Below are 57,671 nucleotides of genomic sequence, written 5' to 3'. Positions count from 1 at the left end.
GTATGATACGGTTTAGTTTTTCCAGAAACCATTTATCTATCTTGGTCAGTTCATGGATCTGGTCTATCGAATAACCTTTTCGCAAAGCCTTGCTGATAACAAAAATCCGTTTATCGGTAGGTTCTCTCAACGCTTTATCTATATCGGGTATTACCAGCTCTTTATTTTCGACAAACCCGTGCATGCCTTGTCCGATCATGCGGAGTCCCTTTTGTATGGCTTCTTCGAATGTACGTCCGATAGCCATGACTTCTCCCACAGATTTCATGCTGCTGCCCAGTTCACGATCTACCCCGTGGAATTTACCCAAATCCCACCGAGGAATTTTACATACGATATAGTCGAGAGCCGGTTCGAAAAAGGCCGACGTTGTTTGTGTTACCGAGTTTTTCAGGTCGAAAAGGCCGTACCCTAATCCTAACTTTGCCGCAACGAATGCCAAAGGATATCCGGTCGCTTTCGAAGCGAGGGCCGAAGAGCGGCTTAAACGGGCATTTACTTCAATGACCCGGTAATCTTCCGAATTGGGGTCTAATGCATATTGTACATTACACTCGCCGACAATCCCGATATGTCGTATAATGCGAATAGCCAGTTCCCGCAGTTTGTGATATTCGCTGTTGGTCAGAGTCTGTGAAGGAGCTATGACAATGCTTTCGCCCGTATGGATTCCCAGTGGGTCGAAATTCTCCATATTACATACGGTAATGCAATTGTCAAATCTGTCGCGGACAACTTCATATTCGACCTCTTTCCATCCTTTCAGAGATTTCTCGACCAGCACTTGCGGTGAAAACGAGAATGCTTTCTCTGCCAGCTTGTTCAGCTCCTCTTCATTATCGCAAAAGCCGCTGCCAAGTCCGCCTAAAGCATAAGCCGCCCGGATGATTACCGGATATCCGAGTCGTTTTGCCGCAATGCGGGCGCTCTCGATATTTTCTACGGCTTCACTCTGGATGGTTTTTACATGAATCTCATCTAACTTTTTGACAAAGAGTTCCCGATCTTCGGTATCCATGATGGCCTGTACGGGAGTCCCCAATACTTGTACATTATATTTTTCGAGTATTCCTTTTTTGTAAAGTTCCACACCGCAATTCAGTGCAGTCTGCCCTCCGAAAGAGAGCAAAATCCCGTCCGGATGCTCTTTTTCGATAACTTTTTCTACAAAAAACGGTGTTACGGGGAGGTAGTAGATGTGATTGGCTACGCCTTCCGATGTCTGTACCGTAGCAATGTTCGGATTGATCAGTACGGTCTCGATACCTTCTTCCCGAAGCGCTTTCAAGGCTTGAGAACCTGAGTAGTCGAATTCTCCGGCTTCTCCGATTTTCAGAGCTCCGGAACCTAATAACAAAACTTTCTTAATTGTGCTCATATATTTGTCGGACAATTATATCATTTCTATAAATCGGTCGAATAAAAATTCTGTGTCGGTAGGGCCGCTGGCAGCTTCGGGGTGGAACTGCACCGAAAAGAACGGCTTGCTTTTGTGTCGGATACCTTCGTTCGTCCCGTCGTTCATGTTGATGAACAGCGGTTCCCATTCATCGCTTAACGTATTGTTGTCGACTGCAAATCCGTGATTCTGCGATGTAATGTAACATTTTTCTGTCCCGACCAAACGTACCGGCTGGTTATGGCTTCTGTGTCCGTATTTCAATTTATACGTACTTGCTCCTCCGGCTTTGGCAAGGAGTTGGTTTCCCATGCATATTCCGAAGATCGGGCGCTCTTTTTTCAAGGCTTCCCGTATGTGTCCTACCGTTATTTCGCAAGTGTCGGGATCGCCCGGCCCGTTCGAAATAAACAGCCCGTCGTATTCGATCGTGTTGAAGTCATAATCCCAGGGCACTCTGATGATTGTGACATCACGTTTCAGAAGACACCGTATTATATTGTGTTTTACACCGCAATCGACCAACACGACTCGTTTCTTCCCGTTCCCGTAAGTAATGATTTCCCGGGTGCTTACCCGTGCAACTTGGTTGATTTTATTCGGGTCGATAAAATCGATCTCATTTTCATCGGTAAAAACGATTTTACCTTTCATACTCCCTTTCTCTCGCAGCAATTTGGTGAGTTCCCGGGTATCGACTCCGGTGATTCCGGCAATCTTTTCTTGTTTCAGCCACTCACCTAAACTTTCTACGGCATTCCAATGACTGTAATTTTCAGAGTAGTCTGATACGATAATGCCGTCAGCATGTATCTTTTCAGATTCGAGAAAAGTAGAGATATTTCCGGAGAAACTCTGTGCGGGAACGCCATAATTCCCGATGAGCGGATAGGTCAATACCATGATCTGTCCCGAATAAGACGGGTCGGTAAGACTCTCAGGATATCCGGACATTGCTGTATTGAATACGACTTCTCCGGCAATCGGCCTTTCGTATCCGAAAGAGATTCCGGAAAATTTGCTTCCGTCGTCCAGTATTAGTGAAACATTTTTTTGTTTTTGCATTTTGAACTTTATAAATTCTATATTAAAATTCCTGTTCTACATAGTTAATAAAAGCCTCGTTTACCAGTTTCATTCCTCCCGGTGTAGGGTAATTCCCAGAGAAATACCAATCTCCGGGATGGCCGGGACAAGATGAGTGCAGACCTTCTAATGTTTGATAAACAATTTGCACTTCAGCTTTTGTGTCTGAAGGAGTAAGCAGTTCCGCTATCTTTCCTGAAATTTCATTAGCGGTAAAAGGCGCGTATATTTCTTTCACGTGATTGACCATTTCGGTTTTGGGTAAATTACGCTGGGCAATACATTTTTGATATACGTCGGCTATTAACTGTTTCATATTTCGTTCTTTCAATAAAGCTATTGCTGCTCTAAAAGCGATAAACTCTTTCATTCGAGACATATCTATACCGTAGTAATCAGGATATCTTACTTGTGGAGAAGATGATACGATAATGATTTTTTTAGGATGCAGCCGATCTAATATGCCTATAATACTTTGTTTGAGAGTAGTTCCTCTGACGATACTGTCATCTATGACGACCAGATTGTCTGAATAAGGCTCTACACTGCCGTATGTGATATCATATACATGTGCGGCGAGATCGTTTCGGGTATTTCCCTCGGCGATAAATGTGCGGAGTTTTATATCCTTAATAACAGCTTTTTCGAATCGGATGCGCATCGATAATATGTGTTCGAGTTCCTGTTCCGACACTCCGTTTTTTAACGTTGTAAGATATCTCTTTTTTAGTTGGTTCAGGTACACTTCGAAGCCTTCCAGCATGCCGTAGAATGCAACTTCCGCAGTATTGGGGATGAAAGAAAAGACCGTGTGATCTACGTCGTTTTTTATTGCATCGAGTAACGGTTTTACCAGATTTTTTCCTAATTGCTTACGTTCCTGGTAAATATCTTTGTCGCTGCCGCGAGAAAAATATATCCTTTCAAAGCTACAGGCATTGTTCTTTTTAGGAGAGTTGATTTGTTCCGTACGGATATTCCCTTTTTTATTTACGAATAAAGCCTGTCCCGGAAGCAATTCTTTTATAGAATCGCTTGACAGGTTAAAGGCTGTTTGTATGACCGGACGTTCCGATGCCAGTACTACGACTTCGTCATCGGCATACCAAAATGCCGGACGAATGCCCCACGGATCACGAATCGAAAAACATTCTCCGCTTCCCGTAATGCCGCAGATCACATATCCGCCATCCCATCCGGGGGTAGTTTTTTTCAGAACGTTTGCCAGATCGATTTGATCTTCTATGGCATACGTAATATCCATTCCTTCCAGGCCTTCGTTTTCACATTTTGCATATAATCTTTCGACCTCTCGGTCGAGTCTGTGTCCTACCTCTTCCAACATGATATATGTGTCGGCATATTTCCGGGGATGCTGTCCTTTAGCCGTAATTTTTTCGAATATCTCATCGACATTGGTCAGATTGAAATTACCGCACAAACTCAGATTTTTTGCTCTCCAGTTATTGCGTCTTAAAAAAGGATGTATATATGAAATCCCCGATTTTCCTGTCGTACTGTAACGGAGATGTCCCATATAGATTTCTCCGGCAAAGGGCAATACCTGTTCGGCATATTCAGCGTTGTGCAACTGTGTCTCTGTCAGAGATGCGTAATTAGAATGTACGGCCTCGAATATTTCGGTAATGGCGCTTGTTCCCAAAGCTCTTTCCCTGAACATGTATTCTTCTCCCGGATTGGCTTGGAGTTTTACGCAGGCCAATCCAGCGCCTTCTTGTCCTCGGTTGTGTTGTTTCTCCATAAGCAAATAAAGCTTATTGAGTCCGTACATCCATGTCCCGTATTTTTTTTCGTAATATTCGAGCGGTTTTAGCAAACGTATCATTGCTACTCCGCATTCATGTTTTAATTCTTCCATCTCTTTTTAGAATCATTTTTATTCTACGGTTACCGATTTTGCGAGATTCCTCGGCTGATCTACATCTTTCCCTTTGCAAATGGCAATATGGTATGCCAGTAATTGAAGAGGAATTGTCGTGATTAACGGATCGAGGCACGGTATTGTTTTCGGTAATTCGATACAAAAATCGGCAATATTTTTAATAGTTGTATCACCTTCTGTCACAAGGGCTATTACTTTCCCTTTTCGAGCTTTTATTTCTTGTATATTGCTGATTATTTTTTCATATTGGTTATTGTGCGTCGCTACGACTACAACCGGCATTTCGGTATCTATCAGGGCAATTGGTCCGTGTTTCATTTCTGCTGCCGGATAACCCTCTGCGTGGATGTATGATATTTCTTTTAATTTGAGAGCTCCTTCTAAAGCGACCGGATAATTAAATCCTCTGCCTAAGTAGATAAAATTATGTGCATAGGTAAATATTTGTGAAAGATTGGCTATGCTGTCGTTTTTTTCGAGAACCTTTTTCATCTTTTCGGGTATTGTGCTCAGCTCATGTACTACTTGTCGAAATTCTTCATTACCGATACTGTTCTTTTCTCGTGCCAAAGTAAGAGCCAACATTGTGAGAACTGTAACTTGACCGGTAAATGCTTTTGTAGAAGCAACACCGATTTCCGGTCCTACGTGTATGTACGATCCGGTATGCGTAGCTCTCGGGATAGAAGATCCGACAGCATTGCATATTCCGTATATAAATGCTCCTTTGTTTTTAGCTTCTTCGACTGCAGCTAATGTATCTGCTGTTTCTCCCGATTGAGAAATAGCAATAACGACGTCACCAGGATTGATGACGGGATTTCGATACCGGAATTCGGAAGCGTATTCGACTTCTACCGGGAAACGGCAAAATTTTTCGATGAGATATTTCCCGATAAGAGCGGCATGCCAAGATGTACCGCATGCTACGATAATAAATCTTTTTGCATGAAGCAGTTTTTCTTTATGATCGATAATGGCGGATAGTGCAATATCAGTCCCTTCTATGTTAATGCGTCCTCGCATGCAATCGTGAATACAGTCGGGCTGTTCGAATATCTCTTTAAGCATAAAGTGGGGATAACCTCCTTTTTCGAGTTGTCCGAGGTTTAATTCTATAGTATTGATTGTCGGGTTTACGGCAATATTATCTTGAGTTACGATCTTCAATTCTTGTCCGCGGTGTATTACAGCGATCTCTCCGTCTTCTAAATATACTACTTTATCGGTGTATTCTACAATGGGAGTAGCATCTGATGCGATAAAATATTCATCTTTGCCTATTCCTATCACCAACGGACTGCTTTTTCTCGCTACGATGATTTCGTCGGGATTATTTCGATTTAAGATGGCGATGGCATATGCTCCGATGACTTCATGTAAAGCAAGCTGTACCGAAGTCAGTAAGTCGAGGTTATGGGATACTTTGATATATTCAATTAATTGTACCAGAACTTCTGTATCGGTGCTGCTTTTGAATGTATATCCTTTTTCCTGTAATTTCTCTTTAAGGATTGCATAATTCTCAATGATACCGTTATGTATTATAGCCAGATTTTCAGATTCCGAATAATGAGGATGTGCATTCGCTTGACATGGCTCTCCGTGGGTAGCCCAGCGTGTGTGCGCTATTCCTATAGTTCCACTAATATCTTTTTGAGCGGCAAAAGCTTCCAAGTCTGAAACTTTCCCTTTTGTCTTATAAACATTTAATTGTTGATTATCGCTGATGAGTGCTACACCTGCACTGTCATAACCTCTGTACTCCAGCCTTTTCAAAGCTTTGATAAGAATTGGGTATGCGTTTTGAGCTCCAATATATCCTACAATTCCACACATAAATGATTGGGTTAATTTATTTCGGCACAAAGATAATTATATAAAATGACATTTTGATCTTTTATATATAAAATAATGAGCAAAAAGATACTTAAAATGAAATATGTATTTTAAAAAGTTAATTTATAATTCTGAATAGAAGAAATAAGTTATCTTACTATTTCGTTTTTGAATTCTCCTCTTTTTCATAATTTGTTATTTGTGGATTGTGTGATATTTTAATCTGTAAGATCAAATTTTTTTTAGATTAATAATGTCGAAATCATAAAAAAGAAAAGAATAGAATTTATTAATTTTGTTATTTCTATTTCCTGCGAAATCTATTCATGCAATTATCTGTTTTCTTGAATAATTTTATTCATAATCCTTTTCAATTTTTTTGTGATCAAGAAATAATATCTTATAATTATTCCATTTTGTGTGCATATAAGTAATATTTCGTAATAAATATGGTAAATGAATATCCGATTTATAATATTTCGTTTTTAAAATAGAAAAAAGTTCACATTCTTAGCAGTTATTTTTCAAAACGATATATATTTGCGAATAAATAAAGCAAAAAAGATTGTATTATTTATTTATATTGTCAAAATGATATATTATGTATCGAGTTGGATTTACTAAAATGCAAGGTGCAGGGAATGATTATATATATGTGAATACATCGGTTTTTCCGATTAGAAATCCTGAAAAATTGGCAATAAAATGGAGCAAATACCACACAGGTATAGGCAGTGACGGGTTGGTGTTGATCGGCAATTCGGATAAGGCAGATTTTAGTATGCGCATTTTTAATGCAGATGGTTCGGAGGCTAAAATGTGCGGGAACGCATCTCGGTGTGTGGGAAAATACTTGTATGACAATCATTTGACAGATAAAACGGAGCTTTTGCTTGATACTTTATCGGGCATAAAATTACTTAAATTGCAGGTTGTTGACGGAAAGGTAACTTATGTCACGGTAGATATGGGTATTCCGGAGTCAATTTATATTATGTCTGAGGGATATGCTGGTTGCATGATTGATATGCCGATAATGGTAGGGAAAAAATCCTTTAAAGCGACGGCAATATCTATGGGGAATCCTCATTTGGTGATTTTTGTTGATGATGTCGATCGAATCGAATTAGAAAAAGTGGGGTCTATGTTGGAAAATAATCCTTTGTTTCCCGATCGGATCAATGTGGAGTTTGCTCAAGTGAAAAATAAAAATTCTATTAGAATGAGGGTCTGGGAGAGGGGGTCGGGAATTACTCAGGCTTGTGGAACGGGTGCTTGTGCAACGGCAGTGGCAGGTTTTATGACAGGACGTACAGAACGAATTTCTTCCGTAAATATGGATGGCGGAGTGTTGACGATATGTTGGGATGAAGAGACCGATCATGTTTTAATGACCGGAGATGCCGTAAAAGTTTTTGACGGAGAAGTAGAAATAGATTAATTTTTTTAATGCAGAAAGAATATGGCGCTCGTAAATGAACATTTTCTGAAACTTCCGGATAGTTATTTATTTTCGGATATAGCTAAGAAAATAAATACTTTTAAGGTAACCCACCCGAAAGATAAGGTGATCTCTTTGGGGATAGGGGACGTTACACGACCTTTGCCGAAAGCTGTAATCGAAGCTATGCATAAAGCAGTAGATGAAATGGCGGTTAGGGATACATTCAGAGGATATGGTCCTGAACAGGGATACAGTTTCCTGATTGATGCAGTCATAAAAAATGACTTTGTTCCTAAAGGAATCCATTTTGAACCAGGGGAGATATTTATTAATGACGGAGCAAAAAGCGATACTGGAAACATTGGAGATATTTTGCGGCATGATAATAGTATCGGAGTAACTGATCCTATATATCCGGTATATATAGATTCTAATGTGATGTGTGGGAGGGCCGGAACGTTAGAAAATGGAAAATGGAGTAATGTGACTTATATCCCTTGTCGGAGCGAGAACGGTTTTATTCCGGAAATACCGGAGAATCGTATCGATATTCTTTATCTCTGTTATCCGAATAACCCTACCGGTACGGCACTTTCGAAACAAGAATTGAAAAAATGGGTGAATTATGCTTTGTCTAATGATACGTTGATTCTTTTTGATGCTGCTTATGAGGCTTATATACAGGATTCGGATGTTCCGCATTCTATATATGAAATTAAAGGTGCGAAAAAATGTGCTATCGAATTCCGTAGTTTTTCTAAGACAGCAGGATTTACAGGTGTCCGTTGCGGGTATACGGTCGTACCGAAAGAGGTAAGTGCCGCTACTCTTACTGGAGAACGGATTCCTTTGAATCGATTATGGAATCGAAGACAATGTACAAAATTTAATGGAACGTCCTATATTACCCAACGGGCAGCTGAAGCTGTCTATTCTGCCGAAGGACAGATGCAGGTAAAAGAGATTATTCAGTATTATATGACGAATGCTCGTATTATGAAAACCGGACTTTCCGAAACGGGTTTGGAAGTATATGGCGGGGAGAATGCTCCGTATTTATGGGTAAAAGCACCGGACGGTCTTTCTTCATGGAAATTTTTTGAGAGAATGTTGTATGAAGCGAACGTTGTCTGTACTCCGGGAGTAGGTTTCGGCCCATCCGGAGAAGGATATGCCCGTTTAACGGCATTCGGTGATCGGGATGACTGCATGGAGGCTATGTTCCGGCTAAAAAAATGGTTGCGTTGATTTATTAATTTGTAAAAACAATCAAACAATAGGTATTATGTCAACATTGAGATTTAGAGTTGTAGAAACCGCTTTTACTAAAAAAGCGGTGGATGTCGCAGTTCCGGATGAGAGACCTTCGGAATATTTCGGTAAATATGTGTTTAACCGGGCGAAGATGTTTAAATATCTTCCGGAAAAGACATATCGGAAATTGGTCGATGCAATCGACAATGGTACTCCCCTTGATCGTGAAATTGCCGATTCTGTGGCAGAAGGAATGAAAAAATGGGCTATCGAGATGGGGGCTACTCATTATACTCATTGGTTTCATCCTTTAACCGAAGGTACTGCGGAGAAGCATGATGCTTTTGTGGAGCATGACGGTAAGGGCGTTGTTGTAGAAGAATTTTCCGGAAAATTATTGATTCAGCAAGAACCGGATGCTTCGAGTTTCCCGAATGGAGGTATTCGTAATACGTTTGAGGCTCGCGGATATTCGGCTTGGGATCCTTCATCGCCTGCTTTTATTGTAGATGATACACTTTGTATTCCTACTATTTTTATAGCTTATACCGGAGAATCGTTGGACTATAAAGCTCCTTTGTTGAAAGCCTTGGATAGTGTCAATAAAGCGGCCGTAGATGTATGTCATTACTTCGACCATAATGTAAAAAAGGTCTTTGCATATTTGGGTTGGGAACAGGAATATTTTTTGGTTGATGAAGGCTTGTATGCCGCTCGTCCAGATTTATTGCTTACAGGACGTACGCTTATGGGGCATGAAAGTTCGAAAAACCAACAGTTGGAAGATCATTATTTCGGGGCTATTCCTACACGTGTAGCAGCTTTTATGAAAGATCTCGAGATAGAGAGTCTGAAGTTGGGTATTCCGGTGAAAACTCGACATAACGAGGTCGCTCCCAATCAATTTGAATTAGCTCCTATATTTGAAGAGTGTAATCTTGCAAATGACCATAATTTATTGATTATGGCTTTGATGCGGAAAATTTCTCGTCGGCACGGATTTCGAGTTTTGCTTCATGAGAAACCTTTTAAGGGTGTAAACGGATCGGGCAAGCATAATAACTGGTCTTTAGGAACTGATACCGGGGTTTTATTGATGGCTCCCGGAAAAACGGCAGAGGATAATTTGCGTTTTGTGACGTTTATTGTAAATGTTTTGATGGCGGTTTATCGTCATAACGGATTGTTAAAAGCCAGTATCTCTTCTGCTACCAATGCCCATCGTTTGGGCGCGAATGAAGCTCCTCCTGCTATTATTTCGAGTTTTTTGGGGACGCAATTGACTCAAGTACTCGATCATCTTGAAGAGAGTTCTAATGATGAATTGATTGCGTTGAGCGGGAAACACGGGATGAAGTTGGACATTCCTCAAATTCCGGAATTGTTGATTGATAATACCGACCGTAATCGGACTTCGCCTTTTGCTTTTACAGGAAATCGTTTTGAGTTCCGTGCTGTAGGCTCTGAGGCGAACTGTGCTTCAGCTATGATTGCTTTGAATACGGCTGTTGCAGAGCAATTGATAGAGTTCAAATCTGAAGTAGATGCCTTGATAGCGAAAGGTGAACCGAAAGTCTCTGCTATTTTAGATGTCGTGCGTAAATATATAAAAGAGAGTAAACCAATTCATTTTGACGGTAACGGTTATAGTGAGGAATGGAAAGCTGAGGCTCTGAAAAGAGGTCTGGATTGTGAGACCAGCGTTCCGGTTATTTTCGATAATTATCTGAAGGAGGAATCCGTTAAAATGTTCGAATCTACCGGAGTAATGACCCGTAAAGAATTGGAAGCCCGTAATGAAGTGAAATGGGAAACTTATACTAAAAAGATACAGATCGAGGCGCGTGTGTTGGGAGATCTCGCCATGAATCATATTATTCCTATTTCGACGAAATATCAATCTGAACTTATCGATAATGTTTACAAAATAAGAAGTCTTTTTTCTGAAGATAAAGCCGTTTTATTGTGTGGTAAGGATTTGGATATTATCGAGGAAATCGGACATCGGGAATTAGCGATAAAAGAGAAAGTCGAAGAGATGATCGAAGCACGTAAAAAGGCTAATAAAATTGCCGATGAAAGAGAAAAGGCGATAGCATACCATGATACGGTAGCACCCAAGTTTGATGAAATCCGTTATCATATCGATAAACTTGAACTGATCGTGGATGACCAAATGTGGACTTTGCCGAAATATCGGGAGTTGCTTTTTATTCGTTAGAAAAAATAAGGATGTTCAATTTATTGGAGATGCCTTTCGGAAGAGGTATTTCTTATAGGATTAAAATAAATGAAAAAGAAACGGTCGAGAATAATCTCTTTCCGACCGTTTCTTTTCTATATAGACGGATTTTATCTCCGTTTATTTTTTTGTTGTTGTCTCAAAGCTGCTTGTTGTTGTCGTTGAGCCTCTTCCAGACGAGCCATAAATCCTGATTTCTTGCGAGGTTTTTTCTGATTTTCTTTAAGTTGTGCAAGAACTTTTTCTTCATTGATACATTTACGGAATATGTAGGTCTGGATAATTGTGATCAATGTAGAAACAAAATAATAGTAACTCAACCCTGAAGCGTAGTTATTGAAAATGAACAAGAACATTAAGGGCATGAGATACATCATGACTTTCATACCCGGCATTTGCTGGCTTCCGCCGGTATTGTCCATATTGATCTTTGTATATAAAATATTCGTAATAGTCATTAACAGACAGAACAAACTGATATGATTTCCGAAATACGGAGTAATCAAGGGTATATAGGCATCCCAACTGAATATGGCATCATAAGATGATAAATCTTGAGCCCAAAGGAATGATTGTTGTCTTAATTCGATAGATGAAGGGAAGAATGCAAACATTGCTAATAAAATCGGCATCTGCAATAACATAGGCAAACATCCGCTCATCGGATTGATTCCTGCTTTGCTGTACAAGTCCATTGTCGCTCTTTGACGATCTATAGCTTTGTCTTGTCCCGGATATTTGGCGTTTATTTCTTCGATCTGAGGACGCAATACCCGCATACGGGCGCTGGACATGTAGGATTTAAATGTAAGCGGAGCTAAGAATATTTTGATGATGATTGTCATCAATAGAATGATGATTCCGTAATTTGCAATGTATTTTCCTAAGAAAGTAAATATGGGTATGATTATCCATGTGTTGATCCATCGGAAAAATTTAAATCCCAGCGGTACAAGTTTATCCAGATCGAGGGCTTTGTCATCATCGACGCCTTTGTCATAGCTGTGTAATAGAGGATAAAGGTTAGGTCCTAAATAAAAACGAAATCCCGGTCCGTTATTATCCGCCGGATTATAATCCACTGTCGTTTCTGTATGGAAGTTTTTCAAATATGCCGGATCATTATTCATTCCTGAACGAATGAGAGCACCATTGAATTTTCCGTCAGGTATCAGAGCTGATGAGAAAAACTGATTCTTATATCCGATCCATTTAAGTCCTAACGAAATGGTCTCCTGTTCATCTTTAGATTCACTCAAATGGTCGACGTCCGAACCTACGAATTTATAATATAATGCACTATTTCTTTCTTCGAACATGCGCCCTTTTTCCTGGCTGCGCAGGTTCTGATTCCAGAATAAATCCAGACTTGCCGTATTACCGGGAAGAATAGTTTCCATTCCTTTTTGGCGGATATCCATTTTGACCATATAACTGTCTTCCGGTAAAGTATAGACAAGATCAAAGAATTTGCCATTACCGAAATCGAGCCGCATCGTTACAGATTTTTCGTCTTTTCCTGCAATAGGTTTAAAGAAAAGATCGGTCGTGTTTACAATACGCCCTCCGGTCTTGAAAATAAATCCGTATTCGTTATCCTTTTCGTCGAAAAGAGTAAGAGGCAGCGAGTCATGAGTCTTGTATTTGTTTAAAGTAGCTTCGGTTAAAGCTCCTCCTTTACTTGAGAATGAGAGAGATACAAGATCGTTTTTCAGATTTATTTTTTCATTTTCTCCTGTCGTAAAGTCCGAAAAGATTCCGAACGCTTCTTTCATTTGTACTTGACGAAGAGAATCCTCGTTTAGAACGGTGATAGTCGAATCTGCATTACCGGCTACCATTTGGCTTTGTTGTATCTCTTCCAGTTTTTTCTGTTCAACCTGAGCAATGGAGTCGTTTCTGCGTTGAAGTTCTTGCAATTGTTCGGGTGTAGGTTTTGTAAACCACGAATAGCCGAAAAGAACGGCAGCGATAAGAACAAAACCAATAATCGTATTTTTATCCATATATATGTATGATCGTTTTTATTCTTTTCCGGTTTCCGGATTATTTCTTGTTTTTAATGACAGCTTTAATAAAATCTATGAAGAGAGGATTAGGACGTAATACCGTACTGTTATATTCAGGATGGTATTGTACTCCTATAAACCATGAAAGAGAAGGTATTTCTACAACCTCTACAAGGTGTGTTTCCGGGTTTTCCCCAACACATTTCATCCCTGCCGCTTCAAATTCAGCACGATAATCACTATTAAACTCGAAACGGTGACGATGACGTTCTTTAATATGAGTCGATTGATAGGCTTTGGCAGTTTTCGAATCCGGATCAAGTACGCAATCATATTCGCCTAAACGCATGGTCCCGCCCATGTTAGAAACGCTTTTTTGGCTTTCCATCAAATCGATTACGTTATGTTTGGTACTTACTTCCATCTCTGTCGAGTTGGCATCGGCATAGCCCAATACGTTTCTTGCAAATTCGATTACCATACATTGCATGCCTAAACAGATACCGAATGTGGGTACATCATGTTCGCGGGCATATTTTATAGCGGTGAATTTACCTTCGATACCTCTTTGTCCGAATCCCGGAGCGATGAGAAGCCCGTCCATAGAACCGAGCAATTCTTCAACGTTGGACTCGTTTAATTTTTCTGAATGAATAAGTTGCAGATCCAATTTACGGTCGTTGTATGTTGCTGCTTGAAATAGAGCTTCATCGATCGATTTGTATGCGTCTTGCAATTCAACATATTTCCCGACCAATCCGATGCGAACACTTTCTTTAGCATTCTTCACGCGGGCAAGAAATTCTTTCCACGGTTTCAGCTCGGGGGTCGATCCGACAGGCATGCCGGTCTTGGTCAGTACTATTTCATCCAGTTTTTGTTGTTGCATTTTTAATGGAACTTCATAAATAGAAGGTACGTCGATAGACTGTATAACAGCTTCCGGTGCTACATTACAGAATAATGCTACTTTACGGCGAATCTCATTGCTTAGTTCGTGTTCTGTTCGTAAAACCAGAATATCCGGTTGTATCCCTACTTCCTGTAACTGCTTTACAGAATGTTGAGTCGGTTTTGTCTTTACCTCTTTTGCCGCAGCAATAAAAGGAACGTAAGTCAAATGGATGCAAAGACAGCTTTTACCGAGTTCCCATTTTAGTTGGCGGACACTTTCAAGAAAAGGAAGAGATTCTATATCTCCGACAGTACCGCCGATTTCGGTGATAACGAAATCGAATTCGTTCTTAGTTCCCAGTAATTTTACGTTTCTCTTTATCTCATCGGTAATATGCGGTATGATTTGTACCGTTTTACCTAAATAATCACCGCGTCTTTCTTTATTAATGACATTTTGGTAAATACGTCCCGTAGTGATATTGTTCGCACGAGTCGTACGAATATTGGTAAACCGTTCGTAGTGGCCTAAATCGAGATCGGCTTCATGTCCATCTACTGTAACGTAACATTCCCCATGTTCATAAGGATTTAATGTCCCCGGATCAATGTTTATATACGGGTCGAACTTTTGAATGGTAACATTATAGCCTCTGGCTTGAAGCAATTTGGCGAGAGATGCTGAGATAATGCCTTTCCCTAAAGAAGAAACAACTCCGCCTGTAACGAAAATATACTTTGTATCCACTACTATATGATATTTAATACATTAATTTATGTGCAGATGATTTTTCAAAACGCAAAAGTAGAAAAAAAACTTCAGATTTACGGGAAAACTGTTTTTAATTAATTATCAATTAACAATATTCTTTTGAGGCTTTCCGCATTTCGTTTTTTGTAATTATGAAATATGTATTTAACTATAAAATAATTACATTTGCAAAATATTGCTGTGCCGGTCTTGTTTTGGAGAGCAAAAGGTTCGGCAAATAGATCTTATTTAAAAGACTGGAATATGTTTTTAAAATTTTGCCGGAGTACGGTTCTTTCATTAATGTGCCTTGTTTATTTTATAGCTGCTTCTGCTGCTAACGATTCGGTTTTTCAGGTTAGCGCATTTTCTCAACGACATTTGCCGGATTCGGTTACTGTTGAACAGTCCGATTCATTACAGGGCAAACAGAGTATGTTGTTGCAGTTGATATCTACAGACTCTATTTCTTTGACTCCGGAGGTACAGGAGGCTTTGGATATGGTATTGTTCCCGGATAGTATAGTTCAGGATGACGAAATGTCATTGTTGGATTCTCCTTATTTTTTGCCGATTATTTTTGATCGGTATAAAAATCCGGATTCGCTAAATGTATTTATTCCGTTCAAAAAAACATATTCATCGTTCAAACCTTTTTCCTATACTTTTAAAGAACCCGAATGGTTGATGCGGGTTAAAGGGTTGCAAACCATGAGGGAGAGAGGTCGCTTCTGGGTGATTATAAATCATCCGGAATGTGTAAAATATAATACGGATAATTTGCCGGAAGTTCCTAAAGTTAAAGTAATGGAAACTTCTCCGAGAAAAAATCTGTTGAAATTGGAGGATATGACGGTTTCGGTATCTCAGTCATCTATAAATGCCGGAGAAAGAAAATTGAAACATTGGATTTCAGGACTCCAAAGCTCTATTCAGTTTTCTCAAGTACATATTTCAGAAAATTGGTATCAAGGTGGAGAAAGTAATTTAAATATTGTCAGCAATCAGGTATATACGTTGAAGTTCGATGATTATGACTGGATGATTTTTGAAAATACGGTTCAGTGGAAAGTAAACGTTAATAGTGCTCCGGAAGATACTATACGAAAAATAAGAATAAGCGAAGATCTCTTCCAGATTAATTCAAAGTTCGGTTTTAAAGCCTTTAAAAGTTGGTATTATACTGCTACACTATTTTTTAAAACACAGTTGTTTGATAATTATAAGGCCAATACAACCGAAAAATTAGCGGAATTCCTTTCTCCTGGAGAGTTTAATGCCGGTCTCGGTATGTCATACAATTATAAACAAGAGAAGTGGAAGTTTGAGTCATCGGTAGTATTATCTCCGTTTTCTTATAATTTGAAATTTGTAGCGAACGATCGAGATATAAATCCGGCCAATTCCGGTATTAATGCGGGTAATACGCTCAATCAGTTCGGTTCTTCTTTCGAGGTAACCGTTAAATGGGAATTTTACAGAAATATGAAATGGAGCTCAAGACTATTCTATTTTACTAATTATGAGCAAATTCAATCTGATTTTGAAAATAGTTTTGATTTCATTCTGAATCGTTTTTTCTCAACTCGTCTTTTCCTTCACTTAAGGTATGATGATGCCCGGGAGAAAAAAGACCGTAAGACTCATTTCCAATTTAAAGAATTGCTGAGTTTCGGCTTCAATTATAGCTTTTAATTGATTTTTCACCTTTTTTAAACAGTATGGTTCGTGTTTTTATAGATTCTTTAAAACCATGAAAAAATATATCTCTTTATTTGTTTTGCTGATGTCACTAATTTTATCTGTATCTGCAAAGTCGGATAAAAAAGATGAACCTGTTAAAAAGTGGTATAAGCAGAGTTATTGTGTCGAAGGTTATACAGAGGAAGAAGCCCGGCTTTTACATAATTCCAGAGAAATAGACCCGATAGAGGGAATTTGGCAAAATTATAATGGAGAACGATGGTCTATAGAACGTTTTACGGATCAGAATATACCGGAACAGTTTAAGTATCGAATAGTCAAGGTTAAAACTTTTAAGTATTTGACGCCGGGAATGGTTGACGGATTTTTAGAATTGACGGCGGATAAAGGAACTTTTAATCTTGTGGTGTGCCACAGATACGGTAAAGTCAGATATATAAATCATATAGCGACGTTGCTATATCGTAATCGTCTCGATATAGAAGGCTGGTTATGGAATTTCAGACTTATGAAAGTTTATCCTACTTCTGAGTCGAAATCGGCAGAGGATTCTTATACCGGGACGGGAAGCGGTTTTGCTCTTTCTTCTGACGGGTATATCGCTACTTGCAATCATGTAACAGAAGATGCAAAGCATATTCAGGTGACAGGAATCAACGGTGATTTTACTCGTTTTTATAATGCTCAAGTCATTCTTTCCGATCCCATGACAGATCTTTCTGTTATAAAAATCAATGATCCTGAGTTTAAGACTTTGGGGGAGGTAAATTATGATTTACGGACAGATGTCCCTGTCGAAGGAGAACCTTGTTATGCAATAGGATATCCACGTGCGGATCTTTTGGGGGATAATGTGAAGGTGACGAATGGGATCATCAGTGCTGTGAATGCAGGAAAAGCCGGACCTGTCTTTTGCCAGATATCCGTTCCGGTGACCTACGGAAACAGCGGAGGACCTCTGATCGATGGTAATGGAAATGTTTTGGGTATAATTTCTGCCGGTTATGGAGATAAAGCCGGGTATATGGCAAATCTTGCCGTGAAGGCATCTTATCTTAAATTGTTGTTGGAGAGTGATCCTGTTTTAAGAAAGTTGACTTTTAAACCTATACTTGTAAAAAGGTCGTTGACTGAGATTGTCAGGCAGGTGAAAGATAATGTATATTTAATAAAAGTCAGCAATAGTGAGCCTGAAAGTTCTAAAAATAATATAGTTACCGATAAATCGATAAATTCGATACCTCGTCCGGAATTACAGGATAATGGCAATCGTGTTTCTGTCCTGAATGAAGTGAAAGAGAAACACTGTTCAGGAAATTATGAAGACGCGGTGAATATCCTTTCCGAAGAATTGCAAAAAGACTCTCTTTGGGCTGATGCTTATTATTTCAGAGCTTTATGTTATTCTGCACTGGGACGGCAAAATGAGGCGATTCTTGATTATGATTCTGTTTTGAAATATCATAAAGGAAAAAGTACAAACTATTCTTTGTCGGAAATATACCAGAATAAATCTATTTGTCAGGCATTTGTCGGAGCGTACAATGGTGCGTTGGAAACCATAGATAAAGCAATTATAGCAGATGAGTCTGATGCAAAAAGTTATGAAGTTCGGGGCTGTATTTATTATTATTTGAGAGATTATGGGAAATGTATCGATGATCTTACTCGTACAATTGAAAAAGGAAACAGAATAACGACTGCTTATTATTTCAGGGCCTTGGCTAAGTTTGCTTTAAAAGACTTTGTCGGGGCTCGGTCGGATATGGAGCAGGCAGCTTCAATGGGTGATGAGGATGCCGCACAGTGGTTAGAAAGATACCGGTAAAAATTTATTTTAAAATTATCTTGGAAAACTTAGATATACTCTTATCTCTGATTTTTTTTCGTATTACTTGATATATTAATTGTTTTTTGCGTGAATTTTAAGCACTTTTTAATGTGTCGGTTTTTTCTTTGCAATAAAGTTTAATGCAAAGAAATATCTTATGAAACACACATCACTAAAAAGCCTTTTGTTTCTTTTTGTTTTTGTCTTAGCCGTATTACCTGTATTTGCGGATGGACGATCATATTATTGTTATTCTCCGGATGACATCATTCAAATTCGAAAATCTGCGCAGACTTCATGGGGGAGGAAGATTCTTGACCGGATTAAAACGGATATAGCTGAACGTCGTTCCCATGATCTTACAGTTCCCGTTGTCGAAGGAGGACATATTCATCATTATTATTGTGATAAAGACGGTCAGCGGTTGACTTTTGACTGGGATAAGCCTCATGCGCACTATTGCTCGGCTTGTAAAACGACTTATACCCATGTAAACCGTTTTGATTGGGCTTGGATTTATATGGTACACCGTAAAAATCAAGAGTATCTGCAAGCTTGTATGTATGCTTATATGGCTACGGGAGATTTACTGTATGTTGATTATATCAAAGATATGTTGCTCGATTATGCATCGAAATATGCAGCATATAAAGAGTATAATGCTGCTCGGGTTATTAGTGACGAACATAGCGGCAAGGCTTTTGCGCAAAGTTTAGATGAAGCGACTTGGGCTACCTATGCACTTCCGTCCTACACGGTTATAAAGAAATATCTGACACAAGAAGAGATCGGTAAGATAGAAAGCGGACTTTTGCGTCCTTGCGCTGAATTATTGCTTAATCGCCCTGCCGGGGCAAATTGGCAGATGTGGCATAATAGCGGTCTTGCGGTTTTGGGAGTTGCTTTAGAGGATGACTCTATTATCGACGTTGCTATGAATGATCCGGTAAGGGGATATTATGCTTTGATGAAAAAGCATTTAAAACCCGATGGGTGGATAGATGAAGGTTCTCCTAATTATCATTATTTCCCGTTACAAGCTTTAATTCATACGGCAGATGTCATGCGCTGTCGTGGAATAAATTTGTATAATGAGGATATGAGGAAGATGTTTGTTGCTCCGATTAAGGGAACTTACCCCGATTTAAGCTATCCTGCACATAGTGACGGTTGGTATGGTGCGAGTGTTTTGAGCGAGTTGCCTATTCATGAACTGGCTTTCGCCCGTTTAAAAGACCCGGTTATTGAAACTGTCTTGGAACATGCTTACGGAATGACAGATCGAACGGCATATGAATCGTTGCTTACGGGGCAGGATATAAAGCCTGTTAAAGAACCGATGATACAACCGAGTTATTGTTACCCGCAATCCGGGTTTCTTTGTTTGCGAAGCGGAGCTGTTTCTTCGGTATTAAAATTCGGTGGTCGGGGAATAGGGCACGGACATCCCGATAAATTATCTATAACGATACATAACGGAGAAAAAGAACTGATTTCTGATTTCGGTACGTGTGCTTACGGACTTAAATTGTATTTAGATTGGTATCGAAACTCGTTGCCTCATAATATGGTAACCGTAGATTATAAGGACCAGAATCGCAAGGCTTTAGGAAAATTGATCAGCTATGAGGCTACTCCAAACGGAGGTCGGGCAGAAGCTGAGTGTACGACAGCTTATTCAGGAGTGAGAATGTTACGGAAGATGAATCTGGAGGGAAATATCTTGGATGATACGTTTGACTGTGCTTCAGATTCTGTACATGTGTATGAGTATGTACTTTTATTCAATGAAAAGCCTGTATTTAAAGCCGGAAAGGGACAGTCTGTCGTGTTGGATGAGTCGAAAGTACATTCGCAGATTAAAAATGTAAAGAAATATAAAGTCGGTAAAAAAGTTTCATTTAAAACTCCTTCGGGAGATCTGCTCTTGAAGTTATCGGAAGCGCCGGTTAAGGAGCTGTTGGTTGGTGAAGCTCCCGGAATACCTGCGTTGAAACTTGCAGAAGAGGGAACAGGAGCTCAGTTATGTTATCCTGTCATTGTTCGTTTACAAGGATCGAAGAATATGCGGATAAGTGCGAGATGGACGATATTTAATGCGAATACTAATAAATAACACACACAATGAAAAAATGTAAATTTATTTATCTGGCAATGTTGGGAGTTTTTGCTGTTTCTACAGCACAGGCTTTGCCGTATGACCAGAAGTACTGGAATCAGAAATTACAGATCGAACCGTTTCGTCTGCCTTTGCCTCCGGTAGGTTATCAGGTAGAGTATATCGATTTAAATGGAGATGGAAAGCCTGACGCGATTAAATCCGTTACGGTAAACGATACTCCTATTCTTTGGTTAGATGACGACGGTAACATGAAAGAAGGGGATATTGAGGGAGATATGATCAATGATTGTTTGTTGATTGACCGTAATAAAGATGGAATTTATGGTGGACAAGGGGACTTGATTATCGATTGGGTCGATACGGATGATGACGGTAAAGCAGATATGCAGATCGTAATCGAATATCCGAAAAAAAATACCGGAGAAGTCTGGCCGAACGGGCATTATATGATTATGCGTGATTTGGATAAAGATAATATTTTCAATTATATTAATTGGAATGATTTTAGTTTGCGCTGTTGGGATAAAAACGGAGTTTGCGATTTTTATGAAGATTATAGCGGTCAGACGATGTTCATGAAAATTCATACATCTACTTATGACATTAAAGATTTACGTTTGAATTGGGAAAATCCGTTTTTGTTTTATGATGAAGATGGCGATGGTCTGACCGAAATGGCTATACGGTTTGTCGATTCTCCTAAAATAAAAGATAGAAGCAAACCTTCGAATAGTTATGTAAACCGTCAGTTGGAAGGACGTATCGATTGGGTTTCTATGGCTGTCGATTTGGATAACGACAATGGTCCTGGTAACGAATTTGATTTTGATTTTACAATAGGTTTTCAAGGTAAAGGTTTCGATTACACTGATCAGGTACATAAAGTTAATAATTTGCGAGGCATGCCTGAGGCGGATAAATTTTTCATGGATCCTCGTTACCGTCAATTGACAGAATTTTTGTATCCCGACCATAAAAGTGCTAAAGAGATGATCTTTAAAAGAGGAGAGTGGTCGAGAGTTAATTTTGTATATGACGAAGACGATGATTGCGGACGTTGGGAGCGAGTAGAATTTTATGATCCGTTAGATCCGTTCAAAATCGGCTGGAAAAATGGCGGTATTGATAATAATAAACAGTCTGATGCTGCCGGAGACCGGGGAGAATGGGATATGGATAATTCGGGAAAAGGTAAATTATATGTAGGTAAGTTCGACGGTCGTTTACATTTATATGGAGCTGAATGGGGTTGCTGGCGCATAGACCAGAATGCCAATTATTATCAAGGCTGGGATCGTATGTGGATGGGTATGGACCGGCAGCCCGGAAAATTCGGTACTGTAAAATATACCGATAAAGATGACAACGGCTTTTTCGATTATATTGAATATGATCTTGACGGAGATAAAAAGTTCGAGATGACGATAGATTTAAAGGCACTGGGGCTGGATGATCGCTGTGAGTTGATCGATATTTCTATATTCAAATATAAAGATTATACTTCTATGATGAAGAAAATGTCTAAATCGATGTGGAAAAATGCAATGACTGCCGTTCAAGTTGCGCATAAATATAATGTACAGACATTGTGGTATGCTAAATTGATGCAGGCGCTTTCTGTCCGTCAGCAATACAATAACGGTTATTGGTTGCAGTTCTATATCTATAAAGATCTTGAACACACTTTTATGCAGAAAGGAGATCAGGAAAAATTAAAACAGTTGACTGTCGCATATTATTCGGGAAATTGGAAATCGATGCTGAAGTAATATAGCGACATAGACTGTGATCGAGTAAGAATATCCGTTGACAGGGGTAGAAAATCTTTGTCAGCGGATATTTTTTTTGAGAAAATGAAGTTAAAAGGTCAATTGTACACTTTTTTAAGAATTTATTTATCGGCTTATTAAGTAAAAATTAATAATGGGGTTTTTACTTTGTTTTCGTAATCGATAAAGAAAAAGGAATATTAAAAGCATATACGCATGAAGAACAAGAATCGTTTATTTTTCGTGATTATAATGATCTTTCCGTTTATCATGATCTCTGCGAAAAATACAAAATATAATTCATATAAGGGGCTGATAATGGCAGGCTACCAAGGTTGGTTCAATGCTCCCGATGACGGTGCGGGACGGGGCTGGTATCATTATTCAGGACCGAAAGGACGTTTTGAACCGGGATGTTGTACTATCGATATGTGGCCTGATGTACGGGAATATAAGAAAGTCTATAAGACGAAGTTTGTTTTTGATGACGGTACTCCGGCTTATACATTCAGTTCGCATGACCCTTCTACGGTAGATACCCATTTTCGTTGGATGAAAGAGTATGGTTTAAGTGGAGTATTCATGCAACGATTTGTCAATGAAGTAAAAGGAAAGAGTGGAAAAATGCATTTTAATAAAGTTCTTGCTTCTGCTGTTTCTTCTGCCCGAAAATATGACAGGGCGATTTGCATAATGTATGATCTGAGCGGAATGAAAAAGACCGATGTCGATTTTATACTTTCGGATTTGGATGAGCTGGATAGTACTTATAAGTTTAAGAAAAGAAAAAAAGTGCCGACCTATCTTTTCCATAATAAAAAACCGTTGGTAGCTGTTTGGGGAGTGGGATTCCCCGGCCGTTCTTATGATGTGGAGGATGCTGCAAAATTGGTGAAAGAAATCCGGAAACGGGGATATAGCGTTATGCTGGGGACTCCGGCAAGGTGGCTTCCCAAAGAAGGAAAAACTCCTTCTGCAAGTCAAGTCGAATTATTGGATTTGATTAAAGAATGCGATATCGTAATGCCTTGGTTTGTGGGATGGTATAATGATAAGGTGTATCTGAATATGCAGCCGATTATAGCGGAACATTTAGATTGGTGTAATAAAAATGGGGTTGATTATGCACCATTGGCTTTTCCCGGTTTTTCTTGGAAAAATATGTACGGTCCTAATACTACTCAAATACCGAGAAATAAAGGTGATTTTTTCTGGGCACAGTTATCCGGAGCTATTTCTATGGGTGCAGAGATGTTGTATATAGCTATGTTCGATGAAATAGACGAGGGAACTGCGATATTTAAATGCGCTACCCGTGTCCCGGAATCGTTTGTGCCGATAGAAGAGGGATTGCAAAGCGATCATTATTTATGGTTGGTAGGGGAAGCCGGGAAAATGTTGAGGAAAGAGATACCGTTGAGTATATTCCAACCTGTTAGAAAATAATCGCAGAATTAATTAAGAATAGTTATGAAGAATATGAAATTAATAGGGTGTCATCTGGCAGCAGTTATTGTTTTTTCAGGATTGTTTTTTTCTTGTTCGCAAACTCATGTTGTCAAAGAGTATGTAGATTATGTTAATGTATTCATCGGGACAGGTGGGCACGGCCACACCTATCCCGGTGCTACGTTGCCTCACGGTATGGTGCAGTTGAGCCCTGATACGCGATTGTTCGGGTGGGACGGCTGTCCCGGATATTATTATGCCGATAGCTCTATAATCGGGTTCAGTCATACGCATTTGAGCGGTACGGGAATCGGAGATTACGGGGACATACTGATGATGCCTACTTCCGGAGAAAATAAATTTATGGTATCAGGAAATGCGGAAGATCCTGATTCAGGCTATCGTTCTCGTTTTTCTCATAAAGAAGAAGAGGCTGTTCCGGGATATTACAAAGTTCGGTTGTCCGATTATGATATTACCGCTGAGTTGACTGCTGCCCTGAGAACAGGTTTTCATCGTTATACATATCCGGAAGGTAAAGCTGCCAATTTGATTATAGATATGGAGCCTACGATTCATGGTCATCAACATCCGGTTACGGAAATACGGATTGTAAATGATTCTACTGTTTCGGGAATGAAATATACGACGGGATGGGCAAAAAATCATTATGTTTATTTTTATGCAGAGTTTTCAAGACCGTTTACTCATACGTTGTATTCGGGAGATACATTAATTGAGGGAAATCTCGTGAAAGCGAAAACGGCAAAGGCGTTGTTGACTTTTATTCCTGAGGAGGCAAAAAAAGAGGTTCTGGTTAAAGTCGGCATTTCTTCTGTCGATTGTGAAGGTGCGAAGAAAAATATGAAGGCTGATATTTCGGGATGGGATTTTGATAAAACCGTAGCGGATGCCCGTAAAATATGGAATAACGAACTTTCGGTTATCGATGTCAAGACCGATGATGCTGAACAAAGGGAAATTTTCTATACAGCCTTATATCATACGGCCATATCGCCTTGTATCGCTTCTGATGTTGACGGACGTTACCGGACAATGGGACACACGATCGTACAAGACACTTCTTATACGAATTATACTCTTTTTTCTTTGTGGGATACTTTCCGGGCATTGCATCCGTTATATACGGTGATTCGTCCCGATATTAATCAGGCATTTATCCGGACTTTCTTAAGAAAATACGATGAGAGCGGCGTACTTCCCAAATGGGAACTGGCTTCGAACGAAACCGGTACGATGATCGGTTATCATGCCGTATCGGTAATTGCCGATGCTTTTTTCAAGAATCAACGTAATTTTGACGTAAATAAAGCTTTGTCGGCATGTGTCCGTTCATCTACTTATGATACGACGGGTATTACACCTATGATGCCGGCTTCTATTGTTGCTCGTATTATGCCTTTGGAATTAAAGTATAAAAACGAATTAGGTTATGTACCGGCCGATCGTTGCGGAAGATCGGTCTCGCAAGGTATAGAGTTTGCATATAATGACTGGTTGATCGCGCAGATGGCAGAGGCTTTGGATCAGAAAGATATAGCTGATACTTATACAAAAAGAGGAGAATATTGGAAAAACTACGTTGATCCTGAGACCCGTTTGATGAGAGGTCGCAATATGAATGGTTCATGGGTAACGCCTTTTGATCCGAGAGCGGCTTTTAAGGGTTCTTGCTATGTAGAGGGGAATGCGTGGCAGTGGAGTTGGTTTATTCCTCAAGATGTCCCCGGATTGATCGAAGAAATGGGAGGAAAGGATGCTTTTGTTGCCAAGTTGGATTCTATGTTTTCAATGTCCTCGGAGTTGACCGGAGATGCCGGTGCAGCTCTCGATGTTACAGGAATGATAGGACAATATGCACATGGAAATGAACCCAGTCATCATATCCCTTATCTTTATAATTATGTAGATGAAGCATGGAAGACCCAGGCTTTGGTCGATTCTATTCTTTGTACTTTATATCACGATGATCCGGATGGAATTTCGGGAAATGAAGATTGTGGTCAAATGTCGGCTTGGTATGTCCTTAATTCCATGGGATTTTATTCTTTCTGTCCGGGTATTCCGGTTTATGAGATCGGCCGTCCGTTGTTTGACGAAGTTACGGTGCGATTGTCCGGGGATAAGACATTTGTAGTAAAAGCATTAAATAACAGTAAAGAAAATAAGTATGTCCAGTCTGTAAAATGGAACGGTTTACCGTTATCCGAACCTCGTTTTTCTCATCAAATGCTTGCCAGTGGGGGAGTATTGGAGTTTGAAATGGGGAAAGAACCTAACAAGGAATTATTTAAAACGTATTAATTTGATTTACATGAGAGATACTATTGCAATTTTGAGTTTGACGGCAGCATTATTGACGGGAGGAGATTTGTTGTTTGCAAAGGATAAAGTCGTGTTTAATCGGGATTTTTCTCCTGCAGAAGGACTTGTGTCACCGCAAGAAAAACCGTATCGGCAAGAAATATGTTTGAACGGGCTGTGGGATTTTCAACCGGTAGCCGTGTCTCGTGATTGGAAGCAGGGGAATGGAGTTGCCCCCATATTGACAGAGCCTCGAGAGGGGCAGTGGGAACAAGTAAAAATAAAAATTCCGTCACCGTGGAATGTAAATGATTGGGGCGGTGGAATAGAGACCGGAGAGGGTTCAAAGAATCCTTACGCTCCGAGTTCTGTTTATTATCCCTCATATCCATCCTCTTGGATACGAGAAAAAATGGGGTGGTTACGCTGGGAGTTTTCGATACCTGCCGATTGGAAAAAAGATAATCGTCTAATACTTCATTTTGAAGCTGTTGCAGGAGAATGTGTTGTAAAGGTCAATGGTAAAGAAGTTTGTCGGAATTTTGACCAATATTTGCCGTTTGATGCGGATGTTACCGATTATATTGATTGGAATAAGCCGAATGAGTTGTTAGTAGGTGTACGCCATAATACTCTTTTCCAGAAATTTCATCCGGAATATAAAAAAATGAAAACAACTTATGCATTGGGTTCTAATACCGATAAGATCGTCGGTATTTGGCAAGATGTATTTTTGTGGGCTGTACCTGAAGTTCGGGTAACGGAAGCTTTTATAAAGCCTTGGGTAGATCGTGATGAATTGGAAATAGATGTAAATATAATCAATCAGTCTCGACAACTTAAAACTATTTTATTAGGAGGTGATGCTCGTGAGTGGATTAACAATGCCGGAAAAACGATTTTGGATGCTCCTGAGATTAAATGGACATTAGGACATACGGCATTGACGATAGATCCGGTATCTGTGACTTTAAAACCGGGAGAAACACAAAAAGTAACTTTGCAAACTAAAGTAGGAAATCGATTGAAACTTTGGTCACCCGAAACCCCTAATTTGTATATGCTTTCTTTGAAAATTTCAGATAAGAAACAAACGTATGATATTAAGGATATTCGTTTCGGATGGCGTCAGTTCAAACTGTCGGGAACAGACTTTTTGTTGAACGGTAAGAAAATTCAGTGTGTCGGTGATATACAGCACCCTTTCGGTCCTTATATCTGTTCACGTCGTTTTGCTTGGGCATGGTTGCAGATGATTAAGGATTTTGGAGGGAATTCGGTACGTCCTCACGCACAGCCGTGGCCGCGTGTGTATTATGATTTGGCGGATGAGATGGGAATTATGGTATTGGATGAAACCGGATTGTTCGGAAGTTCTATCAATCTTAATTTTGAAGCACCTGAAGCTTGGGAACATTATGCGGAACATTTGGAACGTCTGATTCTTCGAGACAGAAATCACCCTTCTGTAATCGGTTGGAGTGTCGGTAATGAATTATTTGCTATTGCTCTTTTAAATAAACCGTCTAAAGAGGTGGCGAAAAAATGGGATGATAAAATTGTAGAACTTGCAGATCGTGTGCCGGCATGGGATCCGACGAGGGGTTTTATAACTTGTGACGGAGACCGGGATTTAGACGGGCGATTGCCTGTGTGGAGTAAGCATTTCGGGCACGGGCTGAAATTGGATTTATTACCGGAGAAGAAAGATAAACCGATGATTGTCGGAGAATCGGGAGCCACCTATTATGGGAAACCTGATCAATTGTATCAGTTTGCAGGAGATAAGCCATATATTTCTTATTACGGACGTAATGAAGCTTTGGCAGTAGATGTATATCAGAATGTACAGAAAATGGCAAAACCGTTTTTGGCTTATTATTCACCGTCCGAAGTTTGTTGGTTCGGATTGGAACATCTGAATCTCGGTTATGGCGATTATTCCCGTTTACCGGATGGGCAGGACGGTGTATTTGCCGGAAAAGTTTATGAAGAGGGTAAGCCTGGATATCAATTTGAGCGCATTCCGCCTTATGTGACAACCTTTAATCCGGGAATCGATCCTTCATTGCCTCTCTATAAACCGTTGCCTATGTTTCATGCCTTAAAGGCTGCATTAGCAGATAAACCTTGCGAATGGGATCATTATACGGAGTTGAAAATTCCGAAACCCGCAGCTCTTCCTCAGCCGGTGCATTCCGAAGTATTTTTTATCGGAGATAAAACCGGAGCATTGGCTGGTCATTTAAGAAAAACAGGGATAACGTTTTCTAAGAATAAAAAGTCTTCTGTGGTAATTGTTGATGGAGAGAACATCGGTGACGATCAATTGAAGCAATTTGCCGCTGTTATGAAATCTGCTAAAAAATCCGGTCGTACGATTCTGATAATGACGGCCACTAAAGGTATTGATTCGAAGATTTTACCGTTATTGCCTGCAAATATTGAAACGACAAATAGAACGGCGACGGCATTTAATCCCGGTGAAAGATCTGAATGGGGAGGATATTTTACTGTCCCGGCACTTTATTTTTCAGAAATAGATAGTAAAGAACCCATCCTTAAACAGGGACTCTCAGGAGCTTTTGTCGATGAGGGAACTATCGTTTTCGATGCCTCGGGAGTCGATTGGTCTCTCTTTAATCGGGCTCCGGAGAATAGGAAATGTGCACAAGTAGTATTATATGAAAAGCTACAGAAACCATCAGGGGTAGCAATGGTTACCTATCCTTTAGGAAAATCGGTGATAGCAGTTTCTTCTATAAACTATCTTGTCGATACAAAAGAGACTGCGGCTTTTTGGGAACGATTCTTTTCTGTGATGAAAATAGATTTGAATAAGGATAATGTACAGTCTGGAAAAAATAAAAAGGTACAGCACGATTTATTGTTGGACGGACCTGTAGATAGTAAATAAATAATTATTAGGTTTTCATTATTAGGGGTAAGAGTCTGTTTGAATTTTGTACAGGTCGAGTTTGAGAATTTCCTCATCGTAAAATTTAGATAGGCTTTAAGAATGTCCGGTCGTCATTTGATGTTCGGGCATTTTTATTTTTACCTATTTTTAGGTATTGCAACAAGATTGTATCATTTTGTACTTTTGTATCAAAATTAAGCGTTGCAAAAAATATTGCGAGAAAATAAGAATAGCAGGAATGAATGATTGTCGTTATATATGTCGTTCTTTAAGGGAAAGCCAGGCGGACTTTTCTGCCATGGTAAGGTCTTTATTGAATAGGTATCAACCGAAAAATGTCCCTGTCCGTCTGGTCTTTTTCGGAGACGTTACGGATAATGTCCGTTATCGGGAAGAGCTTGATATTATTCGAAAAGAAGCCGATATCCATTTTGGAGATAAACTCCCTGTAATTAGTTATGTAGCTCAGAAACCCTTGGACGGTAGCGGTTTGGTTATGGAAGCTCATGAATTGAAAATACTTCAAGGGGAGACGGTTGAATATAAATCGTTGTGGACAAATTTTTATATTACAGTGACATCCTCTCATGTGAAACATCTCTTTTTAGGAGGAGTAATGAGCGATAATTTAGACGAAAGTTTTTCCGTTCAATCTTACAATGTATTTGATATTGTCGAAAAGATATTGCAGATAGAGAACATGCCTGTACATTCTATCGTCCGACAATGGAATTATATTGAACAGATTACGGCATTTGACGGAGAACATCAACATTATCAGGATTTTAATGATGCACGAAGTTTTTTTTATAATTATTCACAATGGCCTAAAGGTTATCCTGCGGCAACAGGAATAGGAATGGCGTGTGGAGGAATTGTTGTCGATATCAATGCGGTTTATGCGGATGACGCTTCTATAAAGATCGATGCAATAGATAATGGTTGGCAAGTTGCGGCACATGCTTATTCGCAAGGTGTTCTATTCGGAGAGAAAGATCCTCGTTTTCAAAGTAGAACTACTCCTAAATTTGAACGTGCTAAACGGGTAAAGCAGGAAAATTATGAAATAGTTTATGTGTCGGGAACTGCAGCTATACGTGGAGAAGAAAGTCTTTTGGAAGTCGGTATTGAAAAGCAGACTCAAGCAACAATAGAAAATATCGATTATCTGATTTCAGAAGAAAATATTCGAAGGCAAGGTATTTTGTTTTTCGGGTCTTCTTATAGATTAAAAAGTTGCCGAGTATATCTGAAAGATATTTCTTTAATGGAAAATGCCCGAGTGATTGTTGAAAAGCTATATTCCGATGTTGAGTCTATTTATCTTTTAGCTGATGTGTGTCGGGATGAATTATTGATAGAAATAGAAGGAATCGCTTCTGTGTGATTGATTTTGAATTGTAAAGTTTTCGCATAGTTATAAAGTCTTCAAATTATTTTTAATTCCTTTTTATATCGAAAAACAATTTTTATATTTGATCTGTAATTAAAATTCTTCGTAAGGTTAGAATCTTGAATAAGAACTTTATTACTGATCATTAGATGTTGATGTATTATTGGGTAGGTTATGAAAGGACCAGTAATGAACAGGATGTCTCAGTTTTCCTTTTGAAGATGATATCAGGAATCTTTTTAGTTGGAGAATAAGTAACAGAGAGAAATAATGTTACTTTTTTAATTGGTGAATGAGTTCCTGTTGTCGGTCGAATAAATATGTTTTTAATATGAAATTTATCTATAAGATGAGAGGAATAAGTAGAATTTATTGGGGAATACTGTTGATATTCCTGTGTCCTTGGAAAACAGATGCTGCATCTTTTTCTGGTTTTCGTCAACCTGAAATGAAAGCTGTGTATAATAAACCGGCTAAAGTATGGGAAAGCGAAGCGCTTCCTATCGGTAACGGATATATGGGGGCTATGATTTTCGGCGATGTTTATCGGGATGTCATTCAAGTTAATGAGCATTCGTTATGGTCCGGTGGTCCGGGAGAGAATCCTGATTATGATGGGGGGCATTTGGGAACACCTGCAGAAAATAGAGCTAATTTGCAGAAAGTCAGGAGAGCTTTACAGCAGAAAATGAATGAATTTTCTAAAAATGATGCTGCTCATTTTAATTCTACCGGAAAGTTGATTACCAAAGATTATGGTAATGAGGAAAAAGACGGAATAAAACCTCTCATCGAAAGTCTTCGCGGAACTAAGAATAATTTTGGTTCGTATCAGACTTTAGGTAATATTGAAATAGCCTATAATTCATTGGTTATTCCGGATGTCATAAGATTTGATAGTGATTGTGATAATATCAATAATTATGATCAGCGGGTGGATAAATTGTTTGACGGAAATCGTGATACGAAATGGTATGCTGATAAAGGGTTTCAACAGAAATTTCCCTGTTATGTTGCTTGGGAGTACGAGACGAAACAGAAAATAAAATCTTATAGTCTTACATCGGGAGATGATGTTCCGGATAGAGATCCCATATCGTGGAATTTTTATGGTTCAAATGATGGTAAAAGATATTTATTGATTGATAAACAGTCTAATATAAGTTTTGAGAGTCGTAAAAAAACTTTGAAGTTTCCGTTAAAAAGAGAAGTGAGTTATAAATTTTTTAAATTAGAGATTACAGGTGTTGCAGCCGGCAATATGACTACACCTCCGCAACTATCGGATATAGAGCTCGAATATGAACAATTAGATGAACCTTTAGAGCCGTATAGTGATTATGTGCGGATGCTTGATATAGATAATGCAGTACATTCGGTAACTTATAAGGAGAACGGAACGACGTTTACCCGTGAATGTTTTATGAGTTATCCGGATAATGTAATGGTAATGCGATTGAAGGCAGATAAAAAGGGTAAAATCTCTCGTACATTTGCGATAACGTCCCTTCAGTCAAAAAAGCAAATATCTGCATCTGGAAATACAATAACGATGACGGGACAACCTGTTTTGCATAAGGAAAACGGATTGAAGTTTGCCCAGCAAGTAAAAGTGTTGAATAAAGGTGGGCATTCTGAAGTTGTCGGTAATAAAAAAATTCGAGTGAAAGATGCTGATGAAGTGATCTTGCTTATGTCTGCAGCAACGAATTATCAGCAGTCTATGGATGAAAAATTCGATTATTTCTCGGATGAAGATCCTCTGACGACCGTAAAACAGACGCTGATGGTGGCAGAGTCGAAAACATACGAAGATTTACTCTCTTCGCATAAAAAGGATTATAAGGCATTGTATGACAGAATGAGTTTGAATTTGGGAAATATAACCGGAATGCCGACTAAGACTACCGATATATTGTTGAAAGATTTTTACAAAGGCAATACTGTTGAAGAAAATCTATATACCGAAATGTTATATTATCAATTCGGACGATATTTGCTGATCGCTTCCTCTCGGGAGAACTCTTTGCCGGCGAATTTACAAGGTGTATGGGGCGAAAGATTGTCCAATCCGTGGAATGCCGATTATCATACCAATATTAACGTACAGATGAATTATTGGCCGGCACAGCAAACCAATTTAAGCCCTTGTCATATACCGTTGATTTCTTATATTAACAGTTTAGTTCCCAGAGGCAAGATAACAGCTCGGCACTATTATTGCAAACCTGATGGCGGTGATGTGCGTGGTTGGGTAACGCATCATGAAAATAATATATGGGGGAATACTGCTCCGGGAACGAGTTACGGGGCATTTCATTTTCCTGCCGGGGCAGCATGGATGTGTCAGGATATATGGGAGTATTATCAATTTAATTGTGACAAGAAATTTTTGGAACAAAACTATAATACGCTTTTAGGCGCAGCCTTGTTTTGGGTGGATAACTTGTGGACGGATGAACGGGATGGAACGTTGGTCGCTAATCCGTCTCATTCTCCTGAACATGGCGAATATTCATTAGGCTGTTCTACGGTTCAGGCGATGATTGCCGAAATATTCGATATTGTAATTAAAGCGAGTGAGGATTTGGGAAAAGATACGAAAGAGGTTGCCGAGATAAAGGCGGCGAAAAGTAAATTGGCAGGTCCTCAAATAGGATTAGGCGGACAGTTTATGGAGTGGAAAGACGAAGTAACGAAAGATATAACCGGAGACGGGCAGCACAGACATGTCAATCATCTGTTTTGGTTGCATCCGGGATCGCAGATTGTTGCCGGAAGAAGCGTACAGGAAGATAAGTATGTGGAGGCAATGAAAAAAACTTTGGAAACAAGAGGTGATGGCGGTACGGGCTGGAGTAAAGCATGGAAGATTAATTTCTGGGCTCGTCTGAGAGACGGTAACCGCGCTCATAAATTATTGAAAGAGGCGCTGACCCTTACATATACAGGTAATCCGGCTAATATCGGAGGAGTTTATCAGAATTTGTTCGATACGCATCCGCCTTTCCAGATAGATGGAAATTTTGGAGCAACTTCGGGTATTGCGGAGATGTTGCTTCAAAGTCAAGGCGGTTATATAGAATTGCTTCCTGCCATACCGGATGATTGGGCGAATGGAACATTCGAGGGGTTAAAAGCGAGAGGAAATTTTGAGATCGATGCCGAATGGAAAAACGGAGTTCTCGTTACGGCCGAGCTAACTTCTAATTCAGGCAAAGAATGCGTTATAAAATATCCTGACGCAAAAAATTTGATAGTTAAGTCGAAAAATGGAGATACTGTAGCAAAAAAAGTCATCGATAATGATAAAATATCATTTATTACAACAGCAGGTGCGGTATATGAAATTTGCAGATAAAAAAATATAAAGAGCCTGTTTAAGTTTTGCGATAAAAATATATATTTGATCTTTTTGAGTTTATTCTTTGATTTGTTTCTTGTTGGAGCTGAAAAAATGTTTTTGAAAATAACATAAAGAATGTCTGTGTAAAATTTAGCTATGAAAGATGGAAAAGAGTGGAGATATTTTTATTAGTCGGCATCTTCACTCTTTTTTAGATTTAATGATTGATTATATGTATAAATATTTGATCTGTGTTTTTATATTCTTTTTAGGAAATGCAAAAATGTATGCACAGCGTGTAGCTTGTATAGGAGCGAGTATTACTTATGGCGCTACGATACCGGAAAGAGAGAAGTATGCTTATCCGGCTCAGTTGGGGGCATTGCTTGGTGTAGGGTATGAAGTATTTAATTACGGGGTAAGCGGTTGTACGATGTTGAAAAAAGGCAATCTGTCTTATTGGAATACAAAGGAGTATCTGCAAGCATTATCTTGTAGTCCGGATGTTGTGTTTATCGATTTGGGAGGAAATGACAGTAAATTGATTAATCGGAAGTATCTGAATGAGTTTGAGGCTGATTGCAGAGCCATGATACGTTCTTTTAGGAATCTGCCTTCGAATCCACGAGTTATATTGTTGACGCCTATTGTTTCGTTCGTGACCGATACAACCGGGATATGGGATACAGTTATTGCAAGGGATATTGTTCCTATGACTAAAAAAGCAGCGAGTAAAGAGGGAGTAGAAATTATTGATATGCATCCTTTATTGGAAGATCGTCCCGATTTATTGAAAGATAAAATACATCCTAATGCTGAGGGTGCGAAAATGATGGCGAATAAAATGTATGATTTATTAATGCAGGAGAAAGAAAAATAATTTGAGTTCTCTATACCGGAAGAAAATAATCACATGAAAAAAAGTATCCGTTGTTTATCCTTTTTTACCTCTTATAAATTGATGCTGATATTATTGGCGTTATATGCCGTATTATTGGCTGCTGCGACATTTATCGAAAGTCGTTACGGATCTCCGGCAGCTCGTGCGGTTGTGTATAACAATGTCCTGTTCTATCTCTTACAACTGCTTTTAATCATAAATTTTGTCGGGATTTCATTGAAAGTACATTTATGGAGGCATCGGAAATATGGGGTTATTATATTTCATTGGGCTTTTGCTGTCGTGTTAGCCGGAGCGTTGATCACCCGCATTTGGGGATATGAAGGGATTATACATATTCGGGAGGGAGAACAAACGTCCCGGATGTTAACACACCAGTGTTACATTTCCGGTGTAGCCGAGAGTAAAGGGCATTCTGTAAATTTTGAATTTCCGGTAGAGATCAACTCATTGTTTACGCAGCCTTTTTCTGAAATAATCAGTTTGGAAGATAAGAAAATCCGTATCAGACTTGATAAAGTAAAATATTCATCGTTGCCAAATGGCGATCATTTATTGGAAATGTCTTTGAGAGTCGGAAATGATGAACGTACGGTCTTTTTGTCGGGGAAAGATTATCAGGTCGGCGAGCCGGAGAATGTAAAAGTTGGAAATGTCGACATATCCATTGCTTATGGTTCTGTTTTCAAGACGTTACCGTTTACGATTCGTCTTCAGGATTTCAGATTGATTCGCTATCCGGGTTCACATAGTCCTTCTTCTTTTGAGAGTGATTTGATCCTTATTTCAGGAGGTACGGTTCGGGAAGAAAAGATATACATGAATAGAGTTGTATATGAACAGAACTATCGTTTGTATCAATCATCTTATGATACCGATGAACAGGGAACTGTTCTTTCGGTAAATAATGATACGTTCGGTACATCTGTAACATATATCGGGTATGCCATGTTGTTATTGGGTATGATTTTGATTTTTGCACATAAGGATTCTCGTTTCAGAATTCTGAACAGGAAATTGACTGTTCTTACCGGAAATAGAAAAACAATTGGTTTGTCTTTTTTGTTGTTTTTCTCTGTTTCTGTATCTGCACAGGAGATTACGATAAGAGATTTGCAGAAGAGTGCACTTCCCATATCTCTTGCCGATCGGTGGGGGCAGTTGCAAATACAGAATCCGTCGGGACGTATAGAGCCTGTCGATACTTATACTGCCTCATTATTGAGAAAAATATATCGTAAAAATTCATTTCACGGATTGACTTCCGAGCAGGTCGTGTTAGGTTTTATTTTCGATGCTGTTTATTGGAATAGTGTACCTGTTATTCGTCAGACGAATTCGGAATTGCACAAGTTGCTTGGGACGACAGGAAGGGAGATCGCTTTTAATGATTTGTTTGAAAATGATGGTACATATAAGCTTGCAAAATTTGTAGAGAATATATATATGAAGCCGGTATCGTCTCGCTCTCGGCTTGAAAAAGATATTTTGAAGTTGGATGAAAAAGTAAATATATTGTATGGCTTGCAACAGGGGAAAATGTTTGCCTTGTTTCCGTGCCCGGGTGATAAAAACGGTAAATGGGTTTCTGCAGGAGATGATCTTTCCGCTTTTTCTGGGAAAGATTCTTTGTTTGTGTCTAAAATTATGTTGTGGTATAGTGACGAATCGATTCGCTCTTATGCAACCGGTAATTGGGAAACCCCGTCCGATATTGTCGGAATGATAGATGTCTATCAGCAAGCCCGGAGTCAAGTACAGATAATGACACAAAAACGACTGAAAGCCGAATTGTTCTATAATAAAGCGAATCTGTTTTTCGTTTCGGCTGTAGGTTATGTGTTATCCGGAATTTTGTTGTTGACGGCTATATTATATTTTCAGTCTAAGCCTTCTCGTTGGTGTAAATGGACTGTTCGTTTTTGCATCGGTACGATTATTTCATTTTTCTTTTTGCAGACATGCGGAATCGGATTGCGTTGGTATATCTCGGGACAAGCTCCTTGGTCTAATGCTTATGAGTCTATGATTTATATCGGTTGGGCTACACTTTTGGCCGGTTTGCTGTTTGCTCGTCGTTCGAGTTTGGTTTTGGCGCTTGCCGCTTTTTTTGCGGGGGTTATCCTTTTTGTTGCCGATCTGAATTGGATGGACCCGGAAATTACTCCGTTAGTTCCTGTCTTAAAATCCTATTGGCTCATGATTCATGTGGCTGTGATTACGGCAAGTTACGGTTTTTTCGGCATGAGTTTTCTGATCGGGGTGCTGACGATGTTTTTTATTGTGCGGAATAATAAGTCGGCAGAAATAAGAAAACTGCGTATTATTAACGAAATGTCATTGCATATCGGTGTTTGTTTGCTTGTTGCAGGTACGTTTTTGGGAGCGGTTTGGGCAAACGAATCGTGGGGGCGTTATTGGGGCTGGGATCCCAAGGAGACATGGGCTTTAATAACACTTGTCGTGTATGCAATGATTATTCATGCTCGTTTTGTGCCGAAATTGCGTAGCGATTATGCATTCAGCGTGATGTCTGTTTATGGGTTATTGGCGGTATTGATGACCTATTTCGGAGTCAATTATTATCTTACCGGATTGCATGCATACGGAAGCGGCGATGTTCCGCCGGCCGTGGATATTATCGGACTGGTTTATCTGGTAATAACGGTTTTAGCCGTTATTGCTGCGAGAAAGAGAATAGCGGACTCTTTATCAAATTGATTCTCTTTCTTTTTCTTTCTGTATTTTCTCTGCATCCATCTGAGCTTTCGATTTACTCTGGGTTACGACATATACGCCGACAAATACTAATGTGATGGCGATGGCTTTAACGAGAGTAAATGTATCCAGGCCTACTATTATGGCAATTAGTGAAGCTACGATAGGTTGAACGTAATTATACATGCTGATGACGGTAGGTCGTAGAGTCTTTTGAGCAATGGGAATAAACATGTACGATAAAAATGTTGCTGCCAAGACGACAAATGCGATTTCAGAATAAAGAGAAACGGGTAGTTCCTCATACTGTATTGTTGCAATATCATGGTAAGAGAACGGTATATAACACATACTGGCGTACATAAACATCCATTTCATCAAGGTTATCGGTGAGTAACGACTGATAAGGTCTTTGAAAATAACGAAATAGGTGGCGACAGAGGCTTGTGCAAACAGACAGAGCAGATCACCTGCTATTTTGTTTTCTCCTGAAGATACGTTTGTACTTTGTCCGCTGATTATTAGCATAAGTGCTCCAACGGCACCCAAAAATATACCGGATACTTTTTTGTTGGTAATAGGTTCTTTCAAATAGAAAGCAGCAATGATCATAGTAATAATCGGAGCTGTTGTCGATACGATGGAGGCATCGATGGGAGAGGTCATAGAAAGTCCGAAAATGAATACTCCCTGATTAAATACGATTCCGCATAAGGCGGCAAAAAATAACATGGCCAAATCTTTAGGAGGAACATTTTCTCTTTTCGTGAAGAGGGAGACCAACCAGAATGCCGCCGCAGCTCCTACCATACGAAATGTTGTGAGAGCAAAAGGTGAGATATCTCCACTATTCAAAACTGTTTTGGAAATAGGAGAATTGAGTCCCCAGATGATATTAGCCGTGAGTATTGCTATATGCCCTTTATATTTACTTGCTGACATATCCATATTTTTTTGATCGTGCAAAAGTAGATTTTGTCTTTGATAAATAGTCGGTTTTTGTTATTTATTAACATTTGAGAATGAATTAAAATACCGAGTCGAGCCTGCATTTTTTATCAGAAAATTTAGGTAAGTTCTAAAAATATAATGACCTCAGGATTGTTCCGGAGGCCATTATATTTGTTGATTCTATTCTTCTACGGGTTCAAAATCTTCTTTTCCGACACCGCAGACCGGGCATACCCAATCATCGGGTAATTCTTCGAAGGAAGTTCCGGGTTCTATTCCGCCATCCGGGTCACCTAATTCCGGATCATAGATCCAATCGCATACGACACATCTGTACTTCATACTTTTTGATTTTTGTTATGGTTAGTATAATAAACAAGTAAAGCCTTGAAAAGTTGTTAGGATTTTCCGGTTATTGACCGTTGGTTGATCATTGCCTGAAAATTACTTTTGTATGAATCGGAAATCGGAATGTATTGTTTCCCGAAAACGATCCGATTTCGTTCGATAATCTTGATTTTGTCTGTTTGTACGATAAAAGATCGATGTACACGGATGAAACGATCTGAAGGGAGAACATCTTCCAGCGATTTTAAACTCATTAAAGAGAGAATAGGGTGAGGTTCGTTCTCGACATAGATTTTTACATAGTCCTTGAGGCCTTCCACGTATAAAATTTTATCTAATTCTATTTGTACTAGCTTATAGTCTGTTTTAATGAATATTGATTTTAATTCTTCTTTTTTTCGAGCGGTGTTATCCGTAAGTTCATACCATTGACAAGCTTTCTCACAAGCATTCAGAAAATCAGGGTAAGCAATAGGTTTTAAAAGGTAATCCAGAGCATTTACCCGGTAACTGTCTACGGCATATTGTTCGAAAGCTGTGGTGAAAATAATCCGGCATCTGTCTCCGATGATTTTTGAAAATTCGAGACCGTTCAATTCAGGCATTTGTATATCCAGAAAAAGTAAGTCAACCGGTCTTTCCGATAGATCGGCCAATGCGGTAACAGCATTAGTACAAGAACCTTGCAGGCGTAAAAATGGAGTCTTATCGACATACGATTCTAATAGTCGTATAGCCAGAGGTTCGTCATCGATTATGTAACAGTTCAGTATCATTCTTCTTCAGTATGGGTGAATAATATCAATGCAGAAATATATTTGTCATCTGTCTGTTCAATATTCAGAAGATAACGTCCCGGATAGAGTAGTTCCAATCTTTTACGCAAATTGTCGAGTCCTATTCCCGAACCGCTTTTATCAGTTTCGTTTTTGGGAAAGTAACTGTTCTCGATCGTACAGACGATGCGTTGGTCGCTGTATTCGCTTATGTCGATATGTATGAAAGATGGTTGGGAGTTGCTGACTCCGTGTTTGAAAGCATTCTCGATCAGGGAGATAAACAAAAGAGGTGCGATCAACGTTCCCGAACTTGCCGATTGGGGCATAGAAATTTTTATTTCAGTATTGTCGGTCAGTCTCAAACGCATCAATTCTACGTAATTACGCACAAATTCCATTTCTTTTTGGAGCGGTACGAATTCGGGGCTGTTGTCATATAATACGTAACGGAGTAATTTACTTAAATCCATAATCGCCTGTTGCGCCTTTTCCGGAGATAAAGCGATCAGAGAATAAATATTATTCAGGGTATTAAATAAGAAATGAGGATTGAGCTGATTCCTTAAATTTTTTAATTCTGCTTCAGTACGGCTTTTTTCGAGTTCTCTGATTTCATTTTCGGATTGTATCCAGCGGTTGGTCATTTTTATGGCGACACTCATTCCGGTTGCTAAAATTAACGGAATTATGTCCCGAGTAAGGAAAAATAATATACCGTCAAATTTTCTTACCTGAAAGTGTTTAGGAGGATTTGGAGGCATTGCTCCCGGAATATGCAGTTCGTGCCAGAAGTGCAGGCATAAGGTTACGAATGCAATGAGTACGATATTTGAAAGCAGATATTCCCGTGTTTGTTTTCTGAATAAAAATTTATCGATCAGATAGCAATAGTTGAAATAAAAAATGATCATCAATGATACCGGTGCGGAGATAAATCGCAGATAACGATCTATGTAATCGGCGGTCGAGTTCCTTTCGAAAAAAAATAAAGGAATCCCGAATACGATACCCCATCCGAGAAGGTGTATGATTAATTGCAAAGATTTTTTTTTAGGTGTGTCCGGCATCATTTTATGATTATATTACAAATATAAGAAATTATTTGATTTTATTCGTATCGTATAGCATCTATCGGATCGAGGTTAGATGCTTTTTGCGCCGGATACCATCCGAAAAATACTCCGGTTATAGTACATACGGCAAAAGAGAGCAGTACACTCCAGCTTTGTATGTATATAGGCCAGTGTGCAATATTTTTTACGGCAAAAGATGCTCCGATACCGATCAATATTCCGATAATACCTCCTGTAATACTGATTAAGATAGCTTCGATCAAAAACTGGCTTAGGATATCGATGCCCCTTGCTCCGACACTCATACGCAAACCTATTTCACGTGTACGTTCGGTGACCGATACATACATGATGTTCATAATTCCTATACCGCCTACAACTAAAGATATTCCGGCGATACATGCAAGAAGTGTCGTCATCAAATCGGTCGTAGTATTCAGCATTGTACTCAATTCCTGTTGAGACTGGATAGTAAAGTCGTCGTCATCGGACTCTTTCAGTTTATGATTTTTTCTTAAAATCGCAGTAATTTCTTCTGTTGCATTATCAGTCATGTCTTCTGTGAGGGCAGAAGCGAAGATTCCTTGCAGATAAGTAACTGCGAGTAATCTTTTCATGACAGTCGTATAAGGGGCAAGTACGACATCGTCTTGGTCCATCCCCATACTGTTATACCCTTTAGATTTTAGAACACCGACTACTTTGAACGGGATTTTGTTAAAACGGATTACTTTCCCGATAGGATCGCTTCCGTCGGGGAAGAGGTTATCGACTATTGTTTTTCCGATCACGCAGACTTTGGCGGAGCTTTGTATGTCAGCGTTTGTGAACATCGTTCCGTTTTCTATGGAGAGTTGCCGTATTTCGAGATATTCGGGGCTGACTCCGGTTACGGATGATGGATAATTGTTTGCTCCGTTTATCAATTGACCGGAAGATGATACGTTCGGACTGACAGCCGACAAAAAATTTGTTTCATCTTGTAAAGATTTGAAATCATCCAGTTTCAGAGTCTGCATGGCTGAAGGATCTTGACGTACACCGCCCCGCATTTCTGCACCGGGATGTATCATGATCATGTTAGACCCCATTTCTGCGATCTGAGTTTGAATACTTTTTTTTGATCCTTGTCCTATGGCGAGCATCGTGATAACCGATGCAACACCGATAATGATTCCCAACATGGTAAGGAAAGCCCGCAGTTTGTTGTTTGCAAGCGCACGCAAGGCTATTTTTAATAGATTGGTTACGTTCATTGTTTTACGTTTTATTCGTCATCTTCGGGTTTAGGCATAGCCGCTAACGCTTCTGCTGCCGACATGATATTTTTATTTATAGAGTCTTCTATGACTTTACCGTCCCGTAATCGGATATTCCGGCTACTGTATTGTATTAAATCCGGATTGTGAGTAACGAAAATAATCGTACGCCCTTCGGCATGCAATTGCTGGAAGAGTACGAGAATCTCGAAAGATGTTCTCGAATCAAGGTTTCCGGTTGCTTCATCGGCAAGAATTACGGCCGGATTATTTACCAATGCACGTGCGATAGCCACACGTTGCATTTGGCCTCCGGACATTTGGTTTGATTTGTGTTCCAGGCGGTTTCCCAATCCAACATCTTGTAAAGCTTTTATCGCTCTTTTTTTTCTTTCTGCACTATTGATGTCAGGATTATACATCAGCGGGAGCTCTACATTCTCTACGGCTGTTGTTTTGGGTAAAAGATTGTAATTCTGGAATACGAAGCCGATTTTTCTGTTTCTTAATATTGCACGTGCCGATTTGCTCATCGTGCGCACGGATATGCCATCCAGAAAATATTCACCGCTTGTTGGAGTATCGAGACAACCTAATGTATTGAGTAGTGTTGATTTACCAGATCCGGATGTTCCCATAATCGTTACGAATTCACCTTCATAAATCGTAAACGATATACCCCGAAGAGCGTGGACGATTTCATCTCCGACTTGGAAATTTCTTCTTATATTTTGTAATTCGATTACTTTTTTCATAATAAATAGTTATCCGTTCCTTTTTATTGTCGGTGAATTATTTTTTATCTTTTTTATTTCTTCCCGGAGGGCCAGGCATGAATGGATTTTGTTCTTTAGATTCTCCTATAAAAATTTCAGGATTGGCTTGTTGTCCTATCGTTGCTTCTGTAACGATTTCCATTCCTTCCGTAACGCCGTCGAGAATCTCTGTGTATATGTCATTCGTAATACCGATCTTTACAGGGTGGGCGGTAAAGGTGTTTCCTTCGAGTGTCCATATTTTATGTTCTGCCTTACAATCGATGATTTTATTGTCTGGATTGATCAACGGAGCTTCCGGAGTAAATCGAAGAGCTTTTGCCGGAACACTAAGTACATCTTTTTTATCGAGGATATAGATTGTTACGTTTGCTGTTAATCTAGGTTTTAGTTTGTATTCCGGATTTTGGGCTGAAATAACTACTTCATAAGTAACGACGGTCGATGTAGAAGAGGTGCTGCTACTGTTTGAACTGCTCTCATCTCCCAAGCGTATTTGCATAACTTTTCCTTCGAATGTATCATTGGGATATGCATCTACGGTAAAACTTACTCGTTGACCTTCTTCAACACCGCCTATATCTGCCTCATCGACATCTGCAACTACTTGCATTTGGGTCAGGTCTGCAGCGATCGTGAAGAGGGTAGGAGTTTCGAATCCGGCGGCTACGGTTTGACCTTCTTCAACATCACGGCTTATTACGACACCGTCGATAGGTGATGTGATGGTTGCATAGGCAAGATTTCGTTTTGCTTTTGCCAGCTCTGCTTTTTGACTTTGATAAGTACTTTTTGCTTTTTCATAGTTATAGACAGCCTCTTCATATTCGGTATCACTGATCAGATTCTTGTCATATAAAGTTTTGCTACGGGCATATTTCTTCTGTTGATATTCATATTCAGCTTTACTTCCGTCATAAGCCGCTTGTTTAGAGTCGAGTTCGCTTTGCAAAGTAACTTTGTCCATTTCGGCGATTAGTTGCCCTTTGGTTACTGTTGAGTTATAATCTGCATATAACTTATCGATGATTCCGGATACTTGAGTACCGACTTCTACCTTGGTAACGGGCTCTATACTTCCCGTTGCTGTTACCGAGTTCGATATGTCTCGTTTTGTTACAATTGCCGTATCGAATGCTATTTCGTTCTTTTTGGATGGGTTACTTAACATCCATATAACTATTCCTATGATCGCTATGATTATGACAATAAGGACGGTTTTCTTTTTTGTTATTTTCATTGTATATGTCTATTTAATTTTTTATTCGTTTTTATTTAAAGAGTTATTTCTTTGCCTTGGTAGAATCTTAATAACTGAGCATTTAGAATAGCCATATATTTGGCTTGTAACATTTCTTGCTGTGCTGAAAGAAAATTATTTTTTTCAGTGAGCAATTCTACCGTATTCTTCATTCCTAAATTGAATTGTTCTTGTGCCAGATTGTAACTGGTTTTTGATGCTTTTACTTGTTCTATGGCGGCTGCATATTGAGCTTGAGATGAAGTTGCGTCCAGGTAAATATCTTCTATTGTTTTTTGAAGTTCTTTTTGAGCGTTAAGGTATTCCAATTCAGCTTCAGAAATTTGTAATTTAGCTTTTTCTACCGCCGATTTATTTTCTCTGTTATTGAAGATCGGTATGCTTAGAGTGAGTCCGATACTTTCGTTCAATTTATTTTTCATTTGTTGTCCGAAATTAGAATCACTGCCAGAAATATGGCCCGTACCGACACTTGCTGACAAATCTAAAGTGGGATAGTATCCGGCTTTGGCATTTTTGTGTTCCAGTTTGGCAATATCTATTCCGAGTTTTCCGCTTTGTATGCTGGGAATAAAATTTAAAGCCGATTGGTAAACTTCCTCTTTTCCGGGTAATGGTGTCAGGACGTCATGTGCTTCGAGAATCGGAGTAGAAATACTCAGAGTTTCTGTCATATCCATTTCCAGAAGTTGTTTTAACGTCTGTATGTTGCTTTCCAGAGTCGTTTGTGAAAGTACGAGTTGGTATTTATCCGAGCTGTATTGTGATTCTAATTGGGCATAGTCGCTTTGAGAAATAGAACCGGCTTCCAATAGAGCCTTTCCACGTTCGCATTGTAGTTTTGAAAGAGCTACGGTTTCTTCATTGATTTTTACAGACTCTTGTGCATATAGTATTTGTAAAAAACTTTCGGTAATAGAAGTTTCGATATTATCGATTTCTTCTTCTACCGAATATTGTTGTACTTGTTCTTGTAGTTTGGAAGACTTGATGTTATTTCGCAATTTTCCTCCATTATACAAGGTCATCGATGATCGAAGAGAATAGTTTCCGGTGTATGAGTTTTTGCTACTGCCTTTACTCCCGGTAACTACGTAATTATCTAAACTGTTACCTTCGGGAAAAGGTGTATTTATATACTGTTGAGTTGACCCGAATGAAAGAGACGGGAACAATTTGGCTCGGGCAGATTTGCTGTCTACCTGGCTGCTTTCTAATGCGATTTTACTTTTTTTGAGTTGAATGTTTTGTGTCAGTGCATAGTCTATGCAGTTTTTTAAAGTCCACTCTTGAGGTTTTTCTTGAGCAGATAATAACCGTAATCCTCCTGTACAGAAACAAAACACGAAAATTCCGATACGATAATAATTCATAAGTCTTTCTTTTTGTGTTTATACAAAGTTAAATATGGCTATTTTCTCAGCCAATCGAAATATAGAAAGGGTAGCTTTTCACCGACAAATCTTCTTTTTTTACAGATAAAGCAAAAAATTGAAGTAAATAGGTTTAACTTTATTGATAAATAGGCATCCAATAGATAGAATTAATTAAAAATTTAGATTTTGTTTTATGGTTGGAGATACAGAGCAGGATATAATAATGAAGTTGCGTGACCCGAAAATGTGTAATGCAGGGTTTGAACAACTGGTCTTGATGTATCGTGAATCTCTGTATTGGCACATACGGCGTTTGGTCGTATCGAATGAGGATGCGGAGGATATTTTGCAGGAATCATTGATAAAGGCATACCGGTCTTTAGATGAATTTAGAGGTGAAAGTCGTTTATTTACTTGGCTCTATCGGATTGCGACAAATGAAAGTTTGCAATTTTTACGCCGTAAGAAGTTATCTTTTACACCGTATGAAGAGGTCAGTGATATGCTGATACGAACGCTTTATGCCGAAAATAATACAGATGCAGATGAATTGTTATTGAGATTTCAAGAGGCGATTTTGCGTTTGCCTGAAAAACAACGGGTTGTTTTTAATTTGAGATATTATGATGAACTGAGCTATGAAGAGATAAGTCGTATTACAGGACAATCGGTGGCAACATTGAAAACCGGCTACCATTACGCTGTGGAAAAAGTAAAAAAATATATGGTAAATAGTCAGATATGAAAGATAAAGATTTTGATTTTGATTTTGATCGGGTTGGTAAGCGTTTACCTTATCGGGTAGATGAAGAGGCTTTACAGAGAGTTACTCGTAATGTCCTCGAGACTTGCAGACAAGAAAAAATTTCTCGAAAGTCAGGTGTTCGCAGGAACTATTTCTTTTACATGTTGGGGAGTGTTGCTGCAATTTTATTATTGTTGGTTTACATAGGAGTCGGACATAAGAAAGAAGTTCAGGATCGATTAAAGATGGCAGAAGTTTCTGCTGGTGATTCGTTGAGAGAATTTTATTCTGTTTCAGACCAGAATGCCGGGAGTATTTTTAATGATGTTTTTCAAAGAGACTCGAGCTTGGAGATTGCGTTGTGGGAAGAAACCTTAGCGGAAGATTTTAAATATTCGCAAACAGGAAAGGATATGCCGATGGATGAGTTGATCGATGAATTAAGCGATGAAGATTTGATGTTCCTTACGGAGATTACAGGTGGGACGATTGTCGATCAATGGTATAATTAATTTATTAGTTGAGATTAAATATGATAGTTATGAATAGAATATTAATGTTATTGTTTATGTGTATGCCGGTCATGTTATGGGCACAGAGACTTCCTGTTCATGAAAAACAAAAAGAGTTGCAAGAGAGAATGGTTGAAGTTTCTTTATCGGAAATACAGGAACGTTTGAGTCTTACAGAAATGCAGATATCGCAACTTCGTCCTGTATATAAGCAGTATCAAAAAAAGGTTGCCCGTTTGAATATGCAGAATCATAAATTGTTTAATCGAATGAATGCCGATACGTTGTCTGACGAACAAGCTAAGACGATACTTCGGGAATATCTTGACAGGGAGCGTAAATTGTATGCCTTAAACAAGCAGTATATGGACAATTTATTGGAAATTTTGTCTCCTCAACAAGTTATAAAATTGTATCAATCCGATTCGGATATTAAAAGAAAAATAAGAATGGAATATTTACGTCGGACAGGCAAACCGAAAAGATGAATTATTGCTAAGTTTTAGAAATGAAAAGTGGTGTGACTAAAAATGAAGCCCGGAATTTTCCGGGCTTCATTTTTTATTTAGCAAAACAATAAAATCAATAGTTGGGCGGTAAGTACCCGCAAGAACATTGTTAGAGGATATACTGTTGAATAAGCGACTGCGGGAGCATCTGTCGAAGTGGTTTTATTGGCATAAGCCAATGCTGGCGGATCGGTATTGCTCCCTGCGATTAACCCGATAAGTGTAAAATAGTTGATTTTATAATAACCTCGAGCGATAGAACCTATAATCAAAAGCGGTATAATCGTTATCAGGAATCCCCATAATACCCAAAGTAATCCGTCTCCGCTGAATACGGTTTCTGCAAATGTGCCTCCTGCCGTAATTCCGACGCTTGCCAAGAATAAGCAAATCCCTATTTCCCGAAGCATTAAACTGGCACTGGTGGAAGTATAAGTTACCAATTTCATTTTGTATCCGAAACGTCCTATTAATATGGCAACTACTAAAGGTCCTCCTGCCAATCCCAATTTCATGGATGACGACATTCCCGGAATCGCCAATGGAATACTTCCTAAAATAATACCTAAGAATATCCCGACAAAAAGGGTAATCATATTTGGTTCGTTAAGACGTTTCATCGAGTTTCCGAGTCTTTCTGCCAGACGGTTTATATCCTCCAGTTTTCCTACAACAGTCAGACGGTCTCCCATTTGCAAAGTCAGGTTCGGGTTGGCAAGCAGATCGACACCTGCACGATTGACGCGGGTGGCATTTAATCGGTATCCCATCGGTAGCCGAAGAGATCCTATCGTTCTTCCGTTAAACTCCGATTTTGTTACAAGAATGCGGCGCGATACCACAGGAGCATGGATGGCTTCCCAATCCATCTCTACCGTGCTGCCGATAAAAGCTTTTAACGCATCTTCGTCTTGAATCGACAGAACAATCAGCAGTAAGTCGCCTTGCTCTATAATGGTAGAAGACTGGGGAATGATAACTTCATTATTACTCTTTTTTATTCGAGAAATGACAAAGTTGCGGTCGATGAGTTTCATTAGTTCATCCAAAGGTTTCCCGAAAATCAGTTGGTTTTCTACTTTATAGGTAACAAGATGCGGCTTGAGTACACTGGCTGCAGTTTCTTCTTCTATTTGACGGCTTTCTTTATCCAATTTTACTTTAAATATAGCTCGTATAATAAGCATTGAGAGGATAATACCTAAAACTCCTAAAGGATAAGCTGCTGCATAACCGGAAGCAATTTCGGGCACTACGTCGAGTTTCCCGTCGAAATGCAATTGGGCTAAAGTTTGCTGTGCTGCACCTAATCCCGGAGTATTTGTTACAGCTCCGGATAAAATACCGACCATTATAGGCATTTCGACTCTACCGTTGGCTAAAAAATAGATGGTACAAGCTACGGCGACGTTGAGCAATACGATTCCCGTTGCAAGTAAGTTCAGGGTCATTCCGCCTTTTTTAAAGGAAGAAAAGAATCCTGGGCCTACCTGTAACCCGATAGAATAAACAAAAAGGATAAGCCCGAATTCTTGCATAAAGTGCATGATATTGGCTTCTCCTACAAATCCGAAATGTCCGGCCAATAACCCCACAAAAAGCACAAATGTCACTCCTAAGGATATGCCGAAGATTTTCATTTTCCCTAAATATACCCCTGCAGCGATCACAAAGGCATATAATAATACCGTATGTGCAACCGATGAAGGAGTAAATAGCAGATTTTCAATCCAAGTCATGATTAATATAAAGTGTATAAATTAAATATGTAAAAGTTCAAAAATTGTTTTTTAATATTGCTTCGTATCTTAATTGTTTGTCTGTTTTTCATCTTTATGAAACGGAAAAATAGCTTTTTCTCTAAAAATAAAATAATCCGTTACTTAAGAGGCTGCAAAGGTAAGGATATTTAATCAATGCGACAAAAAATAAACGATTTATTATCATTAAATTTGTTTTCGGTTTGGAACAGTGTCAAGAGGATATTCTAAAGAAAATTAATGTATTGTCGGAGTTTCGGAATAACATCTTTTAGATTCGGAATTATTTGTATTTTTGTAAAGCGATATGCTAACGTGTTATTCAAAATATGAGATTACAACTGATAGCTTTCTTTGCATTAGTTTGCATTAATTTTGCAATAGACTTTTATATCTATTTCCGGATTATACGGAAAACCTGCCGGTATGTGTGGCTGCGTATATCTTATTGGGGAATTAATTGTTTGTTGTTGGCTGCGTTTTTGTTTGCTTATGCTCTTATGAAGAACCATCAAGATATCGATAACCGTATGGTATTCATATGGTTTATGTTTATCTACTTTTTGGTTTATGCTCCTAAGATTACTTATTTTTTACTTTCTGTATGGGATTATGTGTCTTGCCTGTTTAGGAAAAAGATGCTCCGTATATTCCATTATGCAGGAATTGTAGGAGCTTTGTTTGTTTTCGGATCTATGGCTTATGGGGCGTTTATCAATCGGGAGCGTTTGGTTATTCGAGAGCTTTCTGTAGAGTCATCCCGATTACCGGAAGGATTTAATGATTATAAAATCGTACAAATTTCCGATATTCATTTAGAAAGTTTTGGATCAGATACAATATTCATATCCGAGATGGTACGGCAGGTTAATAAATTAGAGCCCGATTTGATTGTTTTTACCGGCGATTTGGTCACGTTGCGCAGTGCCGAATTAGAACCGTTTTTGCATGTGCTTTCCGGTTTGAAAGCAAAGAACGGAGTATATTCGATTCTTGGTAACCATGATTACGGGGATTATGTACCATGGAAAAATGTATCGGAAAAATTAGAAAATCGGAAACTCCTCAGAATAAAAGAAAAAGAGATAGGGTGGCGAATGCTGAATAATGAGTCGGTGTATTTGTATAGCGGTAATGATTCTGTAGCCCTGATCGGAGTTGAAAATTGGGGAGAACCTCCTTTCCCGAGATACGGAAATTTGAGGGCTGCTTATCCGGATTTGAATGATGACTGTTTTAAGATTTTATTAACCCATAACCCGATGCATTGGGATGAAGAAGTTATATCGGGTACAAATATAGATTTGTCTCTTTCGGGACATACTCATGCTATGCAAATTAAGTTACAGTTGGGAGATTGGCGTTACTCTCCGGCAGAGATACGTTATCCTCGTTGGAGCGGACTTTATAGGGAGGGGAATCAGTATTTATATGTAAACGAAGGTATAGGTTGTGTGTTTATGCCGATGCGGGTAGGAGCAACGCCTGAGATAACAGTAATTCGACTTAAATGTATATCGTAAAAGTTATAATTTGCGTTTTCTTTTTAATAACAGGTTTTTCTTGTGGAAAAGCACCGTCCGATTCGCCTGTAATTCGTATGGCACTGTTGAAAGGGCCTTCGGCAATAGCATTTTCAAATTTGTTAGACTCTGTTTATTGTATTCAGGGAAAGCGGTTCGAAACTGTTTTGTATGATAATCCGATGAAAGTACAGGCGTTAATGATACAAAAAAAAATAGATGTGGCGGTCTTGCCGCTTTCTTCTGCTGTAAATTTGTATAATAAAAATACAGGTTATTCTCTTTTGGCTTGTCCGGTTTGGGGAAATTTGTTTTGGATCTCGTCCGGAAGTAGAACCGATAAATCGCCGTTTCCCATATTTTTATTTGGACAAGGTACAACTTCTGACGTATTGCTGAAATATTTACAAAGTGTTTCTGCTTTACAGGATGTCTATCCCGATTATACCTATTCTACACCTCAAGATCTGTTTAGAGCCTTGATGAGTCGTCAGATATCGGATGCTATATTGCCGGAACCATTTGTATCTTTGGCATTACAAAAAGATTCATCATTATTTGTCCGCTATGATTTGGCAAAAGAATTCAGTCCGGTTGGTTTTGCTCAAACGGCAGTGGTCGTTAGCTCGGAAATAAAGCAAGACATACATTTATTAAATTCTGTCGATTCTTTATTGTCGGTTTCAGTGAGGAAGAGTACACCTGAAAATCCGGAAACGGAAAGTCGGCTGATACACTACAAAATACTACCCGGTAAAATTGATTTGGCAACAGTATATGACCGTTGTCGCATCGAATACAGGTCACGATCTTCGGTCAGAAATTCAGTAGATAGTTTGTTGCAGGTTATCTTCAAGTATTATCCGAAATCCATAGGAGGCAAGTTCCCGGATGATAGATTCTATATATCTGATAATTCGATATGATTTTATGAAAAAGCGAAAAAAATATATTCTTATTGCCGCTTCATGGTTTACCGTATTGCTATGTTGGCAGTTTTTTTCGCTATATATCGGGAATAAAGATATTTTTCCCTCGGCTTTTCAGCTTATTACAGCAGTATTTTATTTGTTTTCGGAAGCCTCTTTTTTGTCTGCCGTATCATCAACTTTGTTGCGAGGAATATGCGGGATATTGCTTTCCCTTTGTCTGGCTGCGATATTGGCATGGCGCGCTTCCCGATCGGATGCGTTTCGCACCTATATCCATCCTTTTTTGACCTTACTTCGTTCCGTTCCGATTATTTCATTTTTGTTTTTATTTTTGATTTGGTTTTCTCCGGAATATATTCCTCTGGTAATGGCGTTAATAACTATAGTTCCGGTATTGACCGAGAATTTAATAGCCGGTTTTCGGAATATCGATCACTCCTTGCTGGAAATGTCCTATATGTATGCTTTTTCGGTAAAGCAAAAGATAAAACATATTATTTATCCGGCAGTATCGCCTTATCTTTTCAGCGGATTGATCTCTACGGCAGGATTAGGATGGAAAGCTATTATTATGGGAGAAGCTTTGGCCCAACCCGTTACGGGTATCGGTGTTATGATTCGTGAAGCTCACGGCTTTATAGAAGTTCCCCGTTTGCTGGCATGGACGTTGGTTGCCGTAGTCATATCATACGGTTTTGAATTGTTATTGAAAAGGGCTGAAAAATATAGTTTCCCGGTTTCTTTCGCCTCAAAAGATTATGCGGAAAAAATAATGGAGAATTTTCCCGATATTCTTAATATAGAGGGGATTCGAAAGAGATACGGACATAAAATCTTATTATCGGAGTTACGGTTGTCTGTTTCGAGAGGGGAAATTACTTGTTTGATGGCTTCTTCCGGATATGGGAAAACGACTTTGTTACGTCTGTTGTCGGGACTGGATCATGCCGAAGCGGGAGATGTCCCTTTAGAAAAAGATTGCAAAGTGGCTTTCCTTTTTCAAGAATATAGACTTTTGCCCCATCTGACAGTATGTGAAAATATTGCACTTTCCCGTGCCTTTTGTATGCGGAAGGAGACAGCTCGTAAAGAAATAATCGAGATTTTGGAACAACTGGATATGCGAAATTGTATAGATCGTTTTCCTGGAACGTTGAGCGGGGGAGAATGTCAACGTGTTGTATTGGCGCGAATGATGTTTTTCCCTGCATCTTTATATTTGCTTGATGAACCGTTTAAAGGGCTCGATTTTGATCTGAAGCAAAAAGTTATGGACTATTTGCGGAAATGGCAGGTCCGGTACGGAAAGACTATCTTGTATGTTACACATCAAGATGATGAGACGAGAATAGCTGATAAAATTGTAAGAATTCAGTAAATTTATTATTTGAGAATGAATAAAATATTTCCACAGTTGATTTCAAAGGCTTTGAATATCAAGGCCGATCAGATTTCAAATACGATAGCCTTACTTGAGGACGGAGCTACGATTCCGTTTATAAGCCGCTATCGGAAAGAGATGACCGGAGCGTTAGATGAGGTGCAGATTGCCGATATAAAAAACCGATATGATAAATTATGTGAGATAGAAAAACGGAAACAGACAATCCTCTCAACAATCGAGGAACAAGGAAAATTGTCTTCGGAATTGAAAAATCGTATAGAGTCTTCTTGGGATATGATGGAGTTGGAAGACATCTATTTGCCATACAAACCGAGACGTCGCACTCGTGCGGAGATAGCCCGAGAGAAGGGTTTAGAACCTTTGGCTAAATGGCTGATGATTCAGCAACCCGGTGATCCGGGATATAAAGCTTCAGCTTTTATAAAAGGGGAAGTTAAAGATAGCGAAGATGCGTTGAAAGGTGCTTGTGATATTATTGCCGAATGGATTTCTGAAAATGAAAGAGCAAGAAATACCGTACGTGGATTATTTCGGCGGGAAGCTGTAATATCGTCTCGTGTAGTAAAAACGAAAGTTGAAGAAGCTGCGAAATATAGAGATTATTTCGAGTGGTCTGAGCCGTTGTATCGTTGTTCTTCTCATCGTTTGTTAGCAATGCGTAGAGGAGAAGCCGAAGGTTTTTTAAAAGTTTCTATATCACCGGAAGATGAACTTTGTATAGACCGTCTTGAAGGTCAGTTTATAAAGAATGCTACGGCTGCGGCTGCACTCGTATCCGATGCGGTGCGTGACGGATATAAACGTTTATTGAAACCTTCGATAGAGACTGAGTTTGCTGCATCGTCTAAAGAAAAAGCCGATGACGAGGCTATTCGGGTTTTTTCTGAAAACTTGAAACAACTGTTGCTAGCTCCTCCTTTAGGGCAGAAACGAGTGTTGGGAATCGATCCGGGATTTCGTACCGGATGTAAGGTTGTCTGTCTGGATGCTCAGGGAAATCTATTACATAATGAGACGATATTTCCGCATCCTCCTCGTCAGGATGTTTCCGGTTCGGCTCGAAAAATAACGCATTTAGTAGAGGTATATGACATTCAGGCAATAGCGATCGGTAATGGTACGGCAAGTCGGGAAACAGAAAATTTTATTACCAATTTGCGTTATGATAGAAAAGTCCAGGTATTTGTCGTCAGTGAAAATGGTGCATCTGTTTATTCTGCTTCGAAAGTTGCCAGAGAAGAATTTCCGGAGTATGATGTAACTGTAAGAGGTGCTGTATCTATCGGCCGGCGTTTGATGGATCCGCTTGCGGAATTGGTGAAAATAGATCCGAAATCTATCGGAGTAGGACAATATCAGCATGATGTTGATCAGGGTAAGCTTAAGAAATCTTTGGATCAGACTGTCGAGAATTGTGTTAATTCTGTCGGTGTGGATATTAATACGGCAAGTAAGCATCTGTTGGTATATATTTCAGGATTAGGACCTCAGTTGGCGCAAAATATCATAGATTACCGTAAGGAAAACGGACCGTTTCACTCCCGAAAAGAATTGCTGAAAGTTCCTCGTATGGGAGAAAAGGCTTTTGAACAAGCTGCCGGCTTTTTGAGAATTGCTTCGTCGGAAAATCCTTTGGACAATTCGGCAGTGCATCCCGAACGTTATGCTTTGGTAGAAAAAATGGCATTTGATTTAGGCTGTACCGTCAAAGAATTGATAGCTGATAAAGAACTTCGTAAACGGTTGGTGCTGGAGAATTATCTTTCTGAAGAAGTCGGGATGCCGACTTTGAAAGATATTTTAGAAGAACTTGATAAACCGGGTAGAGACCCTCGACAAACTATTAAAGTGTTCGAGTTCGATGCTTCGGTGAAAACGATAGATGATCTCAAGGAAGGAATGCTACTTCCGGGGATTGTGACGAATATTACTAATTTCGGATGTTTTGTAGATATCGGTATTAAAGAAAACGGGTTGGTGCATATTTCGCAATTGGCAGACAGATATGTATCTGATCCAACAGAGATAGTATCTATACATCAGCAGATTATGGTAAAAGTGATGAGTGTGGATAAAGAGCGGAAAAGAGTGCAGTTATCAATGAAAGATATATAATTAGTACGATGAACAGGGCAATTGTTTGTTTGGGATCGAATGTTCCCGGAGGAAAATTATTAGTGAAAAAAAGTTGTGTGGAGATTCGGGGATTAGTCTCGTCTGCGAAATTCTCTTCTTGTTATGAAACCGTTCCGGTGAGCAGTATTCCTCAGCCGAATTACCACAATTGTGTAGGCGTTTTGGAAACGGAATTGGAATTTGAAGATTTATTTCGTATTTTTAAGGAAATGGAAAAGGCTGCCGGACGTACTCCGGGCGGTAAAAAGGTAGGAATTGTTCCTTTAGATATAGATATAGCTATGTGGAACGATGAAATTAAAAAACCGAGAGATATGATGCAGGATTATATGCAGATCGGTCTGATGGAATTGAATGACCCGTCTTGCCGTCTTGTAAAGTAAGGGCCTGTTTATAAACAATATCTTTCGTCAATGTGTTTGATGTTCAGATTTTAATTTGTTAATGTGAGGAGGTAGAATGAAAGTTATAGAAGATGTCTTGTTGAAACGGACTTCGGTTCGACGTTATGAACGGGAAAAAATAGAACCGGAAAAGCTTGATTTGATTTATCGGGCGATAGCGAGTACACCGACCAGTTACAACGGTCAGCAATATTCGGTTATTGCGGTAGAAGATCAGGAAAAAAAAGAACTGCTATATGAAATTATCGGTCAAAAGCAAATAAAGACGTCTGCCGTATTTCTGGTTTTTTGTGTCGATTTTAATAAAGTGTCTCTATTGGCAAAAGCCAAGGAGCTCGATTTTCCCCGTATTCAGGATAAAATGGACGGAGTAATGATCGGATTGATCGATGCGGCTCTGGCAATGCAGAATGCCGTGGTTGCAGCACAATCTTTGGGTCTGGGAAGCTGCTGTATCGGGTATGCCCGAACAGCCGATCCGGCTCGTGTCGCAGAAGTTTTGCAGCTTCCGAAGGGGGTATTTGTTGCTTGCGGACTCTCTATCGGTTATCCTCGGGAGATTCCCGATCTGAAACCGAAACAGCCTTTATCGGTCTTGATACATAAAAACCATTATCGAACCGATGATATGACGGAGGAATTATTAACCTACGATCGTTTAATTTGTGAATATAACGGTTGCAGAGCGGGAGTGAAGACTGATAATGATTGGTGCGCTCACATGCTTGACTACTATCGGGAAGCATTGAAATATGATATGGAAGGTTATTTAAAAGCGCAAGGTTTTAACTTAGAATATAAATAGTTTTTTGAATCTGTATAATAAGTCGAGTTGCATAAAAATTATTTTTATTTTTTTTCGAGACAGGATGAAAATTCCAGAATCTTTTCAGAATTGTGTCTAATCTTTGTATCAAGAAATAAAAATAATCAGTAGTAACCTTTAAAATTTCAGATTATGAAAAAGTTGATCTTTTTATTCGTATGTGTATTTTCTATTCAAGTAGCATTGGCAGATAATGATAAGCCGATTAATTTTACTCAGTTGCCTCAAGCGGCACAAAAATTTGTAAAACAACATTTCCCGAAAGCTAAAATCGCTTTTGTGAAAATGGAGACCGAGTTGTTCGATAAATCTTATGATGTGGTTTTTAATAATGGAGACAAACTTGAATTCGATAAGAAGGGCGAATGGACGGAAGTGAACTGTAAGTCAACTGTTGTACCGGCTAAGGTTATTCCAGCCCCTATAAAAAAATATGTAGAAACGAACTATCCCGAAGCGAAGGTACTTAGTATCGAGAGAGACCGTTACGATTATGAAGTAAAGTTGTCCAATTTCTGGGAAATCAAATTCGATATGAATTTCAATGTGATCGATATGGATAATGACCGGGATTAAGAGCCTGTCTGAGTTTTACTCGATACGAATTTGTTAATTATTTATAGAATAATGCAGCTATCCATGAGGGTAGCTGTTTTTTATTGATGTTGAAAATCGTATCTTTGTGATATGGAAGATACGTATAAAACGATAGCCCGAACTTCTGAGGGGTTGTATAAAGAAAAAATGAGTAAGTTCATCTCTTTTGCAGTTCCGGTTTCTACGTTAGATGAAGTTAAGGAAAACCTTGAAATATATCAGAAGAAGTATTATGATGCCCGACACGTTTGTTGGGCGTATATGCTGGGACATCAACGTGTGGATTTTCGTTCGAATGATAACGGAGAACCTTCGGGAACAGCTGGAAAACCTATACTCGGACAAATCAATTCGTTCGGACTGACGAATATATTGATTGTCGTAATTCGTTATTTCGGAGGAATAAAATTGGGAACGAGCGGGCTGATCGTCGCTTATCGTGAAGCTGCTGCCGAAGCGATCCGGGCGAATGAAATAATCGAATGCCTTGTTGAGGATGAGATACGTGTGGCGTTTGAATATCCTTTTCTGAATGATGTGATGCGTATTGTAAAAGAGGATAATGTTACTATAATTTCTCAATATTTTAATTTAGATTGTGATATGACCCTTCGTGTGCGTCGATCGGCTGTCGATTATCTCCGTTCACGGCTTGCTAAAGTGGAGAGTCTTCGTTTTTTAGAAGAATAGAGAATCTGTTTTCCTATATAAATAATGAAAAAAATCAAGGCGAGAGTAGAAATTAGAATACCATCTTTTATTCCGGGAGGAACGTATGTGAAATTTATGGTATTTTTACCTTTATCTCCTTTTACTGCCATGAACGAAATATTTGTTTTTATAATTTCTCTTTTTTCTCCGTTAACGGTTGCCGAAAATCCCGAATCGTACGGAACACTGAAAAAAATAAGATTTTCTTTAGGTAAATTAATTTCGGCAGTGAATCCGGTTGAGTTTCCGTGAAATGAAGAACATACGATTTCATTTCTTTTTCGGGAAAGCTGCGCAACATCCATACTGGTGTCTATTTTTGTATATTGAAATAATGAGCGGTATTTTTCCCAATCCTGTTTTTCGAGAACGATAGAGGACAAGAGAATGTTACATCGATTTTTTTGAGGATCGGTCTGATGTATCGAGTCGAATTCTGTCCGGTTTATAGCTCTGTCGTAAGTAAATCCGAAAGGAATAAAATTTTGA

41 protein-coding genes (2 of these 41 cut by a window edge) are annotated in these 57,671 nt (G+C 39.1%); 25 read left to right on the top strand and 16 right to left on the bottom strand.

All coding sequences use genetic code 11. The features are described 5' to 3' along the window. The 4 genes in view from carB to glmS are tightly spaced (at most 22 nt apart) and all read right to left on the bottom strand, a layout consistent with a single transcriptional unit that may run on beyond the window. Nucleotides 1–1,378, bottom strand: the start of a protein-coding gene (gene carB / locus AC0UMU_RS01655; protein ID WP_278714633.1) for a carbamoyl-phosphate synthase (glutamine-hydrolyzing) large subunit. It extends 1,838 nt beyond the left edge of the window; 1,378 of the gene's 3,216 nt are visible here — the first part of the coding sequence; its start codon is at nt 1,376–1,378; the stop codon falls past the left edge of the window. A 15-nt stretch (nt 1,379–1,393) separates the two neighbouring features. Beyond that, nucleotides 1,394–2,464, bottom strand: coding sequence for a glutamine-hydrolyzing carbamoyl-phosphate synthase small subunit (gene carA, locus AC0UMU_RS01650; protein ID WP_278714634.1), 1,071 nt, complete (start codon nt 2,462–2,464; stop codon nt 1,394–1,396). Nucleotides 2,465–2,486: 22 nt separating this feature from the next. Beyond that, complete coding sequence (locus AC0UMU_RS01645; protein ID WP_278714635.1) at nt 2,487–4,364, bottom strand: amidophosphoribosyltransferase; 1,878 nt, start codon at nt 4,362–4,364, stop codon at nt 2,487–2,489. A gap of 18 nt (nt 4,365–4,382) precedes the next feature. Further along, entirely contained in the window at nt 4,383–6,227 is a 1,845-nt protein-coding gene (gene glmS / locus AC0UMU_RS01640; protein ID WP_288640310.1) for a glutamine--fructose-6-phosphate transaminase (isomerizing), read from the bottom strand. 601 nt (nt 6,228–6,828) lie between these two features. Between glmS and dapF the strand changes: the two genes are divergently transcribed. The 3 genes from dapF to AC0UMU_RS01625 are packed head-to-tail and all read left to right on the top strand — an operon-like array spanning nt 6,829 to nt 11,146. Then, a complete protein-coding gene (gene dapF, locus AC0UMU_RS01635) occupies nt 6,829–7,668 on the top strand; it encodes a diaminopimelate epimerase (RefSeq protein ID WP_288640308.1) in 840 nt (279 codons plus the stop codon). Between the two features lie 21 nt (nt 7,669–7,689). Beyond that, entirely contained in the window at nt 7,690–8,919 is a 1,230-nt protein-coding gene (locus tag AC0UMU_RS01630; RefSeq protein ID WP_009317400.1) for an LL-diaminopimelate aminotransferase, read from the top strand. Nucleotides 8,920–8,956: 37 nt separating this feature from the next. Then, complete coding sequence (locus tag AC0UMU_RS01625) at nt 8,957–11,146, top strand: glutamine synthetase III family protein (RefSeq protein WP_288640305.1); 2,190 nt, start codon at nt 8,957–8,959, stop codon at nt 11,144–11,146. 131 nt (nt 11,147–11,277) lie between these two features. Here the strand turns inward: AC0UMU_RS01625 and yidC are convergent, their stop codons facing one another. Together yidC and AC0UMU_RS01615 are read right to left on the bottom strand one after the other, a co-directional pair. Beyond that, the gene (yidC, locus tag AC0UMU_RS01620) at nt 11,278–13,173 is read right to left on the bottom strand and encodes a membrane protein insertase YidC (RefSeq protein WP_288640303.1); all 1,896 of its coding nucleotides are present in this window, start codon (nt 13,171–13,173) and stop codon (nt 11,278–11,280) included. A gap of 40 nt (nt 13,174–13,213) precedes the next feature. Next, on the bottom strand, nt 13,214–14,824 hold the full coding sequence (locus AC0UMU_RS01615) for a CTP synthase (protein ID WP_031258088.1): 1,611 nt from the start codon (nt 14,822–14,824) through the stop codon (nt 13,214–13,216). A gap of 261 nt (nt 14,825–15,085) precedes the next feature. On the opposite strand from AC0UMU_RS01615, the gene AC0UMU_RS01610 reads away from it, so the two are divergent. The 11 genes from AC0UMU_RS01610 (at nt 15,086) to AC0UMU_RS01560 (ending at nt 37,302) form a co-directional block, all read left to right on the top strand. Then, nucleotides 15,086–16,516: a DUF3078 domain-containing protein gene (locus tag AC0UMU_RS01610; RefSeq protein ID WP_288640300.1), complete on the top strand. Its 1,431-nt coding sequence runs from the start codon at nt 15,086–15,088 to the stop codon at nt 16,514–16,516. A 58-nt stretch (nt 16,517–16,574) separates the two neighbouring features. Further along, nucleotides 16,575–18,353, top strand: coding sequence for a trypsin-like peptidase domain-containing protein (locus AC0UMU_RS01605; RefSeq protein ID WP_288640297.1), 1,779 nt, complete (start codon nt 16,575–16,577; stop codon nt 18,351–18,353). Nucleotides 18,354–18,513: 160 nt separating this feature from the next. Further along, nucleotides 18,514–20,472, top strand: a complete 1,959-nt coding sequence (locus tag AC0UMU_RS01600; RefSeq protein WP_337929110.1) for a heparinase II/III domain-containing protein — start codon at nt 18,514–18,516, stop codon at nt 20,470–20,472. 8 nt (nt 20,473–20,480) lie between these two features. Beyond that, nucleotides 20,481–22,247 (top strand): hypothetical protein, encoded by a 1,767-nt coding sequence (locus AC0UMU_RS01595; protein ID WP_288640292.1) that lies wholly within the window; start codon nt 20,481–20,483, stop codon nt 22,245–22,247. A gap of 216 nt (nt 22,248–22,463) precedes the next feature. Continuing rightward, entirely contained in the window at nt 22,464–23,693 is a 1,230-nt protein-coding gene (locus AC0UMU_RS01590; RefSeq protein ID WP_288640289.1) for a glycoside hydrolase family 99 protein, read from the top strand. Nucleotides 23,694–23,717: 24 nt separating this feature from the next. Then, nucleotides 23,718–26,021: a GH92 family glycosyl hydrolase gene (locus AC0UMU_RS01585; protein ID WP_472300213.1), complete on the top strand. Its 2,304-nt coding sequence runs from the start codon at nt 23,718–23,720 to the stop codon at nt 26,019–26,021. A 10-nt stretch (nt 26,022–26,031) separates the two neighbouring features. After that, a complete protein-coding gene (locus AC0UMU_RS01580) occupies nt 26,032–28,938 on the top strand; it encodes a glycoside hydrolase family 2 protein (protein WP_473979853.1) in 2,907 nt (968 codons plus the stop codon). Between the two features lie 241 nt (nt 28,939–29,179). Continuing rightward, nucleotides 29,180–30,328, top strand: a complete 1,149-nt coding sequence (locus AC0UMU_RS01575; RefSeq protein ID WP_472300217.1) for a chorismate transformation FkbO/Hyg5 family protein — start codon at nt 29,180–29,182, stop codon at nt 30,326–30,328. A 337-nt stretch (nt 30,329–30,665) separates the two neighbouring features. After that, nucleotides 30,666–33,695, top strand: coding sequence for a glycoside hydrolase family 95 protein (locus AC0UMU_RS01570; RefSeq protein WP_472300219.1), 3,030 nt, complete (start codon nt 30,666–30,668; stop codon nt 33,693–33,695). A gap of 148 nt (nt 33,696–33,843) precedes the next feature. Continuing rightward, a complete protein-coding gene (locus tag AC0UMU_RS01565) occupies nt 33,844–34,560 on the top strand; it encodes a GDSL-type esterase/lipase family protein (protein WP_472300221.1) in 717 nt (238 codons plus the stop codon). Nucleotides 34,561–34,593: 33 nt separating this feature from the next. Beyond that, the gene (locus AC0UMU_RS01560; RefSeq protein WP_472300223.1) at nt 34,594–37,302 is read left to right on the top strand and encodes a cytochrome c biogenesis protein; all 2,709 of its coding nucleotides are present in this window, start codon (nt 34,594–34,596) and stop codon (nt 37,300–37,302) included. Here the strand turns inward: AC0UMU_RS01560 and AC0UMU_RS01555 are convergent. The 8 genes from AC0UMU_RS01555 to AC0UMU_RS01520 all read right to left on the bottom strand — a co-directional run bounded on the left by AC0UMU_RS01555 (nt 37,294) and on the right by AC0UMU_RS01520 (nt 45,119). After that, a complete protein-coding gene (locus AC0UMU_RS01555; protein ID WP_009317385.1) occupies nt 37,294–38,241 on the bottom strand; it encodes a DMT family transporter in 948 nt (315 codons plus the stop codon). The two genes, AC0UMU_RS01560 and AC0UMU_RS01555, sit on opposite strands and share 9 nt — an antisense overlap. A gap of 189 nt (nt 38,242–38,430) precedes the next feature. Then, entirely contained in the window at nt 38,431–38,592 is a 162-nt protein-coding gene (gene rd / locus AC0UMU_RS01550) for a rubredoxin (protein WP_022390997.1), read from the bottom strand. Between the two features lie 56 nt (nt 38,593–38,648). Continuing rightward, nucleotides 38,649–39,374: a LytR/AlgR family response regulator transcription factor gene (locus tag AC0UMU_RS01545; protein ID WP_022390998.1), complete on the bottom strand. Its 726-nt coding sequence runs from the start codon at nt 39,372–39,374 to the stop codon at nt 38,649–38,651. Then, nucleotides 39,371–40,447, bottom strand: a complete 1,077-nt coding sequence (locus tag AC0UMU_RS01540; protein WP_022390999.1) for a sensor histidine kinase — start codon at nt 40,445–40,447, stop codon at nt 39,371–39,373. Before AC0UMU_RS01540 ends, AC0UMU_RS01545 begins: the two co-directional genes overlap by 4 nt. A gap of 38 nt (nt 40,448–40,485) precedes the next feature. Continuing rightward, a complete protein-coding gene (locus AC0UMU_RS01535) occupies nt 40,486–41,706 on the bottom strand; it encodes an ABC transporter permease (protein ID WP_472300226.1) in 1,221 nt (406 codons plus the stop codon). A gap of 11 nt (nt 41,707–41,717) precedes the next feature. Beyond that, on the bottom strand, nt 41,718–42,464 hold the full coding sequence (locus tag AC0UMU_RS01530) for an ABC transporter ATP-binding protein (protein ID WP_022391001.1): 747 nt from the start codon (nt 42,462–42,464) through the stop codon (nt 41,718–41,720). A gap of 37 nt (nt 42,465–42,501) precedes the next feature. Further along, nucleotides 42,502–43,719 carry an efflux RND transporter periplasmic adaptor subunit gene (locus tag AC0UMU_RS01525; RefSeq protein WP_122303417.1) on the bottom strand — a complete coding sequence of 406 codons (1,218 nt, stop codon included), beginning with the start codon at nt 43,717–43,719 and terminating at the stop codon, nt 42,502–42,504. 41 nt (nt 43,720–43,760) lie between these two features. Next, nucleotides 43,761–45,119 carry a TolC family protein gene (locus AC0UMU_RS01520; RefSeq protein WP_472300228.1) on the bottom strand — a complete coding sequence of 453 codons (1,359 nt, stop codon included), beginning with the start codon at nt 45,117–45,119 and terminating at the stop codon, nt 43,761–43,763. 226 nt (nt 45,120–45,345) lie between these two features. On the opposite strand from AC0UMU_RS01520, the gene AC0UMU_RS01515 reads away from it, so the two are divergent. The 3 genes from AC0UMU_RS01515 to AC0UMU_RS01505 are packed head-to-tail and all read left to right on the top strand — an operon-like array spanning nt 45,346 to nt 46,867. Further along, nucleotides 45,346–45,867, top strand: a complete 522-nt coding sequence (locus tag AC0UMU_RS01515; RefSeq protein WP_087879937.1) for an RNA polymerase sigma factor — start codon at nt 45,346–45,348, stop codon at nt 45,865–45,867. Next, nucleotides 45,864–46,379, top strand: a complete 516-nt coding sequence (locus AC0UMU_RS01510; protein WP_278714652.1) for a hypothetical protein — start codon at nt 45,864–45,866, stop codon at nt 46,377–46,379. Before AC0UMU_RS01515 ends, AC0UMU_RS01510 begins: the two co-directional genes overlap by 4 nt. Nucleotides 46,380–46,408: 29 nt before the next feature. Further along, nucleotides 46,409–46,867, top strand: a complete 459-nt coding sequence (locus AC0UMU_RS01505; protein WP_147404899.1) for a hypothetical protein — start codon at nt 46,409–46,411, stop codon at nt 46,865–46,867. Between the two features lie 77 nt (nt 46,868–46,944). On the opposite strand, the gene AC0UMU_RS01500 is transcribed toward AC0UMU_RS01505, so the two are convergent. Continuing rightward, nucleotides 46,945–48,627 carry a putative transporter gene (locus AC0UMU_RS01500; protein ID WP_022599769.1) on the bottom strand — a complete coding sequence of 561 codons (1,683 nt, stop codon included), beginning with the start codon at nt 48,625–48,627 and terminating at the stop codon, nt 46,945–46,947. Between the two features lie 350 nt (nt 48,628–48,977). Here AC0UMU_RS01500 and AC0UMU_RS01495 point away from each other — a divergent pair, with 350 nt between their 5' ends. From AC0UMU_RS01495 to AC0UMU_RS01460, 8 genes are all read left to right on the top strand, one after another. Then, a complete protein-coding gene (locus tag AC0UMU_RS01495) occupies nt 48,978–50,171 on the top strand; it encodes a metallophosphoesterase (protein ID WP_270737249.1) in 1,194 nt (397 codons plus the stop codon). Continuing rightward, on the top strand, nt 50,159–51,097 hold the full coding sequence (locus AC0UMU_RS01490) for a hypothetical protein (RefSeq protein WP_278714656.1): 939 nt from the start codon (nt 50,159–50,161) through the stop codon (nt 51,095–51,097). Before AC0UMU_RS01495 ends, AC0UMU_RS01490 begins: the two co-directional genes overlap by 13 nt. A 4-nt stretch (nt 51,098–51,101) precedes the next feature. After that, nucleotides 51,102–52,481 (top strand): ATP-binding cassette domain-containing protein, encoded by a 1,380-nt coding sequence (locus tag AC0UMU_RS01485; RefSeq protein WP_288640260.1) that lies wholly within the window; start codon nt 51,102–51,104, stop codon nt 52,479–52,481. A gap of 15 nt (nt 52,482–52,496) precedes the next feature. Then, entirely contained in the window at nt 52,497–54,623 is a 2,127-nt protein-coding gene (locus AC0UMU_RS01480; protein ID WP_270737246.1) for a Tex family protein, read from the top strand. An 8-nt stretch (nt 54,624–54,631) separates the two neighbouring features. After that, nucleotides 54,632–55,027, top strand: a complete 396-nt coding sequence (locus AC0UMU_RS01475) for a 2-amino-4-hydroxy-6-hydroxymethyldihydropteridine diphosphokinase (RefSeq protein ID WP_009317367.1) — start codon at nt 54,632–54,634, stop codon at nt 55,025–55,027. Nucleotides 55,028–55,103: 76 nt separating this feature from the next. Further along, entirely contained in the window at nt 55,104–55,853 is a 750-nt protein-coding gene (locus AC0UMU_RS01470) for a nitroreductase family protein (protein ID WP_278714657.1), read from the top strand. A gap of 153 nt (nt 55,854–56,006) precedes the next feature. Continuing rightward, the gene (locus AC0UMU_RS01465) at nt 56,007–56,450 is read left to right on the top strand and encodes a PepSY-like domain-containing protein (RefSeq protein ID WP_022391012.1); all 444 of its coding nucleotides are present in this window, start codon (nt 56,007–56,009) and stop codon (nt 56,448–56,450) included. A 111-nt stretch (nt 56,451–56,561) separates the two neighbouring features. Next, nucleotides 56,562–57,161, top strand: coding sequence for an IMPACT family protein (locus tag AC0UMU_RS01460; protein WP_270737239.1), 600 nt, complete (start codon nt 56,562–56,564; stop codon nt 57,159–57,161). On the opposite strand, the gene AC0UMU_RS01455 is transcribed toward AC0UMU_RS01460, so the two are convergent. Beyond that, nucleotides 57,107–57,671: the 3' portion of a YfhO family protein gene (locus AC0UMU_RS01455; RefSeq protein WP_472300232.1), read on the bottom strand. The gene runs 1,271 nt beyond the window's last position; the window shows 565 of its 1,836 coding nt (coding positions 1,272–1,836); its start codon lies off the right edge, out of view — the gene reads right to left on this strand; it ends in the stop codon at nt 57,107–57,109. The two genes, AC0UMU_RS01460 and AC0UMU_RS01455, sit on opposite strands and share 55 nt — an antisense overlap.

The sequence above is a fragment of the Coprobacter fastidiosus genome, from assembly GCF_982245605.1.
This window is presented reverse-complemented; position numbering and strand designations above follow the sequence as displayed.

Coding starts and splice junctions, on each gene's coding strand:
- carA (WP_278714634.1), bottom strand. CDS start 2,464: ATGCAAAAACAAAAAAATGTTTCACTAATACTGGACGACGGAAGCAAA.
- AC0UMU_RS01645 (WP_278714635.1), bottom strand. CDS start 4,364: ATGGAAGAATTAAAACATGAATGCGGAGTAGCAATGATACGTTTGCTA.
- glmS (WP_288640310.1), bottom strand. CDS start 6,227: ATGTGTGGAATTGTAGGATATATTGGAGCTCAAAACGCATACCCAATT.
- dapF (WP_288640308.1), top strand. CDS start 6,829: ATGTATCGAGTTGGATTTACTAAAATGCAAGGTGCAGGGAATGATTAT.
- AC0UMU_RS01630 (WP_009317400.1), top strand. CDS start 7,690: ATGGCGCTCGTAAATGAACATTTTCTGAAACTTCCGGATAGTTATTTA.
- AC0UMU_RS01625 (WP_288640305.1), top strand. CDS start 8,957: ATGTCAACATTGAGATTTAGAGTTGTAGAAACCGCTTTTACTAAAAAA.
- yidC (WP_288640303.1), bottom strand. CDS start 13,173: ATGGATAAAAATACGATTATTGGTTTTGTTCTTATCGCTGCCGTTCTT.
- AC0UMU_RS01610 (WP_288640300.1), top strand. CDS start 15,086: ATGTTTTTAAAATTTTGCCGGAGTACGGTTCTTTCATTAATGTGCCTT.
- AC0UMU_RS01605 (WP_288640297.1), top strand. CDS start 16,575: ATGAAAAAATATATCTCTTTATTTGTTTTGCTGATGTCACTAATTTTA.
- AC0UMU_RS01600 (WP_337929110.1), top strand. CDS start 18,514: ATGAAACACACATCACTAAAAAGCCTTTTGTTTCTTTTTGTTTTTGTC.
- AC0UMU_RS01595 (WP_288640292.1), top strand. CDS start 20,481: ATGAAAAAATGTAAATTTATTTATCTGGCAATGTTGGGAGTTTTTGCT.
- AC0UMU_RS01590 (WP_288640289.1), top strand. CDS start 22,464: ATGAAGAACAAGAATCGTTTATTTTTCGTGATTATAATGATCTTTCCG.
- AC0UMU_RS01585 (WP_472300213.1), top strand. CDS start 23,718: ATGAAGAATATGAAATTAATAGGGTGTCATCTGGCAGCAGTTATTGTT.
- AC0UMU_RS01580 (WP_473979853.1), top strand. CDS start 26,032: ATGAGAGATACTATTGCAATTTTGAGTTTGACGGCAGCATTATTGACG.
- AC0UMU_RS01575 (WP_472300217.1), top strand. CDS start 29,180: ATGAATGATTGTCGTTATATATGTCGTTCTTTAAGGGAAAGCCAGGCG.
- AC0UMU_RS01570 (WP_472300219.1), top strand. CDS start 30,666: ATGAAATTTATCTATAAGATGAGAGGAATAAGTAGAATTTATTGGGGA.
- AC0UMU_RS01565 (WP_472300221.1), top strand. CDS start 33,844: ATGGAAAAGAGTGGAGATATTTTTATTAGTCGGCATCTTCACTCTTTT.
- AC0UMU_RS01560 (WP_472300223.1), top strand. CDS start 34,594: ATGAAAAAAAGTATCCGTTGTTTATCCTTTTTTACCTCTTATAAATTG.
- AC0UMU_RS01555 (WP_009317385.1), bottom strand. CDS start 38,241: ATGTCAGCAAGTAAATATAAAGGGCATATAGCAATACTCACGGCTAAT.
- rd (WP_022390997.1), bottom strand. CDS start 38,592: ATGAAGTACAGATGTGTCGTATGCGATTGGATCTATGATCCGGAATTA.
- AC0UMU_RS01545 (WP_022390998.1), bottom strand. CDS start 39,374: ATGATACTGAACTGTTACATAATCGATGACGAACCTCTGGCTATACGA.
- AC0UMU_RS01540 (WP_022390999.1), bottom strand. CDS start 40,447: ATGATGCCGGACACACCTAAAAAAAAATCTTTGCAATTAATCATACAC.
- AC0UMU_RS01535 (WP_472300226.1), bottom strand. CDS start 41,706: ATGAACGTAACCAATCTATTAAAAATAGCCTTGCGTGCGCTTGCAAAC.
- AC0UMU_RS01530 (WP_022391001.1), bottom strand. CDS start 42,464: ATGAAAAAAGTAATCGAATTACAAAATATAAGAAGAAATTTCCAAGTC.
- AC0UMU_RS01520 (WP_472300228.1), bottom strand. CDS start 45,119: ATGAATTATTATCGTATCGGAATTTTCGTGTTTTGTTTCTGTACAGGA.
- AC0UMU_RS01515 (WP_087879937.1), top strand. CDS start 45,346: ATGAAGTTGCGTGACCCGAAAATGTGTAATGCAGGGTTTGAACAACTG.
- AC0UMU_RS01510 (WP_278714652.1), top strand. CDS start 45,864: ATGAAAGATAAAGATTTTGATTTTGATTTTGATCGGGTTGGTAAGCGT.
- AC0UMU_RS01505 (WP_147404899.1), top strand. CDS start 46,409: ATGAATAGAATATTAATGTTATTGTTTATGTGTATGCCGGTCATGTTA.
- AC0UMU_RS01500 (WP_022599769.1), bottom strand. CDS start 48,627: ATGACTTGGATTGAAAATCTGCTATTTACTCCTTCATCGGTTGCACAT.
- AC0UMU_RS01495 (WP_270737249.1), top strand. CDS start 48,978: ATGAGATTACAACTGATAGCTTTCTTTGCATTAGTTTGCATTAATTTT.
- AC0UMU_RS01490 (WP_278714656.1), top strand. CDS start 50,159: ATGTATATCGTAAAAGTTATAATTTGCGTTTTCTTTTTAATAACAGGT.
- AC0UMU_RS01485 (WP_288640260.1), top strand. CDS start 51,102: ATGAAAAAGCGAAAAAAATATATTCTTATTGCCGCTTCATGGTTTACC.
- AC0UMU_RS01480 (WP_270737246.1), top strand. CDS start 52,497: ATGAATAAAATATTTCCACAGTTGATTTCAAAGGCTTTGAATATCAAG.
- AC0UMU_RS01475 (WP_009317367.1), top strand. CDS start 54,632: ATGAACAGGGCAATTGTTTGTTTGGGATCGAATGTTCCCGGAGGAAAA.
- AC0UMU_RS01470 (WP_278714657.1), top strand. CDS start 55,104: ATGAAAGTTATAGAAGATGTCTTGTTGAAACGGACTTCGGTTCGACGT.
- AC0UMU_RS01465 (WP_022391012.1), top strand. CDS start 56,007: ATGAAAAAGTTGATCTTTTTATTCGTATGTGTATTTTCTATTCAAGTA.
- AC0UMU_RS01460 (WP_270737239.1), top strand. CDS start 56,562: ATGGAAGATACGTATAAAACGATAGCCCGAACTTCTGAGGGGTTGTAT.